53 protein-coding genes (2 of these 53 only partly in view) are annotated in these 57671 nt (G+C 39.5%); 16 read left to right on the forward strand and 37 right to left on the reverse strand.

Annotated elements, in window-relative coordinates:
- The 4 genes from B7E04_RS04170 to B7E04_RS04185 all read right to left on the reverse strand — a co-directional run.
- Positions 1 to 365, reverse strand: the 5' portion of a protein-coding gene (locus B7E04_RS04170) for an iron chaperone (RefSeq protein WP_080777509.1). 4 nt of this gene lie to the left of the window's left edge; 365 of the gene's 369 nt are visible here — the first part of the coding sequence; the start codon lies at positions 363 to 365; the stop codon falls past the left edge of the window.
- Positions 366 to 494: 129 nt separating this feature from the next.
- Positions 495 to 1853 (reverse strand): NADP-specific glutamate dehydrogenase, encoded by a 1359-nt coding sequence (gene gdhA / locus B7E04_RS04175; protein WP_062651555.1) that lies wholly within the window; start codon positions 1851 to 1853, stop codon positions 495 to 497.
- 190 nt (positions 1854 to 2043) lie between these two features.
- Positions 2044 to 3153: a DNA-processing protein DprA gene (dprA, locus tag B7E04_RS04180; RefSeq protein ID WP_080777510.1), complete on the reverse strand. Its 1110-nt coding sequence runs from the start codon at positions 3151 to 3153 to the stop codon at positions 2044 to 2046.
- Between the two features lie 215 nt (positions 3154 to 3368).
- Positions 3369 to 4136, reverse strand: a complete 768-nt coding sequence (locus B7E04_RS04185; RefSeq protein WP_080777511.1) for a rhomboid family intramembrane serine protease — start codon at positions 4134 to 4136, stop codon at positions 3369 to 3371.
- 258 nt (positions 4137 to 4394) lie between these two features.
- On the opposite strand from B7E04_RS04185, the gene B7E04_RS04190 reads away from it, so the two are divergent.
- Together B7E04_RS04190 and B7E04_RS04195 are read left to right on the forward strand one after the other, a co-directional pair.
- Entirely contained in the window at positions 4395 to 5321 is a 927-nt protein-coding gene (locus B7E04_RS04190) for a DUF3078 domain-containing protein (RefSeq protein ID WP_080777512.1), read from the forward strand.
- Between the two features lie 222 nt (positions 5322 to 5543).
- Positions 5544 to 6464 carry a DUF3078 domain-containing protein gene (locus B7E04_RS04195; RefSeq protein ID WP_080777513.1) on the forward strand — a complete coding sequence of 307 codons (921 nt, stop codon included), beginning with the start codon at positions 5544 to 5546 and terminating at the stop codon, positions 6462 to 6464.
- A 208-nt stretch (positions 6465 to 6672) separates the two neighbouring features.
- Here B7E04_RS04195 and sufD read toward each other — a convergent pair whose 3' ends face one another.
- From sufD to B7E04_RS04215, 4 genes are all read right to left on the reverse strand, one after another.
- Positions 6673 to 7980 carry a Fe-S cluster assembly protein SufD gene (gene sufD, locus B7E04_RS04200; protein ID WP_185117067.1) on the reverse strand — a complete coding sequence of 436 codons (1308 nt, stop codon included), beginning with the start codon at positions 7978 to 7980 and terminating at the stop codon, positions 6673 to 6675.
- Positions 7981 to 8094: 114 nt separating this feature from the next.
- Positions 8095 to 8838 (reverse strand): Fe-S cluster assembly ATPase SufC, encoded by a 744-nt coding sequence (gene sufC / locus B7E04_RS04205; protein ID WP_080777514.1) that lies wholly within the window; start codon positions 8836 to 8838, stop codon positions 8095 to 8097.
- A gap of 161 nt (positions 8839 to 8999) precedes the next feature.
- On the reverse strand, positions 9000 to 10448 hold the full coding sequence (gene sufB / locus B7E04_RS04210) for a Fe-S cluster assembly protein SufB (RefSeq protein WP_080777515.1): 1449 nt from the start codon (positions 10446 to 10448) through the stop codon (positions 9000 to 9002).
- 79 nt (positions 10449 to 10527) lie between these two features.
- Positions 10528 to 10857, reverse strand: a complete 330-nt coding sequence (locus tag B7E04_RS04215) for a HesB/IscA family protein (protein WP_062651544.1) — start codon at positions 10855 to 10857, stop codon at positions 10528 to 10530.
- A gap of 145 nt (positions 10858 to 11002) precedes the next feature.
- Here B7E04_RS04215 and B7E04_RS04220 point away from each other — a divergent pair, with 145 nt between their 5' ends.
- The gene (locus B7E04_RS04220) at positions 11003 to 11872 is read left to right on the forward strand and encodes a GLPGLI family protein (protein WP_080777516.1); all 870 of its coding nucleotides are present in this window, start codon (positions 11003 to 11005) and stop codon (positions 11870 to 11872) included.
- A 53-nt stretch (positions 11873 to 11925) separates the two neighbouring features.
- Here the strand turns inward: B7E04_RS04220 and ypfJ are convergent, their stop codons facing one another.
- A complete protein-coding gene (ypfJ, locus tag B7E04_RS04225) occupies positions 11926 to 12783 on the reverse strand; it encodes a KPN_02809 family neutral zinc metallopeptidase (RefSeq protein WP_080777517.1) in 858 nt (285 codons plus the stop codon).
- Between the two features lie 78 nt (positions 12784 to 12861).
- Here ypfJ and B7E04_RS04230 point away from each other — a divergent pair, with 78 nt between their 5' ends.
- Genes B7E04_RS04230 through B7E04_RS04240 form a run of 3 tightly spaced genes read left to right on the forward strand, consistent with a single transcriptional unit; the run spans position 12862 to position 14639 of the window.
- A complete protein-coding gene (locus tag B7E04_RS04230; RefSeq protein WP_139785335.1) occupies positions 12862 to 13182 on the forward strand; it encodes a hypothetical protein in 321 nt (106 codons plus the stop codon).
- Positions 13182 to 13508, forward strand: coding sequence for a hypothetical protein (locus tag B7E04_RS04235; RefSeq protein WP_080777519.1), 327 nt, complete (start codon positions 13182 to 13184; stop codon positions 13506 to 13508). The genes B7E04_RS04230 and B7E04_RS04235 overlap by 1 nt, the downstream gene beginning before the upstream one ends.
- Positions 13509 to 13511: 3 nt before the next feature.
- Positions 13512 to 14639 (forward strand): glutathionylspermidine synthase family protein, encoded by a 1128-nt coding sequence (locus B7E04_RS04240; protein WP_185117064.1) that lies wholly within the window; start codon positions 13512 to 13514, stop codon positions 14637 to 14639.
- Here B7E04_RS04240 and B7E04_RS04245 read toward each other — a convergent pair.
- The 12 genes from B7E04_RS04245 to B7E04_RS04300 all read right to left on the reverse strand — a co-directional run bounded on the left by B7E04_RS04245 (position 14629) and on the right by B7E04_RS04300 (position 29878).
- Entirely contained in the window at positions 14629 to 16707 is a 2079-nt protein-coding gene (locus B7E04_RS04245; protein WP_139785355.1) for an LTA synthase family protein, read from the reverse strand. The genes B7E04_RS04240 and B7E04_RS04245 overlap by 11 nt on opposite strands.
- A gap of 223 nt (positions 16708 to 16930) precedes the next feature.
- Positions 16931 to 17449: a 6,7-dimethyl-8-ribityllumazine synthase gene (gene ribH, locus B7E04_RS04250; protein ID WP_062651536.1), complete on the reverse strand. Its 519-nt coding sequence runs from the start codon at positions 17447 to 17449 to the stop codon at positions 16931 to 16933.
- 3 nt (positions 17450 to 17452) lie between these two features.
- Complete coding sequence (locus B7E04_RS04255) at positions 17453 to 18160, reverse strand: YfgM family protein (RefSeq protein WP_080777521.1); 708 nt, start codon at positions 18158 to 18160, stop codon at positions 17453 to 17455.
- 246 nt (positions 18161 to 18406) lie between these two features.
- A complete protein-coding gene (locus tag B7E04_RS04260; RefSeq protein ID WP_080777522.1) occupies positions 18407 to 18943 on the reverse strand; it encodes an adenine phosphoribosyltransferase in 537 nt (178 codons plus the stop codon).
- Positions 18943 to 20142 carry a hypothetical protein gene (locus B7E04_RS04265; RefSeq protein WP_080777523.1) on the reverse strand — a complete coding sequence of 400 codons (1200 nt, stop codon included), beginning with the start codon at positions 20140 to 20142 and terminating at the stop codon, positions 18943 to 18945. The genes B7E04_RS04260 and B7E04_RS04265 overlap by 1 nt, the downstream gene beginning before the upstream one ends.
- 126 nt (positions 20143 to 20268) lie before the next feature.
- Positions 20269 to 21291: a hypothetical protein gene (locus tag B7E04_RS04270; protein WP_080777524.1), complete on the reverse strand. Its 1023-nt coding sequence runs from the start codon at positions 21289 to 21291 to the stop codon at positions 20269 to 20271.
- A 162-nt stretch (positions 21292 to 21453) separates the two neighbouring features.
- A complete protein-coding gene (locus B7E04_RS04275; RefSeq protein WP_080777525.1) occupies positions 21454 to 22785 on the reverse strand; it encodes a quinol:cytochrome C oxidoreductase in 1332 nt (443 codons plus the stop codon).
- A gap of 8 nt (positions 22786 to 22793) precedes the next feature.
- Entirely contained in the window at positions 22794 to 23504 is a 711-nt protein-coding gene (locus B7E04_RS04280; RefSeq protein WP_080777526.1) for a c-type cytochrome, read from the reverse strand.
- The gene (locus tag B7E04_RS04285) at positions 23497 to 24018 is read right to left on the reverse strand and encodes a DUF3341 domain-containing protein (RefSeq protein ID WP_034724188.1); all 522 of its coding nucleotides are present in this window, start codon (positions 24016 to 24018) and stop codon (positions 23497 to 23499) included. Before B7E04_RS04285 ends, B7E04_RS04280 begins: the two co-directional genes overlap by 8 nt.
- Positions 24005 to 25402: an NrfD/PsrC family molybdoenzyme membrane anchor subunit gene (nrfD, locus tag B7E04_RS04290; RefSeq protein WP_062651516.1), complete on the reverse strand. Its 1398-nt coding sequence runs from the start codon at positions 25400 to 25402 to the stop codon at positions 24005 to 24007. The genes B7E04_RS04285 and nrfD overlap by 14 nt, the downstream gene beginning before the upstream one ends.
- 25 nt (positions 25403 to 25427) lie before the next feature.
- Positions 25428 to 28493, reverse strand: coding sequence for a TAT-variant-translocated molybdopterin oxidoreductase (locus tag B7E04_RS04295; RefSeq protein ID WP_080777527.1), 3066 nt, complete (start codon positions 28491 to 28493; stop codon positions 25428 to 25430).
- A 23-nt stretch (positions 28494 to 28516) separates the two neighbouring features.
- Complete coding sequence (locus B7E04_RS04300; RefSeq protein ID WP_080777528.1) at positions 28517 to 29878, reverse strand: c-type cytochrome; 1362 nt, start codon at positions 29876 to 29878, stop codon at positions 28517 to 28519.
- A gap of 182 nt (positions 29879 to 30060) precedes the next feature.
- On the opposite strand from B7E04_RS04300, the gene B7E04_RS04305 reads away from it, so the two are divergent.
- Positions 30061 to 30609, forward strand: coding sequence for a sporulation protein (locus B7E04_RS04305; RefSeq protein ID WP_080777529.1), 549 nt, complete (start codon positions 30061 to 30063; stop codon positions 30607 to 30609).
- A 49-nt stretch (positions 30610 to 30658) separates the two neighbouring features.
- On the opposite strand, the gene B7E04_RS04310 is transcribed toward B7E04_RS04305, so the two are convergent.
- The 6 genes from B7E04_RS04310 to B7E04_RS04335 form a co-directional block, all read right to left on the reverse strand.
- A complete protein-coding gene (locus tag B7E04_RS04310; RefSeq protein ID WP_228439811.1) occupies positions 30659 to 32005 on the reverse strand; it encodes a DUF6080 domain-containing protein in 1347 nt (448 codons plus the stop codon).
- A gap of 4 nt (positions 32006 to 32009) precedes the next feature.
- Entirely contained in the window at positions 32010 to 32972 is a 963-nt protein-coding gene (locus B7E04_RS04315) for a T9SS-dependent choice-of-anchor J family protein (RefSeq protein ID WP_080777530.1), read from the reverse strand.
- 85 nt (positions 32973 to 33057) lie between these two features.
- Positions 33058 to 34599 (reverse strand): protein adenylyltransferase SelO, encoded by a 1542-nt coding sequence (locus tag B7E04_RS04320; protein ID WP_080777531.1) that lies wholly within the window; start codon positions 34597 to 34599, stop codon positions 33058 to 33060.
- A 75-nt stretch (positions 34600 to 34674) separates the two neighbouring features.
- Positions 34675 to 37050 (reverse strand): penicillin-binding protein 1A, encoded by a 2376-nt coding sequence (locus B7E04_RS04325; protein ID WP_080777532.1) that lies wholly within the window; start codon positions 37048 to 37050, stop codon positions 34675 to 34677.
- Positions 37051 to 37056: 6 nt separating this feature from the next.
- Positions 37057 to 37521 carry a gliding motility lipoprotein GldH gene (locus B7E04_RS04330; protein ID WP_062651503.1) on the reverse strand — a complete coding sequence of 155 codons (465 nt, stop codon included), beginning with the start codon at positions 37519 to 37521 and terminating at the stop codon, positions 37057 to 37059.
- Positions 37514 to 38914: a PSP1 domain-containing protein gene (locus B7E04_RS04335; protein ID WP_080777533.1), complete on the reverse strand. Its 1401-nt coding sequence runs from the start codon at positions 38912 to 38914 to the stop codon at positions 37514 to 37516. Before B7E04_RS04335 ends, B7E04_RS04330 begins: the two co-directional genes overlap by 8 nt.
- A 279-nt stretch (positions 38915 to 39193) precedes the next feature.
- Between B7E04_RS04335 and B7E04_RS04340 the strand changes: the two genes are divergently transcribed.
- From B7E04_RS04340 to B7E04_RS04360, 5 genes are all read left to right on the forward strand, one after another.
- A complete protein-coding gene (locus B7E04_RS04340; RefSeq protein WP_080777534.1) occupies positions 39194 to 40432 on the forward strand; it encodes an OmpP1/FadL family transporter in 1239 nt (412 codons plus the stop codon).
- Positions 40433 to 40442: 10 nt separating this feature from the next.
- The gene (locus B7E04_RS04345; protein WP_080777535.1) at positions 40443 to 41993 is read left to right on the forward strand and encodes an SGNH/GDSL hydrolase family protein; all 1551 of its coding nucleotides are present in this window, start codon (positions 40443 to 40445) and stop codon (positions 41991 to 41993) included.
- 84 nt (positions 41994 to 42077) lie between these two features.
- Positions 42078 to 43016 carry a ribose-phosphate pyrophosphokinase gene (locus B7E04_RS04350; RefSeq protein ID WP_080777536.1) on the forward strand — a complete coding sequence of 313 codons (939 nt, stop codon included), beginning with the start codon at positions 42078 to 42080 and terminating at the stop codon, positions 43014 to 43016.
- 56 nt (positions 43017 to 43072) lie between these two features.
- The gene (locus B7E04_RS04355) at positions 43073 to 43711 is read left to right on the forward strand and encodes a 50S ribosomal protein L25/general stress protein Ctc (protein WP_080777537.1); all 639 of its coding nucleotides are present in this window, start codon (positions 43073 to 43075) and stop codon (positions 43709 to 43711) included.
- Between the two features lie 217 nt (positions 43712 to 43928).
- Positions 43929 to 45149, forward strand: a complete 1221-nt coding sequence (locus B7E04_RS04360) for a cysteine desulfurase (protein WP_080777538.1) — start codon at positions 43929 to 43931, stop codon at positions 45147 to 45149.
- A 136-nt stretch (positions 45150 to 45285) separates the two neighbouring features.
- Here B7E04_RS04360 and B7E04_RS04365 read toward each other — a convergent pair whose 3' ends face one another.
- The 4 genes from B7E04_RS04365 to B7E04_RS04380 all read right to left on the reverse strand — a co-directional run bounded on the left by B7E04_RS04365 (position 45286) and on the right by B7E04_RS04380 (position 48691).
- Entirely contained in the window at positions 45286 to 46284 is a 999-nt protein-coding gene (locus B7E04_RS04365) for a hypothetical protein (protein ID WP_080777539.1), read from the reverse strand.
- A 4-nt stretch (positions 46285 to 46288) separates the two neighbouring features.
- Positions 46289 to 47254 (reverse strand): hypothetical protein, encoded by a 966-nt coding sequence (locus B7E04_RS04370; RefSeq protein ID WP_080777540.1) that lies wholly within the window; start codon positions 47252 to 47254, stop codon positions 46289 to 46291.
- 2 nt (positions 47255 to 47256) lie between these two features.
- Entirely contained in the window at positions 47257 to 48219 is a 963-nt protein-coding gene (locus tag B7E04_RS04375; protein WP_080777541.1) for a hypothetical protein, read from the reverse strand.
- A gap of 346 nt (positions 48220 to 48565) precedes the next feature.
- Positions 48566 to 48691 carry a GNAT family acetyltransferase gene (locus B7E04_RS04380; RefSeq protein ID WP_080777542.1) on the reverse strand — a complete coding sequence of 42 codons (126 nt, stop codon included), beginning with the start codon at positions 48689 to 48691 and terminating at the stop codon, positions 48566 to 48568.
- Between the two features lie 174 nt (positions 48692 to 48865).
- On the opposite strand from B7E04_RS04380, the gene B7E04_RS04385 reads away from it, so the two are divergent.
- On the forward strand, positions 48866 to 49684 hold the full coding sequence (locus B7E04_RS04385) for a T9SS-dependent choice-of-anchor J family protein (RefSeq protein ID WP_080777543.1): 819 nt from the start codon (positions 48866 to 48868) through the stop codon (positions 49682 to 49684).
- A gap of 156 nt (positions 49685 to 49840) precedes the next feature.
- The gene (locus tag B7E04_RS04390) at positions 49841 to 50473 is read left to right on the forward strand and encodes a nitroreductase family protein (protein WP_080777544.1); all 633 of its coding nucleotides are present in this window, start codon (positions 49841 to 49843) and stop codon (positions 50471 to 50473) included.
- A 251-nt stretch (positions 50474 to 50724) separates the two neighbouring features.
- Here the strand turns inward: B7E04_RS04390 and hemE are convergent, their stop codons facing one another.
- The 6 genes from hemE to hemA all read right to left on the reverse strand — a co-directional run bounded on the left by hemE (position 50725) and on the right by hemA (position 55998).
- Positions 50725 to 51756 (reverse strand): uroporphyrinogen decarboxylase, encoded by a 1032-nt coding sequence (hemE, locus tag B7E04_RS04395; RefSeq protein WP_080777545.1) that lies wholly within the window; start codon positions 51754 to 51756, stop codon positions 50725 to 50727.
- 61 nt (positions 51757 to 51817) lie between these two features.
- The gene (locus B7E04_RS04400) at positions 51818 to 52489 is read right to left on the reverse strand and encodes a uroporphyrinogen-III synthase (protein WP_080777546.1); all 672 of its coding nucleotides are present in this window, start codon (positions 52487 to 52489) and stop codon (positions 51818 to 51820) included.
- Between the two features lie 4 nt (positions 52490 to 52493).
- Positions 52494 to 53150, reverse strand: coding sequence for a peptidoglycan recognition protein family protein (locus B7E04_RS04405; RefSeq protein ID WP_080777547.1), 657 nt, complete (start codon positions 53148 to 53150; stop codon positions 52494 to 52496).
- Positions 53151 to 53159: 9 nt separating this feature from the next.
- Complete coding sequence (locus tag B7E04_RS04410) at positions 53160 to 53741, reverse strand: DUF1287 domain-containing protein (RefSeq protein ID WP_080777548.1); 582 nt, start codon at positions 53739 to 53741, stop codon at positions 53160 to 53162.
- An 87-nt stretch (positions 53742 to 53828) separates the two neighbouring features.
- Positions 53829 to 54737: a hydroxymethylbilane synthase gene (gene hemC, locus B7E04_RS04415; protein WP_080777549.1), complete on the reverse strand. Its 909-nt coding sequence runs from the start codon at positions 54735 to 54737 to the stop codon at positions 53829 to 53831.
- Positions 54724 to 55998, reverse strand: coding sequence for a glutamyl-tRNA reductase (gene hemA, locus B7E04_RS04420; protein ID WP_062651475.1), 1275 nt, complete (start codon positions 55996 to 55998; stop codon positions 54724 to 54726). Before hemA ends, hemC begins: the two co-directional genes overlap by 14 nt.
- A gap of 390 nt (positions 55999 to 56388) precedes the next feature.
- Between hemA and B7E04_RS04425 the strand changes: the two genes are divergently transcribed.
- Positions 56389 to 57414, forward strand: a complete 1026-nt coding sequence (locus B7E04_RS04425) for a rod shape-determining protein (RefSeq protein WP_034700899.1) — start codon at positions 56389 to 56391, stop codon at positions 57412 to 57414.
- A 28-nt stretch (positions 57415 to 57442) separates the two neighbouring features.
- Positions 57443 to 57671, forward strand: partial view of a rod shape-determining protein MreC gene (gene mreC, locus B7E04_RS04430; RefSeq protein ID WP_080777550.1) — the start only. It continues 626 nt past the right edge of the window; 229 of the gene's 855 nt are visible here — the first part of the coding sequence; it begins with the start codon at positions 57443 to 57445; its stop codon lies off the right edge, out of view.

Below are 57671 nucleotides of genomic sequence, written 5' to 3' on the forward strand. Positions count from 1 at the left end.
GATTTTTTCTGATCAATTTCGTTCATCCTGAACTCTACCATTTTTTGAACAAGTTCCATAGGAATATCCTGATCTATGGGGAACTGGACCGCTCCTTTTGAATAGGTATACTCTTTTTCACGGAAATCCTTTTCAAAAGCTTTAATGCCTTCGGGCCCCGGATAAAAACCAATATGCTTTTTGTAGCCGGCAAAATAGACCAGAGGTTTCCCTTTATACTTAAATGCAGGCATCTGGTATCCGATATATTCCTCCGGATCAGGAACTATACGGTGGATGGCTTCTCTCAGCTCCAAAAGTTTCTGCTGAACTTCATCAGGAAACAGAAGGATATACTCATTAATATTTTTAAAGGTATTTTTCATATGGTAAAAATAAAAAAAAGCGCTGTACATAGACAGCGCTTTCTCCTTTCACTTTTTACTTTTTTCCCATTATCCCGGGAACAGGCTGTATCAAAAAAGGCCGGGAATTTTCCCAACCTTTGTTTATTTTTATACGACTCCCTGAGCCAGCATTGCTTCTGCTACTTTTACGAAGCCGGCAATATTGGCTCCTTTTACGTAGTTCACATAGCCGTCCTCATCTTTTCCGTAGTCTCTGCACGCTTTGTGGATTCCGATCATGATCTCTTTCAATCTTGCATCAACCTCTTCAGAAGTCCAGTTAAGACGGATCGAGTTCTGCGTCATCTCAAGACCTGAAGTGGCAACACCTCCGGCGTTGGATGCTTTTCCAGGTGAGAATAGAACTTTATTATCAAGGAAATAATTGATGGCATCCAGTGTAGAAGGCATGTTAGCAGCCTCAGTAACACAAAGACATCCGTTTTCAACCAGGATTTTAGCATCCTCAAGATCCAGCTCGTTTTGGGTGGCAGAAGGAAAAGCTACATCGCACTTCACACTCCAAGGACGTTTTCCTGCGTGGAATTCTGCAGAAGGATATTTTTTAGCATAATCCTCAGCTCTGTTGTTACCTGAAGATCTCAGTTCTAATAAATAATCGATCTTTTCGCCGCTGATCCCATCTTTATCATAAATATATCCGTCCGGACCAGAGATCGTTACTACTTTAGCACCAAGCTCGGTCGCCTTTTTGATTACTCCCCAGGCTACGTTTCCGAAACCTGATACACTTACGATTTTATCTTTGAATGTTTCGTTGATCGTCTTAAGCATCTGCTCTGCGAAGTATACCACACCGTATCCTGTAGCTTCAGGACGAATCAGTGATCCTCCGTAAGCAAGACCTTTTCCGGTAAGTACTCCGGTGAATTCGTTTCTGATTTTCTTATATTGTCCGAAAAGATACCCGATTTCTCTTGCTCCTACACCAATATCTCCTGCAGGAACGTCTGTTTCAGGACCAATATGCTTGCAAAGCTCAGTCATGAAAGCCTGGCAGAAACGCATTACTTCCATATCAGATTTTCCTTGCGGATCGAAATCTGAACCTCCTTTTCCTCCTCCCATCGGAAGGGTAGTCAGTGAGTTTTTAAATACCTGCTCGAAAGCCAGGAATTTAAGAACAGAAAGGTTTACCGTAGGATGGAAACGGATTCCTCCTTTGTATGGTCCAATCGCAGAGTTCATCTGGATTCTGAAACCTCTGTTTACCTGGATTTCTCCTTTATCATCAACCCATGGAACTCTGAAGATTATAATTCTTTCAGCTTCAGCCATTCTTTCCAGAAGCTTCATTCCTGTATATTCCTTTTTGGTCATAATAAACGGAATTACAGTCACAGCTACTTCTTTTACGGCTTGTAAAAATTCTGGTTCATTAGGATTTTTTGCTTCAATCTTGGCAATAAACTCCTGGATTTTCTGGTCAATATTATATTGTTCCATATATTAGGGTTGAATATTATTGTCAACAAATTTAATTTTTTTTTCAAGATTCACAATACTCTATTTCAACATTGCTAAAAATTAAATAATAATGTTTCGAATTATTATTAAATTGATAATTTATGATCAATTTTTATTAAAAATTAAAAGTTAGCTCTTAAATGATGCAATATTAAGAAATCGTTAATTCTTAAATTGCGGTAAATTGCCTCCCGGAAAATGATTTTAGTTTCCCTAAAAGCTCCAATTCTAAAATTACCGGTAGAATTTTATAGGCTGGAGTGGAAATAATCTGCGCAAGATCATCCAGAGAGACATGTGGATGAGTCTGTATTGTCTGATAAATTATTAATTGATTTTCAGAGAGTTGTACATTGGTTTCGCTGTAAGGAAACAACTCTTCAGGTTTTGCTTTGGAATGGTTAAAACCCAGTGAATCTATAAGATCTTTTATAGTAGAAATACAGGATGCTTTGTTTTGGAAAATCAGCTGGTTACATCCCTGGCTATATGGATCTGTAATCTTTCCCGGCAGGGCAAAAACTTCGCGGTTATAGTCATTGGCGAATGCGGCGGTGCTTATGGACCCGCCTCCAAATCCCGTTTCCACCACGATGGTTGACGGAGAAATTCCTGCAATAATCCTGTTCCTCTGGATAAAATTTTCACGGTCCGGTTTCCGGGACGTATTGAATTCTGTCAGCAATGCACCGCCTTCTTCCAGAATTTTGTCGGACAGCTTTTTATTTTTGGAGGGATAAAGGGTATGAAATCCATGGGCCAGAACCGCAGCGGTTGGAATTTTATGTTGAATGGACTGCTCATGAACTTCTTTATCTACGCCAAGTGCTAATCCGCTGACAGATACATATCTGGAAGATTTGGATGCCTCAAAGAAATCACAGATGAACTGTTTGCCGTAAGATGTCATATTCCGGGTTCCTACAATGCTGATTTTGGGTAAGGAATCATCAAAATTTCCTTTTTGATAGAGAATGGCTGGAGCGTCATCACATTCATTGAGGAGATAGGGAATCTGTTTAAGATGCCTGAGATGAACCCTGATCTCGTTCTTTTCACAAAATTGTATTTCTTTTTCTGCAAATCTCAGATATTCGCTGTTTCCAATGTCAGCGACTGTTTTTCTGCCGATTCCTTCTGCTTTGCTGTATTCTTTTTTTGCTCTTTTCCATGCTTCCTCGGCACTTCCGAAGGTTCGGATAAGTTTGTGAAAATTAATATCACCAATCAGGCTGCATTCGCGCAGGGCAATTGCATAGAGGTATTCTTCCGGAACCATTTGTGTTTTTTTTCAAATGTAATAAAATAAGATGAATCGGAGATGGCAAGGAAGTAAGAAGCTGGGAGAGGGAAATTATTGAGTCATCTTTGATGATTTGTCAATGGTGAATAGTGAATAGTCAATTTGCTTTGCAGGAAAATAATGAAAATATGCTGGAAAAAATTCACAATTGACCATTCACAATTAACAAATGAACACCTTCAAAATCTGATTTATTTTCCCCTTAATTCATCCAGACGATCCCAGATATCTTCTCTTTTCTTATAAGGCAGCTCCAGAAAGTCATCGGGATGATTGGCTTTATATTCCTGCCAAAGTTTATCGTCTTTTTCGCTGTAGTAATTTGGAAATTCCCAGATGAATTTTTTTTTTCTTTCGCCTACATTTTTGAATGCAAAAGCCATAATGCTTCCTACTACCGCCCCGGAAAGATGAGCCTGCCATGAAATTTTACTGGGTTCCTGGAGATTGTAGAATAATTCTTCCGGAAACATTCCCCAGATCAGACTGCCATAATACAAAACAACAAGCATTGATATGGTAAGCAGCTTCATATTCCATTTAAAAACGCCGCTGAAGAACAGGAAAAACGCAAGAACGTAAACAATTCCACTGGCTCCAATGGTACAGGTATACATATAATCTCCGGTTAGAATATCAATGGGAGGCAGCAGCCACAGCAGCAGGCCTGTAGCCAGCCAGCCGGTAATAAAAACTTTATTGGCAACCAATGGGTAAAACTGATATAACAGAAACAGGAGAACAGCCACCGGAATAGAATTGCTTATAATATGATCCATATTTCCATGCAGAAGGGGAGAGGTGATGATCCCCAGCAAGCCTTCCGGTAAAAGTGGTATAATGGCCCCAAAACAGCTTTGGAAAAAGCCCAGCGTCTGCAGAAAAAAGCCAAGCCACATCGCTGAAAGCATCAGCAATGGAGTGATCACAGCTCTTTTGGAAATTATATTTTTAAACATGCGGAGGTTACGTCAAATCAAAAGCCAATGATAAATTTCGGAAAATTTGGCGATGAAATCACCGCAGGTCTTTTTATTTTAAGACAAAAGGTGTCAATTTCAAAATATTCAGCTTAAAATTTTGACATTGAATGTATTAAAGTGGCTTGTTTTTGGCTTATTGAAGTTAATTCTGGTGATTTAAGACGTTTTTATTGCTTGGTTATGGCTTTAAAAAAAATTATATTAATATTTTTGTAATGAAAATCATGTAAGATAATGAAGAAGTTTTTATTGATTCTTTCCCTTTCTATAGGGATTTATACAAGTGCACAGGAAGAATTGAAAAAAGATTCAGTAGTCACAGATACCGTAAAATACTGGTCCGTATTGGGGAAAAATACTTTAATGATTAATCAGGCTGCCTTTTCAAACTGGGTAGGTGGAGGAGCCAACAACGTGGGCTGGCTGGCCGGAGTGAATTATAATCTTACCTATGAAAAAGATAATGATCTCTGGGAAAATATTATTGTACTGGACTACGGGCAGAACGATACAAAAGGACTTGGCGTAAGGAAAACACAAGATGTGATCAATGTTTCTACCAATTATGGGCGCAAATTTTCCAAAAGCTGGTATTTCTCCCTGGGAGCCGGATTACAGTCTCAGTTTGCGGCCGGATATGAGGACGGAAATAACCCCGCAGCCAAGAAAATTTCCAATTTTATGGCTCCCGGATATCTCAATCTCGGTATGGGTATTACGTACAGGCCCAATGATGACCTGACGGTTACTTTGCGGCCTACCAACGGACGTTGGACTTTTGTTTTGGATAAAGATCTGCAGCTCGCCGGAACTTATGGTTTGAAAAATGACGGAGATACTTCTCTGTTACAGTTCGGTTTTCTGGGAACTGCCATGTATAAGGTAAAATTAATGGAGAATGTTCATATTACGAATACCGCTTCCGTATTCTCTAATTATCTGGATCATCCTGAAAGGCTGGTTCTGGCTTATGGTGCTGTTGTAAATTTCAAAGTCAATAAATTTATTTCGTCCAATATTACACTTGATCTGTTATATGATCATAACCAGATCCAGAAAACCCAGCTGAAACAAACACTGGGAATAGGATTCGCTTATACTTTGAATAACGGGGTAAAACGGTCCGACCGGAAAGACAGCCAGTGGTGGATTAAGAAATAAATGCACAGCTGTACATAAAAATAAAAATCACTTCATGCGGAGTGATTTTTTATTAATAAGAATTTTGAATAATATTATCTTGTTTGATGTTTTTTATTCTCATAATTTTTTAAATGGGTTGTTTTCTTAAATCAATAAAGGACAATTGCGATATATCATAAATATGTGATTAGTTTTATACCAAAAATATATGTATATTTTTGTAACGAAAAATCCTTATCTATGAAAAAACTTTTATTTGCCTTTTCCATATCTGTTGGAATAAGCTCTATGGCCCAGGAGGCTAAATCCGATGCTCCTGCAGCTGATACTTTAAAAGCATGGTCTATTCAGGGACAAAATACCTTAATGCTCAATCAGGCCGCTTTTTCAAACTGGGTTGGCGGTGGAGCCAATAACGTGGGCTGGCTGGCCGGTGTTAACTATAACCTGACCTATGAAAAAGGGAAAGACCTTTGGGAAAACATTATTATTCTGGGCTACGGACAAAATAACACCAAAGGGATCGGGACCAGAAAAACGCAGGATGTGATCAATCTGTCTACCAATTACGGGCGTGAATTTGCAAAAAGCTGGTATCTTTCAGGAGGTATCGGGCTTCAGACTCAGTTTGCCGGCGGTTACGAAGACGGCAATAATCCTGATGCGAAAAAAATCTCCAATTTTATGGCTCCGGGATACCTTAATGTGGGTGTAGGTGTTACCTACCGTCCGAATGACAATCTTACCGTGACGCTCCGTCCGGCCAATGCCAGAGTAACCTTTGTTCTTGATGAAGACCTTCAGACTGCAGGCACTTATGGCCTTAAAAACAACGGTGATTCTTCCCTGTTTCAGTTTGGTTTCCTGGGTACGGCCATCTATAAGATCAAGATCATGGAAAATATCAACCTGACCAATACAGCATCAGTGTTCTCAAATTATCTTGATAAACCGGATCATCTGGTACTTGGGTACAGCGGAATTCTTAATATGAAGATCAATAAGTTTATTTCAACGAATATCACTCTGGATTTGCTGTACGACCACAATCAGATTCAAAAGACACAGCTTAAACAGACTTTAGGCGTTGGTTTTGCTTATAATATTGATAACGGGAGAAAACGTTCTGATAAAAAAGATAACCAGTCCTGGCTGAAGTAGTAGGCAGGCTGGAAAATGGAAAGTATAAGTTAATTGTGAATGGTGAATCGTGAAATTTTACCAGCTGGATTTTTAACTATTTCCTGCGAAGCAAATTGACTTTTCACTATTCACACATGATCAATAACTTCTTTCTTCCAGCTTTCATCAGTAATAAAAAAAGCACTTCGGTTAGAAGTGCTTTTTCTGGTATCAATTTATATTAGTCTTAAAATTCTATATCCACCTGAAGCTTTTCAGCTAAAAGTTTAGAGATTTTTTCTTTAAGCGGTTCTATGTCTATGTTTTGCATTGCATCGTTAGCAAAAGCATATAAAAGTAATGCCTGAGCTTCTTTTTTGGAAATTCCTCTTGCTCTTAGGTAGAACAGGGCATCTTCATTCAATTGACCTACTGTACAGCCGTGAGAACATTTTACATCGTCAGCAAAAATCTCAAGCTGTGGTTTGGTATCAATGGTTGCTCCTTCGCTTAGCAATACGTTGTTGTTCTGCTGGTAAGCGTTGGTTTTCTGAGCAATTTTATCTACGAATACCTTTCCATTGAATACTCCGTGAGCATTACCATCAAAAATACCTTTGTAATTCTGGTAGCTCTCACAGTTCGGGAAGTTGTGGTGAACAGCCGTGTGGTGATCTACCAGCTGGTCCTTACCAATGATCGTGATCCCGTTCATGAAGGAATTGATATTGCTTCCGTTGTGAATGAAATCAAGGTTGTTTCTTACCAGTTTTCCTCCGAAAGAGAACGTATTCACAGTGGTTAAGCTGTCTTTTTCCTGTCTTGCAAACGTGTTGTCAATAAGATAGGAGGTGTTGTTATCGTTCTGAAGTTTGTGCCAGTCTGCTTTGGCGTTAGGATAGGTGAAAATTTCCGTCACGGAATTCGTCAGCACATATGTACTGTCAAAATTGTGGTGACTCTCAATAACTTCTACCTTTGCTCCATCCTCTACAATCAGTAAGTTTCTGGTATTGTAGAATGTGTTTTCTTCCTGATTCTGAGAGATATAAAAAACGTGGATAGGTTTTTCGATCACCACATTTTTAGGAACTTTTAAAAAGAATCCGTATTTGCAATACGCAAGGTTCAGATTGGTGAATGCTGTATCTTTGGAAGCAATGGTATTGAAATATTTTTCAAATACTTCTCTGTGCTTCTCATCATTCAACGCATAGTTGAAGGAAAGGAATTCTACATTCTCGATAGAAACCTTTGAAAGCTCTTTATGAAGCTGTCCGTTCACAAAGACGATCCAGTCAAAATTTTCTTCACCCAAATGAAGCTGATCCAGCTGCTCTTTGGTGATATTATGACTTTCTTTAGGGAAAAAATTATAATTTTTCTCTGTGATCTCTTTGATGCTGGTATATTTATATTCTTCGTCTTTTTTTGTCGGAAAACCTAAGTTTTCGAACTTTTGAAGAGCAGTTTTTCGTTCTTCATCCAGAAATCTGTGACGAAGACTCTCCAAAAATTCACCGTGATTGTCAATAATCTGATCGTATAAAGCCATTACTGATATTTCGGCCATCACACCTTATTTTATATATTTAAAAATATTATTTACTGCGGGTTTTCCGCATATTCAGATGGAATTGATAAAATTCCCTTCTGAAAAAGAGACTTCTTAGTTAAGAAGCCAGTCGTAGCCTTTTTCTTCAAGTTCCAGAGCAAGGGATTTGTCACCGGTTTTGATGATTTTTCCGTTGGCAAGAACGTGAACGTAGTCAGGCTGGATATAGTTAAGCAGTCTCTGATAGTGAGTAATCAAAAGAACCGCATTTCCTTCGTTTTTAAAAGCATTAACCCCATCAGCCACAATTCTCAGGGCATCGATGTCAAGTCCTGAATCTGTTTCATCCAGGATAGCCAGTTTCGGGTCAAGCATCATCATCTGGAAGATCTCGTTTCTTTTCTTTTCACCTCCGGAGAAGCCCTCGTTCAGCGATCTTGAAAGGAAATCCTTTTTGATCCCCAATTGCTCAGATTTTTCACGGATCAGGGCAAGCATTTCTTTAGCCGGCATTTCTCCCAGCCCGTTTGCTTTTCTGGTTTCGTTCAGAGCTGCTTTAATGAAATTGGTTACAGAAACTCCCGGAATTTCTACCGGATACTGGAAAGAAAGGAAAATTCCTTTGTGTGCTCTGTCTTCAGGAGCATCCTCGATGATGTTTTCACCCCCGAAAATAATCTCTCCGTCTGTAACTTCATAGTCTTCCTTTCCTGCAATTACAGAAGAAAGAGTAGATTTTCCGGCTCCGTTCGGTCCCATGATGGCATGAACTTCACCCGGTTTTATTTCAAGATTAATACCTTTTAAAATTTCTGCGCCGTCTTCAATTTTGGCGTGCAAGTTTTTTATCTCTAACATATATTCAAATTTATCGCAACGTTAGACTGACATTTTTGTCTTTTGTAATCCTAAACCACTAGTTACAAATACTAACGACTGCAAATGAAATACTATTTTTTATTTATTTAAACATTAAGACTTAAGAAAATAAAGAACTTAACTTCTTAATGTTTACATTTTTATCCTACTGATCCTTCCAGAGAAATTTCCAACAATTTCTGAGCTTCAATAGCGAATTCCATTGGAAGCTTATTCAATACTTCTTTACTGAAACCGTTTACAATCAAAGCAATTGCTTTCTCCGTATCAATTCCCCTCTGGTTGCAGTAGAAAATCTGGTCTTCCCCGATTTTTGAAGTCGTAGCTTCATGCTCCAGCTGTGCTGTAGGATCTTTGATTTCAATATAAGGGAACGTATGCGCTCCACATTCATTACCCATCAGCAGAGAATCACACTGGGAGAAGTTTCTGGCCCCTTTTGCAGAAGGCATTACTTTTACCTGACCCCTGTATGAGTTTTGGGATTTTCCTGCAGAAATTCCTTTTGAAATAATCGTTGATTTGGTATTCTTACCAATGTGGATCATTTTTGTTCCCGTATCCGCATACTGGTGATTGTTGGTCACCGCAATAGAGTAGAACTCACCGATAGCTCCGTCCCCTTTTAAGATACATGACGGATATTTCCATGTTACGGCAGAACCTGTTTCCACTTGCGTCCAGGAAATTTTTGCATTTCTCTCACACAAACCTCTTTTGGTTACAAAATTGAACACACCTCCTTTTCCTTCTTCATTTCCAGGATACCAGTTCTGCACCGTAGAATATTTAATTTCGGCGTCATCCATAGCAATAAGCTCAACAACTGCTGCGTGAAGCTGGTTCTCGTCTCTTGAAGGGGCTGTACATCCCTCAAGATAGGAAACGTAACTTCCTTCATCTGCAATTACAAGGGTTCTTTCAAACTGTCCTGTTCCTGCCTGGTTGATACGGAAGTAAGTAGAAAGTTCCATCGGGCATTTTACTCCTTTCGGGATATAACAGAAACTTCCGTCAGAGAATACTGCGGAATTCAGTGCGGAATAGAAGTTATCTCCTCTCGGAACAACTTTTCCAAGATATTTTCTTACTAAATCTGGATGGTTTTTAATGGCTTCCGAAATAGAGCAGAAAATAATTCCTTTTTCCATTAAAGTATCCTGGAAAGTGGTCTTTACGGAAACGGAATCGATTACAATATCTACAGCAACTCCGGAAAGTCTTTTCTGTTCTTCAATGTTAATTCCAAGCTTTTCGAAAGTTTTCAACAGCTCAGGATCTACCTCATCTAAACTTTCCAGTTCAGGTTTGGCCTTTGGAGCCGCGTAATAGCGGATTGCCTGAAAATCAGGTTTTTCATACTTAATATTGGCCCAGGTAGGTTCAGTCATTTTCTGCCAGATCCTGAAAGATTCGAGACGCCATTCCGTCATCCATTCCGGCTCCTCTTTTTTAGCAGAGATGGCACGGACAATATCCTCATTTAAACCGGTAGGAAAGTCTTCATAGTCTATCTTCGTTTCCCAGCCGAATTCATATTTTTTATTTTCTAGATCGACTCTTAAGTCGTCCTCAGTGTATTTACTCATTATTTTTTTTTAGATTCCAGATGTTAGGTTTCAGGTTTCAAAACGGATCTGAATTCTGATATCCAGCATCTTATGTCTTTTATAAAGAAAAACTTTCTCCACACCCACATGTTCTGGATGCATTGGGATTGTTAAATACAAACCCTTTTCCGTTCAATCCTCCTGAATATTCAAGAGTGGTTCCTGCTAAATAGAGGATAGATTTTTTATCTACAACAATTTTGATTTCATTATCTTCAAAAACCTGATCTGTATCCGTTTTTTTATTGTCGAAACCCAAAACATATTCTAAACCGGAGCATCCTCCACTTTTTACCCCCACTCTTATATAATCTTCAGCAGCGTTGAAACCATCTTCTGTCATCAGCTGGATGGCTTTTGCTTTTGCTTGATCTGATACTTTTATCATTGTATTTATTTAGAATGATTTAATGATGCAAAAATACGTACAATAATTAGGAAATAAAAATCCGCAATTTTATTTTATCGATTTTTATTATTGATGGCTTAACTTTGGTAACCTTTTGAAATCCAAACAATAAATTTATTCTACAATGAAAAAAATTGGCATCATTGCTTTGGCGCTCTTTATGCAGCATATTTCTGCCCAGAACAACCGGTTTGTTTATCAGGTAACGATGAAACCGGACGCAGAAAATAAAAGTGATATTAAAACTGAAAACGCCTATTTAGATATTTCTGCAGAAAAGTCTCTTTTTTATTCTGAAAACCGGTATAAAAGAGATTCCATCATACAGGCAACGGTATCAAGCGGAGGCGGAAGAGGATTTAACAGGGATCAAATGGAAAGTTTAAGATCAAACATTAACTATTCCATTGAAAAAGACAAAAAAAGCCAGCAGACTACTTTTAAAGATAGAATTGGAAGGGATGTTTATGTCTACGAAGAAGACCGTCCTCTGAACTGGAAAATTTCTTCTGAGACCACCAAAATAGGGGAATATAAAGTTCAGAAAGCGGAAACGGATTTTGGCGGAAGAAAATGGACCGCGTGGTTTACTACTGATCTGCCTTATCAGGACGGACCATATAAATTTAGTGGACTTCCCGGGCTCATTGTAAAAGTTGAAGATGATAAAGGAGAGTATTCTTTTGATCTTATGAAAAATTATAAAATAGGAGAAATTCCTGCTTTAAACCAGTTTGGAAATACCATTAAGGTAAAAAGAGGTGATTTTGTGAAACAGCAGGAAAAATTTAAAAAAGATCCCGTATCCTTCATGACTCAGGGCGGCGGCGGATTTGCCCAGACAAGAATTGCCGGTGGTGGCGGTGGAATCACACCTCCAAGAGGCGGAGGAGGGAACCGCGGCGGCGGAAATTCCGGGGATTTCAGGAAAAGAATGGAAGACCGGGTAAAAGAAGAGATTAAGAAAAACAGCAACCCGATTGAATTGCAATAAACATAAAACCCTGAAGATTTTCTTCAGGGTTTTTAAATTATAATAAAAAAGGATTATTTTAAAAGCTGGTTAAAAGTATCTCCCTGCTTAATGTCTCCCGTATTGTAACCTTTCATAAACCATTCTTTACGCTGTGCTGATGAGCCATGGGTAAAGCTTTCCTGGTTTACATAACCCTGGGATCTCTTCTGGATATTATCATCACCTACGGCCTGTGCAGCATCAATGGCAGATTGTATATCACCAGGTTCTAAAATACCTTTGGTTTCATCCGTTCTTTTTGCCCAAACCCCGGCATAGAAATCCGCTTGAAGTTCTGTGGCCACGGAAACCCTGTTCATATCTGCTTCGGAATATCTTCCGCTCCTTCTTAAGGCATCAACTTTTTGGGTAGTTCCAAGGAGAGTCTGTACATGATGACCCACTTCATGCGCTAAAACATAAGCAACTGTAAATTCTGTTACCTGTGCCCCAAATCTTTGTTGCAGTTCATTAAAAAAGCTCATATCCATATAAACCTTCTGATCTGCAGGACAGTAGAATGGTCCCATAGCAGCCTGAGCTGTTCCACATCCGGACTGAGTGGTATTTTCAAAAAGAACAATTTGTGGTTTTACATACGTCATTCCATTCTCTTTAAAGATCTGATCCCAGGTAATGATGTTCCATTTTCCCATCATATCCACCATTTCCCCAATCTTTTTTTCATTGGCTGTAAGTTCTCTTTGCTCCGTATTTCCGGAAGATTGCACACTGCCGGAATTAAGAATACCGGAAGGGTCACCTCCTAAAAAGAAAATAATTGCAGCTATAATCAAAGTTCCTAGCCCTCCTCCTACAACCATTCCTCCGCTGCCACCAGAACCACGGCGGTCATCTACATTGCCGCCTCTATCGTCTGTCCATTTCATAGTAAAATTTTTTTTGCCTTGTAAATTTAAAATAATATCATTACTAAATGACTACTTTTGTGAAAAATTACTGCCCGCGTGAAAAAAATTAAAATTTGCCTTTTATCAGTTGGAATAATGGCATTTACAGGATGTAAAGAAGAAAAAGAAGATGAAGTACAGGATGTGGATAAGACCGGTTCTATTGAAACGGTGCTTTCCGTTGAACATCTTGATACTGCTGATGTCCTCATCACTAAACATAAGATCTGGAAAGACAAAAAGCTCTTTAAAGAGATCATTAAAAAAGATACGATTCCCAGTCTGGGAGATACGCTTGTCGGAGGCGAGGACAATGAGGGCTATGACCATATTGCCAAGACCAAAAAAGATTATGAATTTTTTATAACGGTTCAATAATGAAAAAGTCCGGTTCTATAAAATTACTTTTTGTAACAGGAATATTAGCGGCCTGTTCCCAGGAAAAACCAAAAGATCAGAAAGAAAAGAAAGTCTATATGCGGTCAGATACTACAGCTTCTTACACCAGAAGTCATGGATTTCTGGCGGGAGTTCTTTTGTATCATGCATTCAGGCCGTATGGTGCGTATAGCTATGGGGCCTACCAGAAAGCTGGATATTACAGTGATGCGATAAGCACCAAATCCAATATAGGAAGAAATAATTACAAAGGCAATGTCGTAAGGGGAGAGTTGGGGAGAAGTGGTTTCAGCGCATCATCTTAAATTATGGAAAGAATTCAGTCACAATTCAGAAAAAACTGGCAGCATAAGCTGGAAAATCTAGGGTTCGGATACCACTCTCTGGATGGGCTTTACTGGGATGAAAGTCATTACTACCAGTTGAGTTCAGAAGAAATTAATATTATTGAAGGGGCAACTGCAGAACTTTGGCAGATGTGCCTGGCAGCGGTAGATTATATCATTGAAAAAAATCTTTGGGACCAATTCAGCATTCCTGAATGGTTCAGGAATTATATCATCATGAGCTGGGAGGAAGACCATCCGTCTATTTATGGGCGGTTTGATTTCGGTTTTGACGGTAAAAATCTAAAACTGCTTGAATTTAATGCGGATACACCCACTTCACTCTATGAGGGTTCTGTGATCCAATGGTACTGGCTGCAGGAGCTTTTCCCATATAAAGATCAGTTCAATTCCATTCATGAAAAACTGGTAGGGTATTGGACGCATCTTAAGAATTATATGAATCCGCATCATATTTATTTTGCATCGCTTACCAATATGGAAGATGTTACGAATGTGGAATATATGAGGGACTGTGCTTCCCAGGCCGGTTTTGATACGGAGTTTATTCCTGTTCAGGATATCGGATGGGCGGAAGATGTTTCAGAGTTCATTGCCGGCGACCGTTCGGTGATGGAGTATATTTTTAAGCTTTATCCGTATGAATGGATCCTTGCGGACGGATTTGGTGAAAAGCTGGTGAAAAATGGATTCAGGTCCCAGTGGATTGAACCGGCATGGAAAATTTTACTTTCTTCCAAGGCTATTCTGCCTGTTCTATGGGAAATGTATCCGGGGCATCCATATCTGCTGGAATCCTATTTCGAGCCACGGCATTTGAAGGATTTTGTCAAGAAACCAATCTATTCAAGAGAAGGAGCCAATGTGAGCATTCACAAAAACAATATTCCGGTGGAGGAAAATGATGGCATCTACGGTAAAGAAGGCTTTATCTACCAGCAATTATTTGAACTTCCCGATTTCGGAGGAAATTATCCGGTGATCGGAAGCTGGGTGATTGGTCAGGAGGCTGCGGGTATCGGGATCAGAGAAAGTGTTCATCTGATCACCAATAATCAGAGCCGTTTTGTTCCGCACCTTATCGGTTAAGTTTTTTGTGCTTCAGCCAGAATGAAGTAGACTGATACGCAGAAACAGCATCGTTAACCAGTTTCTGGTCTGGGTTTTTGATCAGTTTTTCATCATAATAAAGTTTAAATTCCGGAGCCAGGCTGCTGGGCTGTAATTTCAAAGCATATTGTTTAACCTTTTTTACCGGTGAGATAATCGTTAAATGTCTGTCTTTTAAGAAACCAAGATCCTGATAAGTTGCGATATATGCTTTAGGCTGGAATTCTTTTTTAAAGACATCCTGACCAAGGAATTTAGATTGATAGCTGAAATTCAGCAAGCCGAACAGGGTTGGCATAATATCAATCTGGGACATCAGCTTATCAAATTTCTGAGGCTGGATAAAACCTTCTGAAAAAATCATGGCCGGGATTCTGTATTTGTCAACCGGAAGCTCAGTTTTTCCAGCACTGGACGCACAGTGGTCTGCAATGATCACAAAGACGGTATTTTTGTACCAGTCTTGTTTTTTAGCCATTTCAAAGAATTTTCTTAGGGAATAATCCGTGTATTTTACCCCTCCGTCGCGCGATTTTGCAGTCCCGGGAATATCAACCCGTCCTTCAGGATAGGTGAAAGGCCTGTGGTTGGAAACCGTCATCCAGTGATTGAAAAACGGTTTTCCGGATTGAGCTTCCGCATTCATCGTCTGGATTGCTTTTTTAGCCATATCTTCATCCGCCACACCCCAGACATTGGCAAAAGTGATCTCTTCCGGCTTAAAGCTGTTCCTGTCGACAATATCATAGCCGTTTCCGGCAAAAAAATCCTGCATATTATCAAAATAACTGTACCCTCCGTATAAGAATTTTACATCATAGCCTTTGGATTTGAATACACTTCCCGTGGTGAATTTATTTTTGTTATCCTCCCTTTTAATGACACTTTCTCCTGCAGTGGGAGGAATACAAAGCGTCAGTGCCTCGAGTCCCCTTACCGTTCTGTTTCCGGTAGCATAAAGATTGGTGAACATCATGGAACGGTCCGCAAGGCTGTCCAGGAATGGGGTCATTTTTTTAGTATCTCCATAGTGTTCCATGAAATCTGCGGATAAACTTTCAATAGAGATCAGCACTACATTTTTCTTAAGTTCCGGCCGGTCAGAAACTACATTTCTCAGTAAAGCAGGATCAGTATATTGGCTCAAAAATTTCTTTTCCGCCTGCTGCTGACTGATGTGAGGATAAAACTGGAAATAATCCAGCTCATTGTGGGTAAAGGCCCAGTAGAACTTGGGAAGCCCGTTGCTTTCGATCTCATCGGCAAAAACGTTGTCGGACCTGATCTGCATTAAAGTTGATATGCCTAAAAGACTTATGCCTGCAAGGACAAAAAAGGTTGCCAAAAGCAGCATCTTTTGTTTAAAATCGGGAAGTGTGAGAAGCTCATCTTTTGTTTTTTTATAAATAAACCAGGTCACGGACAGTGTAATGATGAGAATTCCCAGAAATAAAGGAATCACCGGATAGCTTTCCATAATGTTTCCAATCACTTCATTGGTGTAGATCAGATAATCCACTGCAATAAAATTATACCGAACCCCGAATTCATTATAAAAGAAATACTCACTGACCGAATTAAAGATGATCAGAAGAACATAAAACATGAGCGTGATAAAATAGAGTGTATTGCGGATTTTTATCTTTTTGGAAGGGATAAAAAGAATCAGACCGAATAAAATAGTTTTAAGAGCCACAAAACCGAGGGCTATTTCTGTGACAGACCCTCCATACTGATCAAAAATATTATTTGGAACAAGCAGGATGTACAGAAAAAAGAGGATCAATACTCCGAAAATTATATATCCATATGGCTTTTGATATTTTGAATCCGACAGAAATAAGAAATAAACAGCCATTACTGTCCCGGCTATTATAAAAACAAAAGTATCATTAAGAAGACCTATGGATAAGACTTTTACTATTTCAGGAAAACCAAAGCTGGCTGTGGTGATTGGATGGAGCAGGAAAATAATCCGAATGATGAGTGAGATAATAACGTAGAAAATCCATAAATATAAGAATGGTTTTATTTTTCCTGAAAACATGTACATTAAGTCTTTGTTAATTTTCGCAAAGATAGTTTTTGTATACAACTTTTAAGAAAAAAAAGTCGAAACATGATATTTCTTATAAAATTTTTGAATTATTGCTGAATAATTAACTTTTTCTTTAATGATGTGAAATGCATAAAACTCAATGAATCACCTATCCACAATAAAAAAGGACTATTAAAAAATAGTCCTGTATACTGTTAAGGGATATTAACGGTTAAGAGTGTCCGAAACCAATATTTCCCTTTTTGTCTGAAAGCTTTCTTTTGAAATCAATCATGCTCAGTGCGGTTACGGCTGCTTCTACGCCTTTATTTCCAAGATCTCCACCGCTTCTGGCAATGGACTGCTCTTTATTGTCATCTGTCAGGACACAGAAAATGGTTGGGGTATCTGTTAAGACATTACAGTCTTTAATGCCCTGTGCCACGCCTGCGCTTACAAAATCGAAGTGTGGGGTTTCACCGCGGATAATACATCCGATGGCAATCACGGCATCATACTTTCTTTCTTTGCACAGCTGCATGCTGGCATAAGTAAGTTCAAAAGCGCCCGGAACCGGGAAGAGTTTTATGTTTTCTGGTTTTACGCCCTCTTTTTCAAGAATTTCCAATGCTGCATCACGAAGATTGTATGTTACAAAATCATTCCACTCAGAAAAAACAATGCCGATAGAAAAATCTTCGGCATTGGTTATATGAAGTGGCTTGTAATCCGAAAGATTAACTGTTGCCATTTTTTAGTAATATTTAGTCATTTCAATATAAGAATCAGACATTCCGTTGTCGTAGTCCTGATATTTCTCGTCAATTGCAGAGAAGTATTTCTTAGCTTCTGCATTTTTCTTTAATCCTAATGCTACAATACCTGCTTTTCTTGTGAAATAGTAAGTGGTATAAGGATCGTCAGAAGCTGTTGAAGCTTTATCAAGTAAAGATAGTGCCTCGTCATTTTTATTAAGCCCAGATTTTGCATCTGCCATAGCACCCCATTTCAAAGCTACCAATGTTTTGTTATCAGATGAAAATTTGTCTAAAAGGTCATATGCCTCCTGGAATTTTCCTTCTTTGAATTTTAAAAGACCTGCGTTGTATGCAGAAAGCTCACCCACCTTCGTTCCAGAATAGTCATTATATGTTCCTATAAAACCAGGATTAGCAGCAGATTTTCCACCTAAAGCTTCTTTATCTTTACCTTCCGTCTGGTTTTTCTGAGCAGCAAGGAAACTTTTTACAGCTTCTACGTTCTTAGGAGCCACTACAAATTGTTTGTAAGCGAAGAATCCTAAAACACCCAAAACCAATACCCCGAATACAATACCCAATTGTTTTGAATATTTCTCAAGGAATCTTTCAGTGTTTAAAGCCTCTCTGTCAAGGTCTTTAAAGAACTCCACCGTTTCTTTACCTTCTTGCTCATCCTGAGCATTCTTTCCCAATTTTGCCATATATTTTTAAAAATTGAAATGCAAATTTAATTGTTTCTGAATGATTTACAAAATACTTTGAAGCATTATTATGAAAATGTTGCGAATTGCTGATCGTGATTGATGAATTAAATAAAAAAAGATGCTTCAGCCTGGTTCAGCATGACATGTTCCATACTATATGTTTTGCTTCAAAAATGAATAAAACAGACTGATTAAAAAATGTCATGCTGAACGGAGCCGAAGCATTTATTCAGAACAATACGTTTAATATTCTAAAATATGATAAACTTCTGCATTGAATGGTTTCAGTTTTTCTTCGCCATTTAATCCTTGCAGGCCGATAAGAAAACTAAACTGTGATACAGTAGCTCCCTGTTTTTCTACGAGTTTAGCTGCTGCTTCCGTAGTTCCTCCTGTAGCCAGAAGATCATCATGGATCAGGATTCTCTGGCCTTTTTTGATCTGGCCTTCGCGGGTTTCTATTTCGGCACTTCCGTACTCCAGGTCATATTTCTCTGAAACAACGGGAGGGGGAAGTTTTCCTTTTTTACGGATCAGAATGAACGGAACTTCCAGAGCCACTGCAATGGCGATCCCAAAGAGATAGCCGCGGCTTTCTATTCCGCATACGGCATCCACTTTTCCTTTACTGAACGCAACAAGATCTGCAATTACATCTTCATAGAGTTTCGGGTTCAGGAAAATAGGTGAAATATCTTTAAACTGAATTCCCGGAATCGGAAAATCAGGAAAGTTTTCAATAGTTTCTTCCAGTCTTTTGATCAGTTCCTGTGATGCCATTAAGGGTTTATTTTATAACTGGAAATTTTCCAGTCTCCGTTTACATTTTTAAGCCCGAAAGTCACTTTCAGAGACGTTGTTTTTCCGTTCTTATCCGTTACGTCATACGTTGCATTTACACTGGCTCCGCTTGCATTGGAAGCATTGGTGGTGATGTTTTTTACGCTAACGTTTTTCACAGACCCAAATCCTGAGGTAGGGTTGGAGAATGATTCATAGCTTCCCCAGCTTGGATTGCTGGAATTTTCGTAAGCAGCTTTAAGGTTTTGTGAACTTACATTGCTCAGGAATTTACTTACTGTATTTTTTGGATCTGCAGTAGGCTGTTTAGGAGCGGCAGGCGTTGTTGAAGTTGCATTCGGGTCTGCCGGTACAGCAGGATTTGCATTAGGATTATTCGGGTCAATCACAGCGTTAGGATCCTGGGTTACTGCAGTGGAATCGGGTTTTGGCGGAGCCGGAACTTTTAAAGCCGACGGATTTACATCCAACCCGATTTTAGACATTTTGAATGTCTTGGCCGTAGTTTTTACGGAAACAGTAATGTCGATTTTATTATCAACCACCTTTGCGGCCGGAATTGAAGAGAACTTCAGGTTGAATCCTTTAAAATTATTATCCTGCATCAGGTTTTTAGCAGTAGAAAGCTTTACGCCGTTACTGAAAACCTCTAAGGTAGCCTCTAAGCCGGCACCGGTAAATGAAACAGGCTTTCCTGCAGCATCTACAAGTCTTGGAACGATCTGAATGGCAGTAGGAGCTCCGGTTCCGTCGTCTCCGGAAGGGTTGGCCATAATGCTCAGGGAGCTTGCTTTCACATCATTGGCATCGGTTTCTTTAGCTTTGTCATCCCCGAAGATATTCATTTCTCCAAGAGAAGGAGGAGATGTACTGGCCCATTCAATACCATTTTTCTGCGCTACTTCGTCAGCCATGGTAAGGATCTCAGGAACTTTTTTTCCATCAATAAGCTTTCCAAGGGCTTTCAGTTCTTCCACATCGCCATCTGCTTCTACACCGAAGGTCTTTAAAATATAGAGCGCTTCATTGAATTTGATCTGTTTAATCGTTGAAAGGCTTGCCGTCATATCATTGATACTGGACTGCAGCGTTTTAGTATTCGTAGCATCTACATGATCTTTCTTGCATGCTGTAAAAAGCAAGAGACTGAAAACAAGTAGAAAAGAAAACTTTTTCATTTTTATCTGGTTTGTTGCAAATTTAATAAAACCTTTATTAAGAGTAAGTTTTTATTTTCCTTTTGTTCATATTTAGAACTTAATATGACCAGATTAATGCAGATGCTACGGTTTTATATTCAGGATTTATTTTTTAGATGTATTTTCCAGCTCTTTTAAATCATCCTTAAAGAATGAGCTGAAGATAGTCTGCATATTCGGAAAATCAGCTTCTTTCCAGAATTCTTTTTTATAATTACTTTCAGTGCTTTTGAATTTTACTTTTTCGATATCATTTTCATTGGTAAAGCTCATTTCTGCAGGGTAGAAATTATTGTACGAAATTATCTGGTTATACTCAGGTTCGCTTTTGTGCTTAAGCTTTAGAAATACCACTTCATTGTACTCTAAAAAATCTTTAAGTCCTTTTTCTGATCCTTTTTCAAAAGACATATTGAGAATGGTTCTGATATCATAGAACCTGTATCCGAACAGAGAAAACTCTTTCTGCTGAAGTGCGGCACCGGTTACTTCAATCTGGTCTTTCTGATCACCTTTTAATTCTTTGATGACGTTCCAGCTTTTTTTGTAGTCTTCAGGATTACCTACATGCTTAAGCCTTGGGAGCTCCAGTGAGCTGCTAGTGTCCCAGGATGAAACTTTCTTTTTTTCATCTTTTGCGTCGGCCAGCTTAAAAACTCTGTACTGTTCGATATTCGTGCTTTTCAGTTTTTTTGTTTTATTATCAAATATATAGGTGATGATTCCATCTGTATAGCTGTTCAACCTGTTATTGAGCGTAACGTATGCGTTGAAATTTCCTTTGATCATTATATACTTTGCAGGTTTTGTATTTTTAATGACTATGGTTTCTATTTCTTTAACCTGATCATTGATTTTAATTACATCCTGGCTCAGTTCTGCGTAGGTAAGAAGAGCAACGGGGAAATTGTTGTAAACCAGCTGAAACTTTTCCTGAGCAGGAGTGATGGATTCTTTATTAATTTTACCATCAATATCTGAAAAAGCAAGAATACTTCCGTCTTTTCCGAAAACAGAAACTTTTGGAAGCGGCTTGTTGGTACGTTCAGAAATAAAAGTGATGCTCTGTGCCTGGATGAAGCTGAACAAAATAATAAACAGAGTAGAGAAGAGAAGATTTTTTTTCATAAAGATATTTTATTTTAGTTTGTAAATAATTCATCAGTCTTACTCTATAGACAACCAAAATCCAAAAAGGTTGCCTGAATGTTAAAAAATATTCCCCTAAAGGCACAAAAAAAGACTGATCATTACAATCAGTCTTTTTTATTTTATTTCTGTTACAAGTCCTTAGAAAGGATACTCATAAATTTCAGATTCGTGAAGGTAAGGGTTACCTGTAGGGATCAGTTTCAGTTTAGATAATGCTGTAAGCACTGTAAACATGAATAATCCAACTACGAAAAGGATAGCTCCCAATACCAGGATGAATACCTCAGGAGTTCTCCAGTATGGACCTACCGTTCCCGGCATTACCATGTTGAAGTAATCTAAGATGTGTCCCAGAATAACCACTACAGCCATTGTTGTTACCACTTTGTAGTTTCTCTTGATGCTGCTGCTCACTAATACCAATAGCGGTAATAAGAAGTTAACGATCAGCATTGGAAGGAACGTAGGAGAGTAGTGCTGGAATCTTCCGAAGAAGTAGTTCACCTCTTCCGGTACGTTGGCATACCAGTACAACATGAACTGGGCAAACCATGTATACGTCCAAAGCATACTTGTAGCGAAAAGGAATACTCCTAAATCGTGCAGGTGGTTATCATTGAACTGAGGTAAGAATCCGTTTTTCTTTAAGTAAACACTCAGAAGGATAATCACAGCAATTCCACTTGAAAGGCAGCTTACCATTGAATACCAGATGTACATGGTAGAATACCAGTGAGGGTCAATAGACATCAACCAGTCCCAGGCCCATGCTGCGGAAGCAAATCCGAAGAATACGATATATCCTACTGCCCATCTGTACAGCATTTGGTAATCTACTTTAGATTTGGTTTCGTCTACAAGCTTAGACTGAGCTTTCAGTTTCCATGCGAAGAAAGAAGCACCGATCACATAAATAAGTGTTCTGATGGCATAGAAAGGAATATTTAAGAATCTTTTCTTTTCGAATAGGATCACATCAAAGTGAGCAGAATTCGGATCTGTTAAATCCGGGTCCATCCAATGGAACAGGTGAGCCTGGTGGAAAATATTCAATAACATTAATATAACCAGAATAGCTCCTCCGTAAGGGATGTAAGAAGCAATAGCTTCCATTACTCTTGTGATGATAATAGGCCAACCTGCGTGAGCAGCATGCTGAATACAATAAAAGAATAATACAGCACAACTCACTCCAAAGAAAAATACGGCTACAAAGTGCAGCGCTGCCAGTGGCTGGTTGTGAACCTGAAGCTCAGCGTGCTCCAAATGAGAAGCGTGGTCCTGAGGTCCTACCATTTCACTTGAGTGGGTAGGCGCAGTATGACCGGCAGCATGAACTGCTTCCATCATATGCTCTATTTTTTCAGTAGTAAGTCCTTTGTTCATAAAGAAACCTATAGCAAATAGAACTAAACCTACAACAAGAAGGATTATAGAAGTTGATTTTAATTTTGGTGAAAAACTATACATTTCTTTTCTTATTTTTTAGTTTCGGTAGTAGTCTCAGTTGCAGGTGCGGCTGGTGTAGCGGCAGCAGTTGTAGCTGCTGCAGGTGCTGCTGCTCCTTTTTTGAAAGCACTCATCACATACATGGCTACTCTCCATCTGTCACCGGCATTAAGCTGGCCGGCATAAGATCCCATTGCATTTCTACCGTTAGTTAATACATAATGAACAGATCCTACAGTAAGTTCTCTGTCTGCATAGTTAGGTACTCCGGAGAAAGCTCCTGTCTGTACGATAGGCCCCTGTCCATCACCTCCGGTTCCGTGACATGCTGCACACGTTTTGTCAAACAACATTTTTCCTCTTTCAATATCTTTAGCTGCATTGGCAGGATTTAAAGGAGAAGCAGTCATTTTTTTGGATGCATCATATCCGGCGTTGTACTCATCAACATTTTTCGGAAGTAATCCTTCTTCAAAAATACCGTCTTTATTTTGAGCAACTGTTCCTTCTACAGGAGCAAGACCTGTTGCAAAACTATTTTTAACGAATGCAGGAATTTCATTTTCATGATCTGAATAAGCATCCTGAGCTTTCATCAACGGATCATAAGCTACCGGGAAGTACATATCAGGGAAATATACTAACGGTACATTTTCTTTTGGTCCGCAAGAATTAAGTAAAACCGTTGTTAAACCTAAAACTGCTGTAATTTTTAGTACATTCTTTTTCATTTTAAGCATCTTTAACAGTTATTTCTTCAACTCCGGTTTCAATCAGCAACTGCTTTACAGACTCTACGTCTTCAGTTACAAATTCCATCAGGAATTTATCATCAGTAGTTCTTGGATCAGGATTCTGAGCAGGAGCTCCCGGATACATTTTGTTTCTTACAAGGAAAGTCAATGACATCATGTGAGCGGCACAGAATACCATCAATTCGAACATAGGTACCACGAATGCAGGCATGTTGTGTGCCCAGTCAAACGCCGGCTTTCCTCCGATGTTCTGAGGCCAGTCATGGTTCATTACATACCATGTTACCGTAGCTCCGATGGTTACCCCGTAAAGAGCATAGAAGAACGCAGCATCAGAAATTCTGGTTTTCTTTAACCCTAAAGCTTTGTCTAGTCCGTGAACCGGAAACGGAGTATACACTTCGTTTATCGCAATTCCTTTATCGTTGAATGCTTTAACGCCGTTCATCAAATCGTCGTCGTCAGCATAAAGTCCGTATACAATTTTAGTGGTGCTCATCTCCTTCTTTTGCTTTATAAGTTTCACCTGAAATTTTCAGAATCGATTTTAATTCAGCCTGTGCAATTACAGGGAACGTTCTTGCGTATAGTAAGAATAATACGGAGAAGAATCCGATTGTTCCTAAGTATACACCCACATCAATGATCGTTGGCTTAAACATAGTCCATGATCCTGGTAAGTAATCTCTTGAAAGGTTGATAACGATGATATCAAAACGCTCAAACCACATACCGATGTTGATGATCAATGCAACAATGAATGTCCAGATAATGTTCGTTCTTGCTCTCTTGAACCAGAATGAAGCCGGAACAACAAGGTTACAGATGATCAATGACCAGAAAGCCCACCAGTAAGGTCCTACTGCAGCACCTGGTGAAAGGTACGTAAAGTCTTCAAATCTTGATCCTGAATACCATCCGATAAAATATTCTGTAGCATAAGCTACCGTTACCATACCACCGGTAAGAACGATTACGATGTTCATAATTTCAATATGATACATTGTGATATATTCTTCAAGGTGACATACTTTTCTTGCAATTAACAATAGGGTCTGTACCATTGCGAATCCTGAGAAGATCGCACCCGCTACGAAGTAAGGAGGGTAGATGGTAGAGTGCCATCCTTTAATTACCGACGTGGCGAAGTCAAATGATACCGTGGTGTGTACCGAGAATACAAGTGGAGTAGCCAAACCTGCAAGAACCAAAGAAAGTTCTTCGAATCTCTGCCAGTGTTTTGCTTTACCACCCCATCCGAAAGCAAGGAATGTATAAATTTTCTTAGTCCAAGGCGTTTTAGCTCTGTCTCTGATCATTGCAAAGTCAGGGATTAGTCCCATGAACCAGAATACTGTTGATACTGAGAAATACGTAGAGATCGCAAATACGTCCCAAAGTAGAGGAGAGTTAAAGTTCCCCCAAAGAGAACCGAACTGGTTTGGTAAAGGGAATACCCAATATCCTACCCAAACTCTACCCATGTGGATTACAGGGAAGATGGCTGCCTGTACAACCGCAAAGATCGTCATCGCCTCTGCAGATCTGTTTACAGACATTCTCCAACGCTGTCTAAATAATAATAATACTGCGGAGATAAGTGTTCCGGCGTGACCGATACCTACCCACCATACGAAGTTGGTAATATCCCAACCCCAGTTAATAGTTCTGTTAAGCCCCCATGCTCCAATACCTGTCCCGATAGTATAAGCGATACACCCGAATCCATAGAGGAAAAGAACCAATGCTGCATATAGTGAAATCCACCATAGTTTACCTGCTCTTTCTTCGATAGGTCGTGCAATATCTTCTGTGATATCGTGATAAGTTTTGTGACCAATAATTAGAGGTTCCCTTATCGGAGCTTCGTAATGTCCTGACATTTTTTACCTATTTATTATTTAAACTTTATTTTTCTACTCTGTTTCTTACTTTAGTGTGATAGAACACGTTTGGCTTGGTTCCGATCTCCTCTAGTAAATAATATCTTCTGTTGCTGGAGTACAATTCTCTCACTTCAGATTCTTTGTCATTCATGTCTCCGAACGTCATAGCTCCGGTAGAACAAGCAGCAGCACAAGCACAAGAATTCTTGAATTCAGTATCTGTTACTTTTCTGTTTTCTCTCTTAGCGGCTAAAATAGTAGCCTGAGTTTCCTGGATACACATTGAACATTTCTCCATTACCCCTCTGGTTCTTACCACCACGTCAGGGTTTAGTACCATTCTTCCTAAATCATTGTTCATGTTGAAGTCGAACTTATCATTCAGGTTATATGTAAACCAGTTGAAACGTCTTACTTTGTACGGACAGTTGTTTGCACAATATCTGGTACCGATACATCTGTTGTAAGCCATATGGTTCTGACCTTGCTTACCATGTGAAGTAGCCGCTACCGGACATACCGTTTCACAAGGAGCGTGGTTACAGTGCTGACACATTACCGGCTGGAAGATTACATCCGGATTGTCTGCAGGGTGATTTAATGCACCTCCGTCTCCGAAAGCAGTACCGTACAATTCAGGTACAGCCATTCCTTCTTTCAATCCTTCGTATACTTCTACTTTCTGTCTTGAAGAATAGTAACGGTCAATTCTTAACCAGTACATATCTCTTGACATTCTGATCTCTTCTTTACCTACAACAGGAACGTTGTTTTCTGCCTGACATGCAATAATACATGCTCCACAACCTGTACAAGAGTTAAGGTCGATGGATAGGTTGAAGTGAGGCCCGTCCGTATCATCGAAAGCATCCCAAAGGTCAATCTTTCTTGCCGGAAGAGCTCCGCTGATCGTGTGATATTCCAAAGGCTTGTTCCATCCTTTATGTTCGTCATCGAAAGGTACGTTGATGAATTCAGCCAAAGGAACTTCCTTAGCGATTTCGTAACGTCCCATCAGGGTATTCTGAAGCTGGATTCCAGCGAATTCGTGGTCTTCTCCCGTTTTTTCGATTTTAACTCCTGAAACAGCTAAGTTAGAACCGTCAAATAAAGGATAAGCGTTTACTCCCGTATCAGCAGTAGTTCCTGAATCTTTTTTACCATATCCAAGGGCAAGACCTACAGATCCTTCTGCCTGTCCCGGCTGAATAAATACAGGAACGTCTTTTATAGTTACTCCGTTTACCGTAAGGTTTACGATAGAACCATCCAGCTGCATTCTCGCGTTAAGATCGTTATCAATTCCAAACTTCTCAGCATCTTTAGTAGAAATGGTCAGGTAGTTATCCCATGACATTCTGGTGATAGGATCCGGTAATTCCTGAAGCCAAGGGTTGTTGGCCTGAGTACCGTCACCCATGGAAGGTTTGGTGTATAATACCAATTCTAATTCGGAAGCCTTAAAGTTACCAAGTTCAGCAAGAGCCTGGGCAGCATTTCCTCCTGAGTAAGCTAATGCAGTCGCATTGGCAGAAGTGGTAATACCGTTATATAAAGCTTTGTTGAAAGAAGTTCCTCCTAAGATAGAAGCAGCACTTGCTTTCAGATAATCGTAATAATTATTGGCAGCATTGTTTTTACCATTTTTCCAAACCAATAGAGATTCTTCAATCTGTCTTGATTTGTAGATCTTCTGGATTGTTGGCTGCATTAATGAATATACACCGGTCTGAGGCTCAATATCACCCCATGATTCTAACCAGTTAGCTACCGGAATTACAGCTTTCGCTGCTTTGTACATTTCATTTTTCTTGTCAGCTACAGCTACTACGCAAGCTACTTTTGAAAGAGACTTTTTGAAGTCTTCTCCTTTCGGATGAGAGTAGATAGGGTCTACATTGTTTGCGATCAATACGCCAACCTGACCTGCATTTACCCATCCTAAGAATTCCTGGTATCTAGCTTTATCAAATTCTTTCAGGAAGTTCGCTTTACCTGTGAAAGCTACTGAACCTAATTTTTGGTTGATAAGGTGTGCTAAAACCTGTGCTGCTTTGGAACCGTCAGCGAAAACAACAGCCTTGCTGCCTTTTGCTTTCAGTTCAGCTGCAATTTCAGAAGCGGTCTTATCAGAAGTACCACCTCCTACGATTGCGTTGTAAACTTCAATTAATGTTTTGTTTACGGCACTTGGCTTTAATCTGTATCTTGAGTCAGCATTTGCACCGGTTAATGACATGTTGGCTTCCACCTGGATGTGTCTCAACATGTTTGGTCCCGGCTTTCTTGCTGCTGCGTATGATGTTTCTAAGCTTGCTCCGTTGTAATCTCCTAAGAAATCAGCCTGGAAAGAAACTACCAGTTCTGAACCTTTAAGGTCATATACCGGTAATGCTCTCTGTCCGAATACTTCCTGAGCTGCATCCAATGCTGCAGAATGAGGATAAGCATCATAAGTTACCAGTTCAGCGGTAGGATATTTAGCTTTGAATTCAGCAAATAGTTTTTTGAAGGTAGGGGAAGGGAAAGAGTGTGACAAAAGCACGATCTTCTTACCTGCTGCGCTGGCATCTGCCAGACCTTTAAGAACGAAACTGTCTACTTTATCGAAAGTCTCATCTTTTCCGTCCAGTTTAGGCTGCTTTACTTTATCATTGTCATAAAGAGAAAGTACACTTGCCTGAGCTCTTGCATTGGTAGTCCCTAAATCACCCGCTGCCGGGTTTGGATCTATTTTAATAGGTCTTCCTTCACGGGTCTTTACTAAAACGCTGGCGAAGTCGAATCCGTCAAAATAAGTTGAAGCGTAATAGTTTGGAACCCCCGGAATAATGTCATGCGGTTTTACCACATAAGGAATCGTTTTGATTACCGGTGCTTCACAGGCAGCCAGTGTTACGGCTGCTGTAGAGAATCCTAATATTTTTAAGAAGTCCCTTCTTGAAGTACTGGATCCGTTCTGTTCAGCATCTCCAAGGAAATCTTCTACCGGAATTTCTTCCTGAAACTCTTTCTGAGCCAGCTTATTGTTTAAAGCCGGATCTTTAAGTTCATGAATACTTCTAAATTGTATTTTGTTTGAAGCCATTTATACTTCTAATTTTTTAGTTATTAATAATGACATTTACCACACTCAAGACCTCCAATTGCATCTACTGTGATTTTTCCGCCATCCTGAGGATATTGTTTTTTCAACTTGTCATGTAGATTCTTGAAGTATTCTTTATTATAACCGTTGTTCATATCAACCTCAGTAGTTCTGTGGCACTCGATACACCATCCCATAGTGAAGTCATTGGCCATCTGAACAACATTCATTGTGTCAATTTTTCCGTGACAAGCTTTACAAACTACATCAATTTTGTTGTTTGGATTCTTTTTGTTGAAAGAATTGATGATCGCCTGCTCACCCGCTACTACGTGCTGAGAGTGGTTGAAGTACACGAAGTCCGGCATGTTGTGGATTCTTGTCCATTCTACCGGCTGTGTTTTTCCGGTGTACTGCTGTTTTTCAGGATCCCATCCTGTAGCAGCGTAGATTTTCTTGATTTCACCGTCGTAGAATGCTTTATCTTTTCCTGGCTCCATATAGTGATCAGCATTGTATTCGGAAATGGTTCTGTGACAGTTCATACAAACGTTCATAGAAGGGATTTCAGATACTTTACCGTACTTGGCACTTGAGTGACAAAGCTGACAGTCTATTTTCTGTTCTCCAGCGTGGATTTTGTGCGAGAAGTAGATAGGTTGTTCAGGCTTATACCCTTTGTAAACCCCGATCCACATGATCCAGTTCCACACTCCGTAAGCGGCTAGAAGGGCAAGGATACCCAATGCAGCTTTACCTACGTAGTGGTATTTCGCATAAATTTCGCTGAAAGATTTAACTCTTGTTTCGTTAAGCCCTGCTAAGTCTTCAGACTGGCCTAATTTTACTAATTGTCTTAGTTTAATTAAGATCCAAACCAATAAACCTGCAATAGCAATAAGTGAAATAATAACTACGCTTGTTGTAGTATTATTTGCCGGAGCAGCAGCTGCCGCGTCTGTTGCAGCATCTTTCTTAGGATCTGCAGCAGGCTCCGGAGCCGGAGGATTAGTTGTGTAAGCTAAAATGTCATCAATATCCTTTTCCGTAAGGTTTGGGAACTGCAACATTTCAGTCTTGTTGTATTTTTCAAAAATCTCATTGGCGTATTTGTCTCCTGAAGCCCTGAGAGCTTTGTTGTCTTTGATCCACTTGTGAAGCCAATCTCTGTCTACACCGCCTTCTGTCTTTACACGTTCTACAACCCCCTTCAGCGGTGGTCCTATTACCTGTTTGTCCAGCGCGTGACATGCAGTACAATTCGCTTTGAAAAGTTTCTCTCCGTTTTTAGGATCGCCGTCTTGCCCGTAAATTGAAGCACTGGTTGATAGCAATAGTCCTATCGCGATCAACGTTTGTTTATAATGCTTTCTCCAACTAATCATTTAAATTATCTTATGTTAGTAAAATATTGAATCAATCAATTCCGCAAAAATAATATTTTTAACAGGAATTTAACGGTATATGGAAAAGGGAAAATATCATTTACGTTTAATTTGTATTGATTCTAAATAGTGTTGTTTGGTATAATTTTTTAATTTTAATAGATTTGCAGAAACAAGTTTAAATGAGAAATTTAATCAAAATATTTTCAATCGTATCTTTATTTGGGTTTTATCATATTGAAGCCCAACAGGTTGTTAAAAAAGATACCCTATCCGGTACAGAACTGATCATGACGATGGATTCTAAAGTGAATGCTGCCCTGGAAGGAATAGAGGATAAATGTTCCAGAACAACAGGCAATACCTCAGTAAGAGAAAATAATACGGACAGTGGAATTGTATCCACTCCAAAACCGCCAAAAATTTATGTGCCGAGCCGTGAGCTGAGCAATGCTGAAATTTGCAGAAAGAACCCGAGAATTTTAGGTTTTAAAATCCAGATTACAACGGTAAAAAGCAATGAAGAAGCCAATGAAGTGAAATCTTATTTCAGAAAGAGATTCCCGAACCTTAAAGTGGAAACGGATGCCTCTTTAAGACCGAACTATAAAATCCTTGCAGGAAGTTATTTTACCAAACAGAGCGCTGCATCTGATCTGTCAAAAATCAGAGAATACTTCAAGTCAGCAATCGCTGTACAGTACAGGATTTTCTGTGCCGAAGCCAAATAAAAGCTAAATCAAATATAAAAAGCAAAGCTGAGAATTTTCTCAGCTTTTTTTATTGGTAATATTTCTCGAGAAACTGGAAGAAATCAGACATTCTGAATAGATTATTCGTGAGCAGGAACACAAATAGAATTCCCATAATCAAGGTTAAAAATGATAAAGCTTTGGAATTTGACCGGTAAGTATAAAACAGCCATCCCAGCAGCAAAGGATAAACAAAAACAAAGTGTCCGCCATAAATGTACGAGGTATGCAACCCGAATCTCATGATGCAGTGAATCACAATGTCAACAGCAAATGAAATGGCGAGAATCTGTACCAGCTTATTTTTGAAATTCTTAAAATAACTCCACAAAACAAGAACCAGAAGGATGATGACAAAAGCATAACAGAATGCCGATGAGTAGGGCTCCATTAAAAGACCTTTGAAATTGAAGCCTTTCATATTGTGCTTGTCGGATGTTATAAAGCTTGGGAACAAAATACTGCCTCCGAAAAAATAAGAAAGCATCATATCCCAGTCCGGAATGGATTCTACATTAGAGAATTTTTCGTACTGCTGATTGGTTTTTGAAAAGATGTTTTCATATTTAAAATCTATTCGCAGAAGATAAAGAAATACAAAACTGGCGACAGTGAGAGTCACGCGGAAAGCTGCATTTCCAAATTTTTTCCAGCTTCTGAAAAGGGCCTTTTCAAACAGGACAGGAATAAAAACCTTAACCAGATTGGTGATGGTGAGACCGCCTATCGTGATTCCCGCAAGGCTTAATGCAGATCCAGGGATTTTTTCCTCCTTTTTAAGCTTTACCGCTGCATAATAATTGTAAATACTCAGTAAAAGCAGAGTATAGGTGAAGTTTTCCGGCGTAAACGAAAGAATGATACTCGTAGAAAAAAGACCGAAGAACAGGATAATAAGGAGGCTGATCTGAAGCGGCAGCCGGATAATATTTATTAGGTATTTAAAAATCTGGACCATGCATAAGCTTATTGCTATATTGCTAAGCCAGGCCAGGGTAAGTCTGAAGGTAAAGTCCATTTTTCCACCGGAGACCCATAAAGAGAATTCCCGGACCCAATTGAAAAAATAATACGCAAGAGGGTGTCTCTCAAAGCTTCCGCCGGTCATGATAATCGCTTTGTTATCAAAACTGAAATAAGCATCCCAGGGAATTCTGTTGTCAAAAATAATCCTGTAATGAAAAGCAATATATGACCCCAGGACTCCGTAACAGATCAAAAAGAAAAGAAAAACGGCCAGTTCTGTATAAGAATTGGGAAATATCTGCTTGAAAATGGCAATGAGTTTTGTTTTGATAAAAGACACGTCTCGGTTTTTTGCAAAAATAAAATAAAAAAACTCACCGAATCCGGTGAGTTTTAAAGATTGTCTCATTGTTTTATTGCTTGATCACTTTTCTTGTAGAAGTGCTTCCGTCAGCAAAATCAATTTTTATCATATAAGTTCCTTTCGGGAATGAAGAAATATCTGTATTTCCGGATTCGTTCTGAAGCAGGGATTTTCCGGCCATGTCAAATACGGTGGTAGATTTTATCTTTTTATCCGTTTTGATATTGATTTCTCCTTTGGTAGGATTCGGGAAAATATCTGCTGTTTCTTTGGCTTTTGAGGATATTTCTTGGGTGGCAAGAGTGCCGGTTGTAACTTTTACATCATCTACCATGAACATATAAATATCATTGGATACACATTGAATACCAATTCTTATGGTTTGGCCTGCATAGGCATCCAGACTATGAGAACCTTGCGTCCAGTTAGGGTAAGTTGCCAGCAGCGGTTGCGCTCCTGCTCCTGCAATAATGGTAAAGTTAGCAGCGGCTGTAGGAGTTCCGGATCCTACGTATACTCCGATTCTGTATTTTTCAAGCCCGTAGGAATTGGATAATGATTTTGTCCATAAGGTTAACGTATTTGCTGCTGCACCTAAAGTTATGGGAGGTGAGATCAGCCAGTCATTATTGGCAACCGTGCCTCCTGTAGGTGGAGTGGCATTCCAACAAGCTGCATATTTGTTTCCGCTGTGCGGAGTGAAATCCCTTACTTCCTCATCTACACCCGTGATAGGTGCTGCAATATTTGTTACATTGGCTGCGGAAGGATTAAAAATCTGAAAGGCCATCGGCGATCCTGCGTTTGCCCAGTTCGCTGTCCATGTGGTGCTTTCTGTAGGGCCTCCTCCTGTGTAGGTAGGTCTTAAGTCAAGGTCCAGGGTAAGCCAGCTTCCAATACCTGTAATGATAAAGTTATTGTAAGAGTCAAAATTTTCATCAAGAAGTACAGTCTGTGCATTTGCTGCTGTAATTCCAAGCAATAAGCTTAAAGAAAGGAGAGTTTTTTTCATAATAATATTTTTTCTAAAAATAGTGAAAAAATGTTATTATGATACAAAAATTCAGTTAAATTGTTTAAAATGTGTGTTTTATTTATCAGGAGCTGCAGGATAGTGTAGAACATCCCGTTGTGTCATTATAAGTAGAAGGCCTTTTCACAGAAAACTCAGGATATAATTCTTCATATGGATTTTCAAGGGCAAGGGTCAGTTTTTCAAGCATTTCTGTTTTTCCGGTACTGATCTCTTCAATGCATTCATAAAGAAGATAATTTCTTAGGGTAAACTTAGGATTGGAACGCTTCATTAATGCTAATGATTCTTCTCTTGGGATCGTATTGGCGGTGAGCCTTGCTTCGTATTTTCCTGCAAAGTCTTCCAGTTTTTTCAATTTTTCATGATCTAAAGGAATGTATACTGTATCAGCAAAAAGAGATTGAAAATCACTTTCAGTGTTTAGTTTTTCCAGTTGGTTAAAAAACAAAGTGTAATCCAGCTGTAGCTCCTGCATCAGTCCCTGCCAGTTGGTGAAGAATTCCTCATCACTTTCCAGAAGTTCATCAAAACCAAATTTGCGGCAAAGCATCTGATCATGGGCTTCCCAGAAGTAAGTTCCATAATGGTTTAAGGTGTCTTCCAAGAATTTTTCATCTTTGATTAAGGGATGAAGTGCATTTGCCAGCTGCCATAAATTCCATTGTGAGATCTGTCCCTGTTTTCCGAAAGCATATCTTCTTCCCGGAAGATCTGTGGTGTTTGGGGTGAAATTAAGATCATATTCGTCCATCATGGAATAAGGTCCATAGTCTATCGTTAATCCCAAAACAGACATATTATCCGTATTCATTACTCCGTGAACAAATCCTACCCTGAACCATTCAACCATGAGATCTGCTGTTCTGGTACATACTTTTTCAAAAAAGTCTTTATATTTCTGAATTCCGTCTGTAGTAATTTCGGGATAATAGTTTTCAATGGTGAAATCTGCAAGATCCTCCAGGGTATTGTATTCCCGCTGGGCAGAAAGCAGTTCAAAATGTCCGAAACGCAGAAAACTTTCAGCGGTTCTGATGACCACAGCTCCTTTTTCCAACTGAGGATTTCCGTTATACATCATATCTCTCACCACATCCTCTCCTGTAAAAGCCAGACTTAAAGCTCTTGTCGTAGGAACGCCAAGGTGGTACATAGCTTCACTCATAAGATATTCACGGACCGAAGACCTCAGCACAGCTCTCCCGTCTGCATGTCTGGAATAAGGCGTTGCGCCGGCTCCTTTCCACTGGATTTCTGTTTTTCTTCCTTCCTTATTAATGATTTCTCCCGCCAGTATGGCCCTTCCGTCTCCAAGCTGTCCTGCCCAGTTTCCAAACTGATGCCCTGCATACGCGGTGGCATAGGTTTTTACATTTTCCGGAAGATGGTTTCCAACGAGAAAATCAAGGTCCTGTTCTTCATATTGTCCCAGACCGATTTCTTCAGATAAAGTTTCGTTAAAAGCAATCAGCTGCGGAGCATCAAAACCTGCAGGCTTTGTTGTGGAAAACAAAACTTTCGGGGTATTTCGCTGCATCGGGTTGTTTGAAAGGTCGCCCGGAAATATATCGGTAAAAGGCTGTCTGATCTGTTCAATATTCATACTTCAAAGGTACTCATTATAAAAGAAAAGACCCTTCAAATTCATGAAAGGTCTTATGTATTGCTAAAAGAGAATTTATTTATTGAAATCTACCTCATCCGTAGAGTGGAGATTGTCATTGATATTTTCCTCTTTTTTGTCTGTATTATTTTTAGGTGTAGGATCTACTGGTCTTGGGTTTTTGATCTCGTCAATGGTCTGAAGTCCTCCGTCATCTCCATAGCCTTCACCTAAACCTTTAAGATTGGAACATCCGTCTTTCCAGTCAGATGGTCTTGTGAATTTATCATCAGGCGTAATTCCCAGAGATTTATCTGCCCAGACTTTTTTCATGAAGATGGCCCAGATTGGAAGTGCCATTTTCGCCCCCTGACCTTCACCGGTTCCGAAGAAGTGAGTAGCTCTGTCTTCCCAGCCTACCCAGGCTCCTGTTGCCAGTTTTGGAGTGATTCCCATAAACCAACCATCGGAGTTGTTCTGTGTAGTACCTGTTTTAGCAGCAATTTCCACACCTTTTGAGATGCCTCTTCTTCCCAATTCACCGGAAGCAGTACCATATTGGGTTACTCCTTTCATCAGCTCAATCATGGTGTAGGCATACATTGGGTTCATCACTTCTTTAGGTTCTACATTCACTTCCTTGATCACCCTTCCGTTGGCATCTTCAATCCTCCAGATCATTTCCGGTTTGTTGTAGTTTCCGTAATTGGCGAAAGTACTGTAGGCCCCAAGCATTTCATAAATGGTAATATCTGATGAACCTAAGGCAATGGTATTGTTTCTTGGGATATCTTCCGTCACCCCTAAGTCTCTTGCGGTCTGGATAACGGCATCTACACCCGTCATTTCAATAAGACGTGCCGCCACCGGGTTTTGAGAGTGGGCCAATGCATCTTTTAACGTAAGCATTCCCCCTCTTCCGGGAACATGCCATCCTTTGTGGTCATAAGTTCCGTTGGAAACCGTTGAACATGGTGTCATCCCCAGTTTCATAATAGCTGTAGCATATACGAAAGGCTTAAAGGTAGATCCTACCTGTCTTTTTCCTTGCTTGATGTGGTCATACTGGAAATGCTGCCAGTCTATACCACCTACCCATGCCTTGATCTCGCCGCTTCCGGGAACCATAGACATCAAACCTGCCTGGGCAATCTGTTTGTGATATCTGATGGAGTCCCAGGGAGACATTTCAACCTCTTCTTCTCCAGCCCATGTGAAACGTGAAGTTTTGATAGGTTTGTGGAATTCCAGTAAAATAGAATCTTCGGAAACTCCGGCAGCTTTCAGTTGTTTGTAACGGCCGGTTCTCTTCATGGCCTGGGTCATTACACTCGTCACCTGCTTATCTGTCAGGTAGTAAAAAGGTCTGTTTTTTCTGCCTCTCTGCTCAGCATCGAATCTTTTCTGAAGATCAGTTAAATGTTCCTTGATAGACTGCTCGGCATATTTCTGCATTTTGGAATCAAGGGTTACATATATTTTTAAACCGTCTTTGTATAAATTAAGCTTCTTGCCGGTTTCTTTTTCGTAGCCTTCAAGATACTTGTCGATTTCCTTTCTTAGATAGAATTTATAATAGGCAGAGTAGTCGTCATTGATATTTTTGATAGGATGATAATCTACCTCAACGGCGGTAGCGATTGCTTTATCATATGTTGCCTGGTCTATATATCCGGTTTCAAACATCTGCTGCAGAACCACATCTCTTCTTCTCTTGGAACGTTCCGGATTTCTCATTGGGTTGTTCGCAATCGGAGCTTCCAGCATCGCTACAAAAACTGCAGCTTCTGGAAGGGTAAGTTCGGACGTTGTTTTATTGAAATAGATCTTGGAAGCCATTTCAATACCATTCGCGTTATAGGTAAAGTCAAACTTATTGAAATATAAGGTAATGATTTCCTCTTTCGTATATCTTTTTTCAAGGCTTACGGCAACGGACCATTCTTTTAACTTCTGGATGACCCTTTTGATAGGATTTTTAGAAGGCTCTTTGGTGAACAATAACTTCGCCAGCTGCTGAGTGATTGTAGAACCCCCGCCACGGTCTCCACCATAACGTACGGCTCTCAGGATAGATTTTAAATCAATCCCGGAATGTTCTTTAAAACGCTCATCTTCTTTGGCCTGTAAAGCATAGATAAGATAAGGTGGCAGCTGTTTGTACGTAATAGGCTGGGTCTTTTCTTTTTCAAACTTTCCAAGCAAAACACCGTCCGATGAAATGATTTCAGAAGCCACATAGATATCAGGGTTTTCCAGTTCCTTTACATCAGGCATTTCTCCAAGAAAGCCCTGGGAAACGGCAAAGAAAAGTCCTGAAATACCTAAAACGACTGCAATGAGCCCGATCCAAATAAATCTAACCCATTTTTTCCAGGAGGTATTCTTTTTTTTGGGCGGAAGAGGGAAGGTTTTTCCCTTGTTTCCTGCGTTTTGTCTGTTGTCTTCCATTGATGGTTACGGTTTAGCCGTTTCTAGTTTTACTCCAACGTCTTCAATTCCCGGAAGGTTGTCATTTCTCATAGCCTGGATAAGGCCGATTTCATACTTTCCCTTAGCCGGAAATTTATAGTTCATTTTATACTGAAATAATGCTTCCTTCGTTTCACCAAAACCTGTACCAAGCCATTCGCCGTTTGGTTTTGCCAGTACATAATTCAGGGTATCTGTTTCCTTCTTTTTGTTCTGGAGATTGGTGAAATTTACAATAAACCTTATATTGCTGTAAGGATAAGAGTTGTTATTTCTTACAACAAATATAATATTTTTAGGATTCTGCGGATCTGAAACTTCAAGATTAAATTTTTGCTCACTTTTCTTATTCCATTTATTATTAACGGAATTCATAATGACATGTTCTTCCGAAGAAGACTGGCAGCTGAAGAAAAGGATAAGAGATAATAATCCTAAAATTTTACGCATTTTTATCTTTTTTTGGAGGGTATTTCTTTTTAAAATTTTTCTTGTTCGGATTGTGCTGTTTTTTCTCAGGATCTGAAGACGCATCAGCTTTTTCCGTTTGTGCTTTTGGCTGCGGCTTAGGCTGTTGTTTTTGTTGCGGTCTCTGCTGGTTCCCGGAGTTGGCATTAGGGTTTTCCTGTCTGTCCTGTCTTTCCGGACGCTCAGATCTTTCGGGTCTGTTTTTCTTTGGCCCTTGCCCCTGTTGTCCCTGCCCGTTGTTGGATCTGTTTTGATTCTGATTTCTGTTCCTGTTATTGCCCCTGTTCTTCTTTTCGAATCGGTCCACGTTGTTTTCCTGGATCAGGTCTATGGTCTGAAGTGAGGATTCAGGCTGCTTGAGTTCCTCCAAAGGAAGAATTTTTTCACCTCTTTTGTTTTTTGAGATTAATTTTTTAACAAGCTCAATATCAAAATCATACCATGCCATAGAACTGTCTACATACGCAAACCACATTTTCTTTTTGAAAACGTCTATTTTAATACAGAATGCTCTTCCTTTTTCGGTATCAAGGGTGGTAGATGAGGAAGGGAAGTTGCTCAGTGCATCAAGATAGCTGTCTAATTCGTAATTAAGACAGCATTTCAGCTTACCGCATTGTCCGGCAAGCTTTTGCGGGTTGATACTAAGCTGCTGGTATCTGGCCACATTGGTATTTACAGATCTGAAATCCGTAAGCCATGTGGAACAGCAGAGCTCTCTTCCGCATGATCCTATACCGCCTACTTTGGCTGCTTCCTGTCTGAAACCAATCTGCTTCATGTCTATTTTGGTTCTGAAAGCACCGGCGTATTCTTTAATCAGCTGTCTGAAATCTACGCGGTTATCAGCGGTATAATAAAAAGTGATCTTTGAAGAATCTCCCTGATATTCTACATCAGTGACCTTCATTTCAAGACCTATTCTATGGGCAATTTTTCTTGCTTCCAGCTTTACGCCGTCTTCCTTTTTCCGGGCTTCCTGCCAGACTTCAAGGTCTTTCTGGTTCGCCTGCCTGTATATTTTGAGTACCGATTCTTCAGAAGCTTTTTTCTTTTTCATCTGAATCTTTACTAATTCTCCGGTGAGGCTTACTACGCCTACATCGTGCCCCGGGCTTGATTCTACTGTTACTACGCTACCTATATGTAAAGGAATATTGTTTACATTTTTATAAAACGATTTTCTGTCATTTTTAAATCTAACTTCCACAAAATCACACCTGTTTGAAGATGGATTGTTGATGTTGGAAAGCCAGTCGAAAACACTTAATTTATAACTATTACCGCAGGTATTTACATTTTCACAGCCATTCGCGGTTTTTTTAGGTCCGCAGGAATGTGCAGAATCGCCGGATGTTTTGCATCCACAACTCATATAACTATTTTTTATAATCTTGCAAATTTATGTAAATTTATCTTTATGCAATTCTAAAATACCTAAATATTCAATATCGCTGTTGTTTAACATTAAACGTGAATTATGCGAGATATCATAAAAGTTCTTAAGTTACTATCTCAGATATGTTTAGCAAAAAGGATGGCTAAACTGTTATTTTAAACATAATTTTCTTTTATGATATTGTTTAAAATATTAAGAAAGATTAACAGATGTATTCAAAATAATTTTATATTTGGGTTATATAATAAACAGTCTATGAAAAAAATATTAGTATCAACTGCTTTATTGGCGGGTGTTTTATCTTACGCAGGAGGCTTCAGGGTATCTCTGCAGGGAGTGAAACAATTGGCCATGGCACATACTAGTGCTCATGCCGAAGATGCGAGTGTGGCATTCTTTAACCCGGCGGGTATGTCATTCATTCCTTCAAAACTGAGTATAGTGGCAGGAGGATTCGGGGCAAGTAATAAAGTTACTTTTCAAAACCTGAATACGCTGCAGAGTACGGAAACAGATAATCCTATTGGTACTCCGCTGTATGCTGCAGTTGCCTATAAACCGATAGAAAATTTATCCGTTGGTTTCAGTTTTACTACGCCTTTCGGAAGTACAATCCAATGGCCAAATGACTGGGAGGGGAAAGAAATGGTGCAGAAGCTGGAGCTTAAGAGCTTTTATTTTCAGCCGATGGTTTCTGTAAAACTGGCTCCCTGGGTATCATTTGGAGCAAGCTACATTTACGCAAAAGGGAAAGTAGACTGGGATAAAGCTGTAACGCAGTTCGGCGGAGAATTAAATATCAATGACGAAAAAGCAAGCGGAAGCGGATATGGATTCGGGTTCTATTTCAGACCGGATCCAAAAGTAGACGTGAGTATAGCATACCGTTCCCCTATTGATATGAAGGCTAAAAAAGGAACCGCTACATTCAAGTTCCCTTCGGCTTCTATCTATCCTCTGTTAGGACTTGACCCAAGTACAGGACAGGACAAATTTACAGCAACGCTTCCTTTGGTGGAGGAGTACACCATCGGTTTAACCTATAAAGTAACCCCGAAATGGTTAATTTCAGCTGACTTCAACTATCACGGATGGGAAAGATACAGCAAGCTGACTCTTGATTTTGCTAACGCCCCGGTTGGGAATCAGGCAGATCCTACCGTGCTGGTGGCTCCTAAAAACTTCAGAAATGCCAAAACATTCAGATTGGGTACCCAATATGCATTCACAGATATGATCTTTGGACGTCTGGGAGCTTACTATGATGAATCTCCTTATACTGATGAAAACTTTATTCCGGAAACCCCTTCATTCAATACCTATGTTATTACCGGAGGTTTAGGTTTCAAACTAAAGCAGTTTGGAGTGGATATCGCAGGAGGATATGCAATGCCTCAGGCCAGAGATGTTAAAAATGCAGCTCTTGGATTTAACGGACAGGCAAAAGCTAAAGCATTCTACTTTGGTCTAGGTTTATCTTACAACCCTTTTTAATTGAAAGACTATGAAAAAAATTATAATATCTACACTTGCCGTTTCCGCACTTCTTTTTACAACAAGTTGTGAAAATGATTTCGATACTGATGTAAAAGATATCCAGGTGACCAAAGGAGATGCAGACTTTACGAAGTATGTTTCTCTTGGAAATTCACTTACTTCAGGATACAGAGACGGTGCGCTTTATATTGACGGACAGAATGAGTCTTATCCTTCCATGATTGCCCAGCAGATGAGATTAGTGGGTGGGGGAGACTTCAAACAGCCACTGATGGCAGACAACAACGGAGGATTGATCCTGAATACCCTTGTGGGACCGGTTCAGATTGCCAATACCAAACTCTATATCAATAGTTTTATTGACGGGGCACCGGATCTGAAAAATGCCAATAATAATACTGCGACCACTTTAACCAATACTGTGTTAACAGGTCCTTTCAATAACCTTGGAGTTCCGGGGGCAAAAGTGGCTCACTTATTGGCAGACGGTTACGGAAACGTACTGAATGTTGCTGCAAAAACAGCTAACCCTTATTTCGTGAGATTTGCTTCAGAACCAACTACCTCTGTTATCAAAGACTTTAAAAAGCAGAATCCTACTTTCTTCTCCCTATGGATTGGAAACAATGATGCTCTGTTATATGCTCTGGCGGGTGCAGACAGCTCTGCTGAAACTTTAACGCCACCTGCTCAGTTTAACGGGTATTATAATGCACTGATTAATGAAATTGCAACCACCAATGCAAAAGGTGTGATCGCAAATATTCCAAGTGTGACAACAATTCCTGCTTTAACAACAATTCCTGTTAATCCTTTAACGGCATCCGTATTGGGAAGTGGAAATGTAACGGCTGGAAACGCAACCATTGATGCATTAAATGCTCAGCTTTATGGGCCGTTAAGTCAAATACTGACCGCATTGGGAGCTGGCGACAGAATTAAGCCGCTTTCCAAAACTGAGGCGAATCCTCTCCTGATCAAAGATGAAAACCTGCCATCATTAAGCGCACAGATAACTGCAGCGGCTACAGCTTCAGGAAATCCTACGCTTATGGCTTTGGCAGCTTATCTTGGAGCTACTTACGGACAGGCAAGACAGGCAAAAACAGGAGATCTTGTTCCATTAACCACCAAAGCGGAAATCGGGAAACTGGAAACCCTTCCTCCTGGAGTTCCTGCATCCCTCGGAGCAAGAGGAGTTGCTTATCCGTTTGCAGATAAATATATATTGACCGCAACTGAGGTTACAGAAATCAATACCGCAATTGCTGCTTATAACGTAACGATCCAGGCGGCGGCTACCGCAAAAGGATATGCTTTTGTAGATGCCAATAAGAAAATGACCGAATTGAGTGCCCAGTCAGGAATTTCCTATGACGGGGTAAGGTATACTGCTAAATTTGTAACAGGAGGTGCTTTCTCTTTAGATGGCGTTCACCTTACAGGAAGAGGCTATGCCGTTATTGCCAATGAATTTATAAAATCCATTAATGCCACCTACAGGTCTAGTTTACCACAGGTAGATCCTAATAAATATTCAGGGATAAAATTCCCTTAATGATACAGAAATTAAAAACTTAGAAACCACAGGAGTAATTCTTGTGGTTTTTTTTTAAATTTGCAAAATCTTTAAAAAGTAAAAATGGCCGACCAGTTAAGTTATCTATTCTGTACAAGAACCAGCAGGGACCTGGCAGAAAAAATTGCCCAGCATTATGGGAAAGAGTTAGGAAAAATCAACTTTCAGGAGTTCAGCGACGGTGAATTTGAGCCTGTTCTGGATGAATCCGTCAGAGGAGGAAGGGTTTTCCTGATTGGATCTACCTTCCCGCCAGCAGACAATCTTTTAGAACTTCTATTGATGATTGATGCAGCGAAAAGAGCTTCCGCAAAAAGCATTACTGTTGTAATTCCTTATTTCGGACTTGCAAGACAGGATAGAAAAGACAAACCGAGAGCTCCGATAGGTGCAAAACTGGTTGCTAATCTGTTAACTGCTGCAGGGGCAACAAGGATAATGACGATGGATCTTCACGCTGACCAGATTCAGGGGTTCTTCGAAATTCCTGTAGATCATCTGTATGCTTCTACTATTTTCGTAGACCATATCAAATCTCTGAACTTAGATAACCTTACGATTGCTTCCCCGGATATGGGAGGTGCAAAAAGAGCGAAAAACTATGCCGGACATTTAGGTGCTGAAGTAGTAATCGCCTATAAAGAAAGAAAAAAGGCAAATGTAGTAGAGGAAATGTTCCTTATTGGTGATGTGGTAGGCAAAAATGTAATCCTTATCGATGATATGATCGATACGGCGGGTACTCTTTGCAAAGCTGCAGAAATCCTGATAGAAAAAGGAGCAAAATCCGTAAGAGCAATGGCGACTCACGGAGTGCTTTCAGGTAAAGCTTACGATAATATTGAGAACTCCAAATTACTGGAAGTTATTGTAACTGACTCAATTCCTGTTAAAAATAATTTGTCATCTAAAATAAAAGTGCTATCTTGCGCCCCATTATTTGCAGACGTGATGAAGATGGTTCATGAACATCAATCAATTAGCAGTAAATTTGTTATTTAATTGATTTTTAGCAAATTGCAAAATTAAAACAGAACAATTTTTTAAATTTTTTATAAATGAAATCTATTACAATTCAAGGTACAAAAAGAGAAAGCGTGGGCAAAAAGTCGACAAAAGCTTTACGTGATGCTGAATTAGTTCCTTGTGTTGTTTATGGAGGTGAAGCCCCTTTGAACTTCTCTGCAGAAGAGAGAGCTTTCAAAGGATTGGTATACACTCCTGAAGCACACACGGTATCTATTGAGCTAGATGGGAAAACAATTCCTGCTGTTCTTCAGGATATTCAGTTCCACCCGATTACGGACAAAATTTTACACGTAGACTTCTATCAGTTATCTGACGATAAGCCGGTAGTTATGGAAGTTCCTGTAAGAATTACTGGACGTTCCAAAGGTGTTGTGGCTGGTGGTGTTTTACGTCAGTCTTTCAGAAAATTAAAAGTGAAAGCTATTCCTGCAAACTTACCGGATGAGATCGTTGTTGACGTTACTCCGTTAAGAATCGGTAACAAGCTTTATGTAGGAAGCATCAAAACTGAAGGATATTCTTTCGTTCACCCTGACAATGCAGTGGTAGTAGCTGTTAAGATGTCTAGAAATGCAATGAAAGGTGGTGCAGCAGCAGCTGAAGATGATGAAGAAGAAGAAGTTGCAGCAGAAGGAGCAGCTCCTGAAGCAGAGGCAGCAGCAGAATAATATTTGCTTACTCAACAATCTATATAAAACCTGTCAATTTATTGGCGGGTTTTTTATTTGTTACTAAAAGGTAAAATTGCAAATTTGCTTATTAGCCCTTCAGCCTTTTCGCCTTTTCGCGATTTTGCCTTTTCGCCATTTCAAAACCCTATCTCAGAAAAAAGCCGTAAATTTGAAGTGTTCTAAATAAGAGCCATCTAATTTAAAATTTTAATAAATGTTTGACATTCAGGAAATAAGAAGTCAGTTTACGATATTAAACAGAGAAGTGAATGGTAAACCTCTGGTTTACCTAGATAATGCAGCCACATCCCAGAAACCGGATTCTGTTTTGAAGATCTGGAATGAATATTACACCCAGCTTAATGCTAATGTTCATAGAGGAATCCATACATTAAGCCAGCTAGCTACAGAAGAAATGGAGCTTTCGAGAAGAAAAATCCAGAAATTCATCAACGCCAGGCATGATTTTGAAGTTATTTTTACCAAAGGAACTACAGAAGGCCTGAACCTCATCTCCTATATTTTAACGCAGAAGCTTAAAAAGGACGATGAGATTATCATTTCCTATCTGGAGCATCATTCCAATATTGTTCCATGGCAGCTGCTGTGTGAAAGAACCGGAGCGAAGCTCAGAGTAATCCCGATGGATGAAAATGGTATTCTTCAGCTGAATTATCTGGATGAATTTTTAAGTGAAAAAACCAAGGTGGTTTCTGTCAACCAGGTTTCCAATGCGTTGGGAATTGTCAATCCTATTGATGAGATTATTGCTAAGACAAGACAGAAATCAGGTGCTTATGTCGTAATCGATGGAGCTCAGTCTGCGCCTCACTTTGAGATTGATGTGCAGAAGATGGATTGTGATTTCTTTGTGTTTTCCGGTCACAAAATGTATGCCCCGATGGGTACCGGAATTTTATATGGAAAGCAGGAGATTCTGGAAGAGCTTCCGCCATTCCACGGAGGCGGGGAAATGATTGCTACGTGTTCTTTTGACGGGACTACTTATGCAGGACTTCCTTTTAAATATGAAGCCGGAACACCAAATGTGGGAGGAAATATTGCTTTGGGTGCTGCCGTTGATTTTATGAATAGTGTGGGAAGGCAAAACATTCAGAATCATGAAAATGCATTGCTGGAGTATGCCCAGAAAAAACTGCTGGAGCTGGATGGTATAAAGATTTATGGTGAAAAAGCAAAGAGAACGGGAGTAGTTTCCTTTAATCTGGAAGGGATAGGAATTGCATCTGATGTAGGGATGATCCTTGATAAAATGGGCATTGCCGTAAGAACGGGGCACCATTGTACACAACCTATCATGGACTTCTTCAATATAGCCGGAACGGTAAGAGCCAGTTTTGCGGTGTATAATACTTTTGAGGAAATCGATATTTTGATTGAAGGAGTTAAGAAAGCACAGCGAATGTTGAGCTGATAAATATGGCATTTATTTGAATAAAAAAGCAGCTATTCAGCTGCTTTTTTTGATAAAATTTGTAATAATTTGAGAATGTCCTAAAATGGAATATTTTTCTTATTGTTTTGGAATTAAAAATAGTTGAAGTATTAATTTAAAAGTTCATCACTAAAATATTCAGTCTGAATATTCCTGCCCAGTCGGTGGCATTACTACCATCTGTGTTAACAGGAATCTGATACATGTCTGTCCGTGCAACAATAACCCTGATGCGGGTTTTTCCATTGGTATGAGTCCAGATTTCATTAAAAGTAACGCTAAAGGTATCAATAGGGGTAAAGCTGCGGCTGACATTGTAGGGCTCATCCGGAAGATTTTGAGCAACAAGCTGTACCGTTACATTGTCTAGACTGAAAGCTGTACCCTGATATTCATAAACAATTTCCATTTTTGCAGGTGAACTTGATGTGGAGCCAATGCTTTTTTTACTTTCAATATACCAGTTGTTGCTTCTGAAATCGGCACTAGTGTTTGAGAAACCAGTCCAGTCGGCAACAGTACTGTGGGGAGGAATAATCATTTGTCCTCTGTATAGTTTTTTAATATTGGTATAAGGATTATTTGTAGGTTTCCATTGGGTTCCGTCATATTCCAACATCTGCCCTGATGACGGAGGTGTGCTTGATAGCGGAGTTCCCTGTAATGCGGTAACACGGGTGCTGTTAGAGTTTTGGCTGGTTGTTGCATCTCCTGTAAGAGCACTTCTTTCAAAAGAATTTCCGTTAAGGATTACAGAAGAGGAGCCTGTATATGCCACATTATTTGTTGCTCCTTTCATGGAAATCCATTTAGCTGAATTTGAATCATAGTAATAATATCCCGGAGAGGTTACATCAATGGTTTTAGCTTCAGGGATAGTTGTTTTTGAGGTGACATAAACAATAGCGGCATTTTGGGTGCCGGTATACTTAGAATCTCTTATCTTCAGGTCGTCCCCTGATAATCTTGGAGCAATAATTCCATCCGGTATATCAGTATTTACATTTTTTTCTATATGAAGAGTTCCCTCTGGGTTTGACGTGCCTATTCCTAACTGGCAGAAAGCATTTTTACTTAATAGTAAAGTGATACTTAGCGTTAATATATATTTCATCTTTTTAGTTGTAATTTGTAATCAATAAATTAGCTTTCATAGGTTCTTTCCATCCGGTGTTGAAGCTGTCTATTCTTGAATAGATGACGGTTAATCTTGTTTTTAGATTTCCGCCAACAGTGATGTTTGATAAAGGGTAATAAACAATTGAGAAAACGTTTGACCAAGCGGAGACATTATTAGTACTAGGGGTAATAAACACTGAAACTTTGTTAAGATTAAAGGCTGTCCCCTGATATTCATACGTTACTTTTAATTGTGCAGGAGTAAGATTGGTTGTATTATAATTTATTGATTCCTTGGATACGACCTGCCATCCGCCAAAATCATAGGTGGCAACCTGATGATTCGTAAAGTCCGAAACTCCCGATTCTGTACTGCTAACATATCTGTTTGGAGGGAGCGTTAGTACGGTCGCATACATTAATACACCAGGCTGTTTGGGAACCGATTTCCATTGCGTTCCGTCATATTCCAATATCTGACCTGATAATGGAGGAGTGTTGGATAACGGAGTTCCTTGTAATGCGGTAACACGGAGGTTATTTGAATTTTGGTTCGCTGTTGCATCTCCTGTAAGAGCACTTCTTTCAAAAGAATTCCCGGTAAGGGCTATAGAAGCGGAGCCAGTATAGGTGACGTTACTTGTTCCTCCTTTCATAGAAATCCATTTACCTGCATTTGCATCATAATAGTAGTATCCCGGAGAGGTTATATCTACAGTTTTTCCTTCCGGCAGGTTTGGTTTTGAAGTTACATATACAAAAGCCCCGTTTTTTGCGCTGTTATAAAGTAAATCTCTGGCTTTTAAGTCTTCTCCTGATAGTCTGGGAGCAATAAGTCCCTCCGCGATAATAAGATTTGGGTGCGGGTGGATATCAAGGGTCGCTTTTGGTGATTCCGTGTAGATTCCTAATTGGCTGTATGCTGTATTAAACAGCAATAATGTCGCGATATATAGTGCTTTCATGATTAATTTTTTATAAAGAAAATATTTGCGAAATGTGTATGCGTCCAGTCAGCAGGACTTCCATGGTTGTGGCCGGTCTTGGTAAAACTTAATTTTACAACGAGCTTATTATACTGATTTAAGTAATAATTCATAGTAATTCCTGAAATGGTGTTCGTGCTGTTGTCACTCGAATTTTTTTCAACAGTTATAGCACTTATCTTATAATTATCATATAAATTCCTGCTCTGAGCAATGGTCCCCTCAAATTCATACTCAATCTCTACTACAGTGGCTTGTCTGTCTGAAATATAGTTTCTGTTCTTCTTGGACTGTAAATACCATCTTGTATTATAAGTATTGTAGGTTGAATTGGAAAAATTAGAAAAGTCTCCTATATTCGGAGGGACAATAGGGATTCTTTCCACCAGAAAAGTATCTTGTGCAAGTGGGGTATAAGGTTCCCAGCATGAGCAGGCTTGATTGTAAGAAAGTTTTTGGCCGCTTACGGGCTTTTTAGCGGAAACAGCAGTGCCTTGCAGAGCTTTTACAGAAGTAATATTACTGTTCTGCATAGCAGTGATATCACCTGTTAATTCGCTTCTTTCGAAAGAGCTTCCATTAAGCTTTACAGATTCAGAAGCAGCGTAAGCTGTAGTTCCTGTTACACCCTGCATAGAAATCCATTTTTCCACAACAGAATCATAATAGTAATAGCCTGGTTTAGTAACATTGATGGTTTTGTTTTCCGGAACATTAGGTATGGATGTTACATATACAATCGCGCCGTTTTGATCATTGCCGTAGCTGCCATTTTTCAATTTCAGCTCTTCTCCTGATAATTTTGGCGAAATAATTCCTTCTGCTAGAGTTCGGTTGGGAGTGATTTGAACGTCCAGAGTGGCAGAAGGATCCTTTGTATTGATTCCAATCTGACTTTGCACTATACCTGAAAACAGGATAGTAAATAAAAAGATTTTTTTCATGTTTGTGTGTTAAAAATTATATATTGGGATGTTAACCTATCATATCTGGAAATTTTTATATTATGAATTGTAAATGTATTGTTGAAGCCTTACATATGTAATAGTATATGATCTTGTATAAGCTTTCTGGGCAAACTTATACATACACGGGCTGTTGGCAAAAATGCAGCATATGACATGAATATTACAGGCATGAATATTTTCGAAAAACAAAAAAATCCATCCTACAACTGAGACAGATTTTTTAATAATTTCAAAACGATATAAAATGAAGGAAGAAATATTGACTGGATAAAAAGATAACAAAACAGCAGCTGAATCAATCAGCTGTTGTTTTATTTTGTCTCTATTCCCACGGAATACAATGGCATCTTCCGTCGATAATAACCGGGTAATATCCAATGGCACATTCAAGGCAGATTTCTCCTCCGGCCAGAATGGATTTCATTTTCTCTTTGTTTAATTTTTTCATAATGATTGTTTTAATGTGTTGGTAATCAAATATAAATATATTTTTTTACAGGAGGAAAAATATTTTGAGAAAGAATGGATTTCAGGAATTTGGATTCAAACAAAATATTATGTTAAATAGTGTTTTTTGATGGATATTAATAATTAATTTTGCAAAAACTAATAAAAATATATCATGAAAAAACAGTTACTATTCTTATTATTGGCTTGTGGAATATATAATGCACAGATATTTTCCGAGAATTTCAATGGAGGAAGTATACCGGCAGGTTGGACGGTCAATAATCCGGATACTGCATTCAACTGGGGCGTTGGGACCAGCAATGGTTTTGCCTCCTTTCCCAGTGGCGCCGCTTTTTTTGATGACGACGACGCAGGCCCGAATGGCATAAACACCAATGCGAGACTCGTATCGCCTGTTATCAATCTCTCGGGAGTTGTCAATCCCAGACTGGCATTTAAATATGCCAATCGGATTGATAATCTTAATTCTACATTAAAAGTGGAGGTTTTTAACGGGACATCCTGGGTACAGGTATTTAGTACTTCGGGAGCGTCCGGGACGTGGACTCTTGATTTCAATACATTTTCCTATATCGTTACGGGATATAGCCAGGCAAGCAGTATTAATCTTGCTCCTTACGCTAATGCTAACTTTCAGCTGAGGTTTGTATATGATGACTTGGGAGATTACTCATATGGAGTAGTAGTGGATGATGTTTCTATTACGTCAGGGGTACTGGGCACAGCGGAGGTTTCTTCTGCACACAGAATGAAGGTTTATCCCAATCCTGTAAAAGATAATCTGTACATCGATTCAGATCAGCTGAAAACTGATTCCAGTGTTACAGTCCTTGATATGTCGGGAAGACAGGTTAAGCGTTTCACAGGACATCAGCAAGGTTATGACCTTTCCGACTTGCCAAAAGGAAATTATGTAATCCTGATAGACAACAAAAAGGAAGTCATCCGTAAAAAAATGATAAAAGACTAATCCTCAAAGCCTTCAATCCGAAGGCTTTTTTATTATGTAAAACTCATTATTTAAAATGATTATAAATAATAGATTCTGCCAATCTTTGAAATAGCAATTTTCGTGATCAGGAGTCTGTGTTCTTGAAGTAATTTTGTTCAGTCTAAATTTAAATTTATGGAATTAATTGAAAAACTGAACTGGAGATTTGCAACCAAGGCAATGAACGGTCAGAAAGTACCACAGGAAAAAGTGGATAAAATATTGGAAGCGGCAAGACTTGCCCCTACCTCCAGCGGGCTTCAGCCTTTTGAAATCATCGTGGTTACCAATCAGGAAGTAAAAGAGCAGATCAGACCGAATGCCTGGAATCAGCCGCAGATTACCGATTGTTCGCATCTTTTGGTATTTGCAGCCTGGGATAATTATACGGAAGAAAGAATCAACAAGATGTTTGATCTTACGAACGAGATCAGAGGTTTTGAGAATGAAGGATGGGAAAACTACAGACAGATGCTGCTAAGTACCTATCCGCAAAGATCTGCCGAAGAAAACTTTATTCACGCAGCTAAACAGGCTTATATTTCTTTCAGCGCAGCGATTATTGCGGCAGCTTTTGAAGGCGTGGATTCTACTCCCATGGAAGGTTTCACCCCTGAAGCCGTAGATGAAATTTTAAACCTGAAAGAAAAAGGTTTGAAAAGCGTTGTATTGCTGCCAATCGGGTACAGAGATGCTTCAAATGACTGGCTGGTGAATCTTACAAAAGTGAGAAAACCGAAAGAATCTTTCATTACCGAAATTAATTAATTACTAATTTTTTCTCATAGAAAAAGCCCTTTCAAATGTCTGAAAGGGCTTTTGTTTTTTGATTACTATCCTTAATCATATTTCTATCTAAATCTCATAGATTTCAAAGACCTGAGAGGTTTGAATTTATACCTGTTTGTTTCACAAAAATCTTAGATTTTCAAAAACTTATGTGCTCTTCTTCTTCACAAAGTATGTAAACTTCAAATAACTAAAGTGTTAAAATTTTTGCTCCTTTTGTAGTTAAAAAACTAGTTATTCGGTTTCCAATCCACAACAGCCCTGATAAATGCTTCTGCATTTTCAACAGGAATATTCGGTAGAATTCCGTGTCCAAGATTAGCGATATATCTGTCCTTTCCAAAACGGTTGATCATCTCAGTCACCATCTTTTTAATGGTTTCCGGGCTCGAATGCAACCTTGCAGGGTCAAAATTCCCCTGAAGCGTCATCGTATGGTTCGTTAATGTTCTGGCAAATTCCGGAGTAATGGTCCAGTCAACACCTAAGGCAGAAGCTTTGGACATCGTCATATCTTCAAGGGCAAACCAGCATCCTTTCCCGAATACCACAACGTGCGTCAGAGGGCTTAATGCTTCAACGATCTGGTTGATATACTGCCAAGAGAATTCCTGATAGTCCGTCGGAGAAAGCATTCCTCCCCAGGAATCGAAAACCTGAACGGCAGACACGCCTTTTTCCACTTTTCTTTTCAGGTAGGCAATGGTAGTATCCGTGATCTTCTGAAGCAGTAAATGAGCTGCCTCAGGCTGCTGGAAACAGAAAGATTTAGCAATATCAAAAGCCTTACTTCCTTTTCCTTCCACGCAGTAGCAAAGAATCGTCCATGGGGAACCGGCAAAACCGATCAACGGAATTTCGTTATCTAATTTAAGTAATGTAAGTTCAATAGCATCAAAAACATACCCTAAAGTATCATCCACATCAGGAACGGCAACATTCTGAACCTGCTCCATCGTTCTGATAGGATTATCCAGCCATGGACCAACGTTTTCCTTCATTTTGAAATCAATTCCCATGGCCTGGGGAACTACCAGAATGTCAGAAAATAAGATGGCTGCATCCAACGGAAATCTACGGATAGGCTGTACGGTAATTTCGGAAGCCAGTTCCGGAGTCTGGCATCTTGTGAAGAAATCGTATTTATCGCGAAGTGCAATAAATTCCGGCAGATATCTTCCGGCCTGTCTCATCATCCATACCGGCGGTCTTTCTACCGTTTCTCCGCGGAGTGCTTTTAAATATAAGTCGTTTTTAATCATAATTTATTTACTAATACAGCCGTTTCCGGCAGTCATTATTCTTGCCGGATACAATTCCGGCTTAAAGTTCCTTTTTAATCAATCCAAAAATAGAAGCCAGATTATTTTCTTCCGATGTAAAGATCTCCGTTGCCGTGTGCCTTCTCAGTTCGCCAGAGGTTGTTTCACCAATGGAAAAAATCTTCATTCCTTCTAAAGAATTGAGTTTTGCAAAACTACGAACTCCGCTTGGACTAAAAAAGACCGCGGCATGATATTTTTCAGGTGCGGAAGGGTAGAGTTCTTCCGTTTTGTACACCGTTATTTTTTTGTAACTGATGTTTTGTAAAGGCAGAGCTTTGTCCAGAACATCAATAGCCAGATTGCCGCAGAAGTGAAGAAACTGTTCGTGCTGGCAGTTCCCGATGATAAACCTGGAAAGCGTCTCGGCATTTTTCAGCACTTTGAACGTTCCGAAACCGTATTTTCTCAGTCTTCGCTTTGTCTTTTCGCCTACGCAGTATATTTTATTGTAGTTTTTTGCAGTAAAATCTTCGTTGGGTTTAAATTGGTTTTTAAAAAATGAATCTACACCATTTACACTCGTAAAGATCAGGGAATAGTTTTTTAAATCAAATGCTGCTGTTCTTACAGGCTCCGTTCTGATCACCTCAATACATTCCGCCGAAATACCCGGTCCCAGTTCTCTGGAAAGTAATGCGGGGTCTAAGATTTTGGTAAATAGAATTTTCATTGGATTAAGGTTTGTCTTTTAAATGCAGATCAGTCACCAGCTGTCTTACTTTTCTCATGAAATCTTTTCCGGGATCTTCTTTCGCGGTGAAGTAATTCGGGTCCGTTTCCTTCCAGAGTTTTGAACCTCTGAATATTCCATATTCCGAATGCCCGATCAGATATTCAATATTGTACTTTTTACTTAAATGCCGGACCAGCTGGGCGTTGGCTGCAACCTGCTGTTCTGTGAGTGGCTGTTTTTTGCTTCCTATATTTTCAATGCCTATTGCACAGTAATTAAGCCCGATGGTGTGTCTTGCGAATTTGTCCGGTTCCATCAGCTGGTAAATAGTGCCGTCCCGGTCTACAATGAACTGAGAGGAAACATTCAGTGTGCTTTGCTTTTTTAAAACACCTCTGGCGGATTCCAGATGGGTTTTATTAAAATACTTGTAATTCGTTTCCACATTTCCGCCTGCGGTATAATGCAGGACTATTATTTTAGGTGTAATAGTCGGGGAGTTCTGTACAATATTATAATGACTTTTAAGATATTCTAAACTTAAACGAATTCTTTCCTGGGAATAATCAACAGGTTTGCTGATGATTTTAAATTCACCGGTTTGCGCTTTTGCATAGCATGAGATCAATACCCATAAGGCATAGAGAAGGTTTTTCATAGTGACAGCTTATTTCTGATACTGATAATGACCGGTAATGGTATATTTAAACAGGACGTCTTCCATAACCTGTCCGCCTCCGATATTATGTACAATCATAAATCTTTTTCCGTCGGCAGATTTTTTATTGACAACCAATCCGATGTGCGTAAGGTTTCCCGGTAAAATCCAGGTGACGATATCTCCCGGAACATACAAGGTTGGATTGGTTTCTATGGATTTCACTTTCCCGAATTTTGAGAAAAAGACGGCAAGGTTCGGAACCCTCCTGTGATCAATATTGGTGTCAGGCTTTTTCAGACCCCAGGTTTTCGGATATTTTGAAAAGTTTTTTGTCATATCCTCATGAACTTCTTTCTGCAGATCAATCCCCATTTTCCGGTAAGCCCTGATGATGACATCCGTGCATACTCCTTTGTCGGCAGGGACGTCCCCGTTAGGATACTTAATTACAAAATAGTTGGGATCATACTTAATGCTGCTGTCAATTAATTTCAAAGCAGAATCAGACAGCTGAAGCGCAAACTTTTTCTGTGCCTCTGCAAGAAACACACAAAAAGTAAAAGCAAATAAAAAAAAGATTTTTTTCATTGTTCCTCTGCGTCTGAAAATTTGATCAACATCAGGAATTAATGAACCTGCCTAATGTTGAAATGACAATAAATGTTAAATGAATCTTTAATACGAATTCTTAATTTCATTCATCAGCTCCCTGCCTCCGTTTTCAAGAACAATATTTGCAAATTTCTCTCCGAAATTCTCCTCCTCGTTATATTCGAAGTTCTCATCGGTAGCAATACAGTTTTTGCCGTCCAGTGAACAAAGGGCCGCTTTGAAACGGATCTGGTTCCCGATAATCTCGGCGTAAGCTCCAATAGGGGCCGTACATCCGCCTTCCAGTGTGCTCAGGAAATTTCTTTCAATCTCTACGCAGATCTGGGTTTTCTTATGGTTGATCTGGCTTACGATCTCATTGATTTCCGGTTTTCCGGTATGTCCGGCTACTGTAATAACTCCCTGAGAAGCTGCTGGGATCATCAATGGAAGCATTTCATAATCAATGTCCATTTTCATTCTTTTGATTCCTGCGAGAGACAGAATGGTAGCATCGAAATCCCCATCTTCCAGTTTCTGAAGACGCGTCTGAATATTTCCACGGATATCGGAAAACTCAGCGTTCGGATAATTTTTCAGCCAGAATGCCCTTCTTCTCAGGCTGCTGGTAGCCAGCTTCAGCTCATGGAATTCTTTATTCTGTGCAGATTCTTTCCTGATGAGAACATCCTGCGGAAAATCCCTTTCAAGATAAGCAATGATCTCAATATCCTGAGGAAGCTGTGTGGGAACATCTTTTAAAGAGTGTACGGCAATATCAATCTCATCATTCAGCAAGGCCACATCAAGATCTCTGGTAAAAACCCCGGTGATCCCTAAAGAATAAAGTGGTTGATTCAGGTTCTTATCCCCTGAAGATACAATAGGAACAATTTCTGTTAAATAATTACGGTTTTGAAGGTGCCTCGCAACCTCCCTTGCCTGCCAAAGTGCAAGTGCGGAACTTCTTGTTCCGATTCTAATGCTTTTCATTGAATTCGTTGTTTGGTTGTTCAACTAATATTTCGTGCATTAATTTACTAATTTCTTCGGCTTTTAAAGGATTATCGATGATAAATTTTGCAAAACGGTTGGTGATTTTCTGGATCATTTTGTCAGAAAGCTCCATGTCCGTGATGTTTATGTATTTATTTTTTCTGTAAAAATTGTGCATTTCATTACGTTCCATATTCTTCAGAACGGCTTTGAAATGGTGGATATTGGGTGCCAGTTTTCTTTTTTTCTCCCATTCCAGGAATTCTTTCATCAGTTCTTTGATGATTTTTTCGGCTTTTGGAATTTCTTTTTCCCTCTGCTGGATGGTCTCCTGGATCTGCCTTGAAAGTTCATCCACATCAATCAGGGTTACATTTTCATTTTCCGTAACATTCTTTTCAACGTTATGGGGAATGGAAAGGTCGATGACCAGCGTTTCTTTTCCGTTCGGGAAATGGGACTTGTTGACGATAGGGTGTTTGGCCCCTGTTGCGACAATCAGAATATCTGTATTTTTTAATTCCTGGTCAAAATCAGAATAATCGACATGAGGAATATTGTATTTCTGTGAAATCTTTTCAGCTTTCTCCTGGGTTCTGTTGGCAATTTTAATTTTCGGCTGATACACATGCTTCACCAGGTTTTCAACCGTATTTTGTCCGATCTCGCCCACGCCCAAAAGAAGAATGTTCTTTTCAGTGATTTTTTTCTGGCTGTTCAGGATATAATGAACGGCAGCATAAGAAACAGAAGCGGCTCCGTTGGAAATCCCGGTTTCGTTTTTTATTCTTTTTGAAATCTGAATTGCCGCATTGATTGCTCTTTCCAGATACGGATTGGAATTCTGTCTTTCTTTTTTAAAACGGCTGTATGCTTTTTTAATCTGTCCGATGATCTCAAAATCCCCGATGATCTGGCTTTCAAGGCCGGCTGCTACCCTGAAAAGATGTGTCAGAGCTTCTTCTTTGGTAAGAATATTCGCAAACTGAAGGAAATCCGTAAGATGTACCCCGATGGTTTTGCAGTATTCTTCCGCCACCAGCAGATAATTCGGCGAAGTAGTATAGATCTCGGTTCTGTTACATGTGGATACCACGAATGCATCTCCTAAATCCACACTGTGGATCCGGTTGACAAAGCTTTTGATGTTCTCATCAAAGAATGCAAATTTCCCTCTCGTTTCTACATCGGCCTTCTCGTAGCTGATGGAAAGCACAGCAAAATTCGATGTCTGATGGATGTTGGAATATTGTAACATAAGCAGTCGCAAATTTACGTTTTTTTTAATTAATCTTCCTCTGATAATGTATATGATAATTATCGTGAAAAACTATAGTGGCAGGGGTGGTTTTTGTGGCTGATAAAAGCTAAGAAGGCGAAGAAAGCTGGTTTTAGAGGCTGTAAATTTGGGAATAAGCTCATTGGCCTTCTTAGCTTTCTTTGCCATTTTGCTTTTCCTTTTTCTCAATTGTACTCAGCTTTACTGCTCCCATTAATTTTAGTTTAACTCAGGCTCCGTAAAACATTAAATCAAAACTTAGTATAAGATTACAAATTTTAATAAAATTTTAACCAAATTATAGGTAAGTTAAATTTCTTTGGTAGTGTTAAATTTATATCTTTGTAAACTTAAAATCAGAAGAAAAATATGAGTTTATTTGATATGTTTACGCAAGAAATTGCGATAGACCTTGGTACTGCCAATACCCTTATCATCCATAATAATAAAATTGTTATAGATCAGCCGTCAATTGTTGCAATTGAACGTTCTACGGGTAGGCCTATTGCGGTCGGTGAGCAGGCTAAGCATATGCAGGGAAAAACTCATGAGGATATCAAGACCATCCGTCCTTTGAAAGACGGTGTTATTGCAGATTTCCATGCTTCTGAACACATGATCAAGGAATTCATCAAAAAGATTCCCGGGATCAAAGGCAGATTTATTCAGCCGGCGCTGAGAATTGTAATCTGTATTCCTTCCGGTATTACTGAAGTTGAAAAAAGAGCGGTAAGAGATTCTGCCCAGAAAGTAAACGCTAAAGAAGTACGTTTGATCTACGAGCCAATGGCTGCGGCAATTGGGGTTGGAATTGATGTACAGAAGCCTGAAGGAAATATGATCATCGATATAGGTGGTGGTACTACGGAAATTGCTGTAGTGGCACTGGGCGGTATTGTATGTGATAAATCCGTAAAAATTGCAGGAGATGTATTTACCAATGATATCGCTTACTACCTAAGAACACACCACAATCTTTATATCGGGGAAAGAACGGCTGAAAGAATCAAAATTGAAGTAGGTTCTGCCGTAGAAGATCTTGATGTGGATATTGAAGATATTCCTGTACAGGGTAGAGACCTTATCACAGGTAAACCAAAAGAAATCATGGTAGGGTATAAGGAGATTGCCCGAGCATTGGATAAATCAATCATCAGAATTGAAGATGCCGTAATGGAAACGCTTTCCCTTACTCCTCCGGAACTGGCTGCTGATATTTATAAAACAGGTATTTATCTTGCCGGTGGTGGTGCCTTATTGAGAGGTCTTGCGGACAGACTGCACAAAAAGACAGGTCTTCCTGTATTTGTTGCAGAAGATCCTTTGAGAGCGGTTGTTCGCGGAACAGGGATTGCCCTTAAGAATATGGATAAATTCAATTTCTTAATTAAATAATTTTAACTTTTTACGCCAATATATCTGAATGGGATTTTTGCTGAGATTATTTTCGAAGAATGCTCTTTTTGTCTTCTTTATATTCCTGCAGATTATTGCTCTGGTTCTGATATTCTCTAAAAACGCCATGCAGCAATCATGGATTGCGGGGCAGTCAGCTGCATTGAATTCCTGGGTTTCCGGGTATATTGACGAAGGAGTTTCCTATCTGAAGCTGAAACAGATCAACGAAGATCTTGTAGCGCAGAATAAATCCC

The sequence above is a fragment of the Chryseobacterium phocaeense genome, assembly GCF_900169075.1.
Lineage (GTDB): Bacteria > Bacteroidota > Bacteroidia > Flavobacteriales > Weeksellaceae > Chryseobacterium > Chryseobacterium phocaeense.

Excerpts from the sequence above, each read along its gene's own strand:
- B7E04_RS04375 (WP_080777541.1), bottom strand. The coding sequence starts at position 48,219 with ATGAAAAAAATCTTTTTATTTACTATCCTGTTTTCAGGTATAGTGCAA.
- B7E04_RS04280 (WP_080777526.1), bottom strand. The coding sequence starts at position 23,504 with ATGCTTAAAATGAAAAAGAATGTACTAAAAATTACAGCAGTTTTAGGT.
- B7E04_RS04385 (WP_080777543.1), top strand. The coding sequence starts at position 48,866 with ATGAAAAAACAGTTACTATTCTTATTATTGGCTTGTGGAATATATAAT.
- B7E04_RS04390 (WP_080777544.1), top strand. The coding sequence starts at position 49,841 with ATGGAATTAATTGAAAAACTGAACTGGAGATTTGCAACCAAGGCAATG.
- B7E04_RS04300 (WP_080777528.1), bottom strand. The coding sequence starts at position 29,878 with ATGATTAGTTGGAGAAAGCATTATAAACAAACGTTGATCGCGATAGGA.
- nrfD (WP_062651516.1), bottom strand. The coding sequence starts at position 25,402 with ATGTCAGGACATTACGAAGCTCCGATAAGGGAACCTCTAATTATTGGT.
- B7E04_RS04295 (WP_080777527.1), bottom strand. The coding sequence starts at position 28,493 with ATGGCTTCAAACAAAATACAATTTAGAAGTATTCATGAACTTAAAGAT.
- B7E04_RS04360 (WP_080777538.1), top strand. The coding sequence starts at position 43,929 with ATGTTTGACATTCAGGAAATAAGAAGTCAGTTTACGATATTAAACAGA.
- gdhA (WP_062651555.1), bottom strand. The coding sequence starts at position 1,853 with ATGGAACAATATAATATTGACCAGAAAATCCAGGAGTTTATTGCCAAG.
- B7E04_RS04325 (WP_080777532.1), bottom strand. The coding sequence starts at position 37,050 with ATGGAAGACAACAGACAAAACGCAGGAAACAAGGGAAAAACCTTCCCT.
- B7E04_RS04215 (WP_062651544.1), bottom strand. The coding sequence starts at position 10,857 with ATGATAAAAGTATCAGATCAAGCAAAAGCAAAAGCCATCCAGCTGATG.
- B7E04_RS04190 (WP_080777512.1), top strand. The coding sequence starts at position 4,395 with ATGAAGAAGTTTTTATTGATTCTTTCCCTTTCTATAGGGATTTATACA.
- B7E04_RS04425 (WP_034700899.1), top strand. The coding sequence starts at position 56,389 with ATGAGTTTATTTGATATGTTTACGCAAGAAATTGCGATAGACCTTGGT.
- B7E04_RS04405 (WP_080777547.1), bottom strand. The coding sequence starts at position 53,150 with ATGAAAAACCTTCTCTATGCCTTATGGGTATTGATCTCATGCTATGCA.
- B7E04_RS04330 (WP_062651503.1), bottom strand. The coding sequence starts at position 37,521 with ATGCGTAAAATTTTAGGATTATTATCTCTTATCCTTTTCTTCAGCTGC.
- B7E04_RS04320 (WP_080777531.1), bottom strand. The coding sequence starts at position 34,599 with ATGAATATTGAACAGATCAGACAGCCTTTTACCGATATATTTCCGGGC.
- B7E04_RS04335 (WP_080777533.1), bottom strand. The coding sequence starts at position 38,914 with ATGAGTTGTGGATGCAAAACATCCGGCGATTCTGCACATTCCTGCGGA.
- B7E04_RS04275 (WP_080777525.1), bottom strand. The coding sequence starts at position 22,785 with ATGTATAGTTTTTCACCAAAATTAAAATCAACTTCTATAATCCTTCTT.
- B7E04_RS04310 (WP_228439811.1), bottom strand. The coding sequence starts at position 32,005 with ATGAGACAATCTTTAAAACTCACCGGATTCGGTGAGTTTTTTTATTTT.
- B7E04_RS04315 (WP_080777530.1), bottom strand. The coding sequence starts at position 32,972 with ATGAAAAAAACTCTCCTTTCTTTAAGCTTATTGCTTGGAATTACAGCA.
- B7E04_RS04305 (WP_080777529.1), top strand. The coding sequence starts at position 30,061 with ATGAGAAATTTAATCAAAATATTTTCAATCGTATCTTTATTTGGGTTT.
- B7E04_RS04245 (WP_139785355.1), bottom strand. The coding sequence starts at position 16,707 with ATGTTTTCAGGAAAAATAAAACCATTCTTATATTTATGGATTTTCTAC.
- B7E04_RS04370 (WP_080777540.1), bottom strand. The coding sequence starts at position 47,254 with ATGAAAGCACTATATATCGCGACATTATTGCTGTTTAATACAGCATAC.
- B7E04_RS04255 (WP_080777521.1), bottom strand. The coding sequence starts at position 18,160 with ATGGCAAAATTGGGAAAGAATGCTCAGGATGAGCAAGAAGGTAAAGAA.
- B7E04_RS04355 (WP_080777537.1), top strand. The coding sequence starts at position 43,073 with ATGAAATCTATTACAATTCAAGGTACAAAAAGAGAAAGCGTGGGCAAA.
- hemE (WP_080777545.1), bottom strand. The coding sequence starts at position 51,756 with ATGATTAAAAACGACTTATATTTAAAAGCACTCCGCGGAGAAACGGTA.
- dprA (WP_080777510.1), bottom strand. The coding sequence starts at position 3,153 with ATGGTTCCGGAAGAATACCTCTATGCAATTGCCCTGCGCGAATGCAGC.
- sufB (WP_080777515.1), bottom strand. The coding sequence starts at position 10,448 with ATGAGTAAATACACTGAGGACGACTTAAGAGTCGATCTAGAAAATAAA.
- B7E04_RS04285 (WP_034724188.1), bottom strand. The coding sequence starts at position 24,018 with ATGAGCACCACTAAAATTGTATACGGACTTTATGCTGACGACGACGAT.
- B7E04_RS04350 (WP_080777536.1), top strand. The coding sequence starts at position 42,078 with ATGGCCGACCAGTTAAGTTATCTATTCTGTACAAGAACCAGCAGGGAC.
- hemA (WP_062651475.1), bottom strand. The coding sequence starts at position 55,998 with ATGTTACAATATTCCAACATCCATCAGACATCGAATTTTGCTGTGCTT.
- hemC (WP_080777549.1), bottom strand. The coding sequence starts at position 54,737 with ATGAAAAGCATTAGAATCGGAACAAGAAGTTCCGCACTTGCACTTTGG.
- B7E04_RS04185 (WP_080777511.1), bottom strand. The coding sequence starts at position 4,136 with ATGTTTAAAAATATAATTTCCAAAAGAGCTGTGATCACTCCATTGCTG.
- B7E04_RS04410 (WP_080777548.1), bottom strand. The coding sequence starts at position 53,741 with ATGAAAAAAATCTTTTTTTTATTTGCTTTTACTTTTTGTGTGTTTCTT.
- B7E04_RS04220 (WP_080777516.1), top strand. The coding sequence starts at position 11,003 with ATGAAAAAAATTGGCATCATTGCTTTGGCGCTCTTTATGCAGCATATT.
- ribH (WP_062651536.1), bottom strand. The coding sequence starts at position 17,449 with ATGGCAACAGTTAATCTTTCGGATTACAAGCCACTTCATATAACCAAT.
- B7E04_RS04195 (WP_080777513.1), top strand. The coding sequence starts at position 5,544 with ATGAAAAAACTTTTATTTGCCTTTTCCATATCTGTTGGAATAAGCTCT.
- B7E04_RS04270 (WP_080777524.1), bottom strand. The coding sequence starts at position 21,291 with ATGAAAAAAAATCTTCTCTTCTCTACTCTGTTTATTATTTTGTTCAGC.
- B7E04_RS04400 (WP_080777546.1), bottom strand. The coding sequence starts at position 52,489 with ATGAAAATTCTATTTACCAAAATCTTAGACCCCGCATTACTTTCCAGA.
- B7E04_RS04345 (WP_080777535.1), top strand. The coding sequence starts at position 40,443 with ATGAAAAAAATTATAATATCTACACTTGCCGTTTCCGCACTTCTTTTT.
- B7E04_RS04340 (WP_080777534.1), top strand. The coding sequence starts at position 39,194 with ATGAAAAAAATATTAGTATCAACTGCTTTATTGGCGGGTGTTTTATCT.
- ypfJ (WP_080777517.1), bottom strand. The coding sequence starts at position 12,783 with ATGAAATGGACAGACGATAGAGGCGGCAATGTAGATGACCGCCGTGGT.
- sufC (WP_080777514.1), bottom strand. The coding sequence starts at position 8,838 with ATGTTAGAGATAAAAAACTTGCACGCCAAAATTGAAGACGGCGCAGAA.
- sufD (WP_185117067.1), bottom strand. The coding sequence starts at position 7,980 with ATGGCTTTATACGATCAGATTATTGACAATCACGGTGAATTTTTGGAG.
- B7E04_RS04380 (WP_080777542.1), bottom strand. The coding sequence starts at position 48,691 with ATGAAAAAATTAAACAAAGAGAAAATGAAATCCATTCTGGCCGGAGGA.
- B7E04_RS04235 (WP_080777519.1), top strand. The coding sequence starts at position 13,182 with ATGAAAAAGTCCGGTTCTATAAAATTACTTTTTGTAACAGGAATATTA.
- B7E04_RS04365 (WP_080777539.1), bottom strand. The coding sequence starts at position 46,284 with ATGAAATATATATTAACGCTAAGTATCACTTTACTATTAAGTAAAAAT.
- B7E04_RS04260 (WP_080777522.1), bottom strand. The coding sequence starts at position 18,943 with ATGGCATCACAGGAACTGATCAAAAGACTGGAAGAAACTATTGAAAAC.
- B7E04_RS04240 (WP_185117064.1), top strand. The coding sequence starts at position 13,512 with ATGGAAAGAATTCAGTCACAATTCAGAAAAAACTGGCAGCATAAGCTG.
- B7E04_RS04265 (WP_080777523.1), bottom strand. The coding sequence starts at position 20,142 with ATGAAAAAGTTTTCTTTTCTACTTGTTTTCAGTCTCTTGCTTTTTACA.